The sequence below is a fragment of the Duganella lactea genome, assembly GCF_009857505.1.
Taxonomy (GTDB): Bacteria; Pseudomonadota; Gammaproteobacteria; order Burkholderiales; family Burkholderiaceae_D; genus Rugamonas; species Rugamonas lactea.
Genome location: NZ_WWCP01000036.1, coordinates 1 through 57,671, shown reverse-complemented (window position 1 = coordinate 57,671; position 57,671 = coordinate 1). Strand labels below are relative to the sequence as shown.

Annotated in this window: 44 protein-coding genes and 2 tRNA genes; 25 read left to right on the top strand and 21 right to left on the bottom strand. The window is 63.0% G+C overall.

The annotated features are described in order from the left end of the window. The first annotated feature begins 24 nt into the window (after nt 1–24). Genes trpE through trpC form a run of 5 tightly spaced genes read left to right on the top strand, consistent with a single transcriptional unit; the run spans nt 25 to nt 4,607 of the window. The gene (gene trpE / locus GTP44_RS22185; RefSeq protein ID WP_161021123.1) at nt 25–1,521 is read left to right on the top strand and encodes an anthranilate synthase component I; all 1,497 of its coding nucleotides are present in this window, start codon (nt 25–27) and stop codon (nt 1,519–1,521) included. 1 nt (nt 1,522) lies between these two features. Further along, nucleotides 1,523–2,086 (top strand): anthranilate synthase component II, encoded by a 564-nt coding sequence (locus GTP44_RS22180; protein ID WP_160992381.1) that lies wholly within the window; start codon nt 1,523–1,525, stop codon nt 2,084–2,086. A gap of 17 nt (nt 2,087–2,103) precedes the next feature. Then, nucleotides 2,104–3,135 carry an anthranilate phosphoribosyltransferase gene (gene trpD / locus GTP44_RS22175; protein WP_161021122.1) on the top strand — a complete coding sequence of 344 codons (1,032 nt, stop codon included), beginning with the start codon at nt 2,104–2,106 and terminating at the stop codon, nt 3,133–3,135. A gap of 27 nt (nt 3,136–3,162) precedes the next feature. Next, entirely contained in the window at nt 3,163–3,804 is a 642-nt protein-coding gene (locus GTP44_RS22170; RefSeq protein ID WP_161021121.1) for a LysE family translocator, read from the top strand. 2 nt (nt 3,805–3,806) lie between these two features. Then, nucleotides 3,807–4,607, top strand: a complete 801-nt coding sequence (gene trpC, locus GTP44_RS22165) for an indole-3-glycerol phosphate synthase TrpC (protein ID WP_161021120.1) — start codon at nt 3,807–3,809, stop codon at nt 4,605–4,607. A gap of 204 nt (nt 4,608–4,811) precedes the next feature. Here trpC and GTP44_RS22160 read toward each other — a convergent pair whose 3' ends face one another. Genes GTP44_RS22160 through GTP44_RS22135 form a run of 6 tightly spaced genes read right to left on the bottom strand, consistent with a single transcriptional unit; the run spans nt 4,812 to nt 11,903 of the window. Then, complete coding sequence (locus GTP44_RS22160) at nt 4,812–6,632, bottom strand: M61 family metallopeptidase (protein ID WP_161021119.1); 1,821 nt, start codon at nt 6,630–6,632, stop codon at nt 4,812–4,814. Continuing rightward, entirely contained in the window at nt 6,632–7,198 is a 567-nt protein-coding gene (locus tag GTP44_RS22155; RefSeq protein ID WP_161021118.1) for a nucleotidyltransferase family protein, read from the bottom strand. Before GTP44_RS22155 ends, GTP44_RS22160 begins: the two co-directional genes overlap by 1 nt. A 5-nt stretch (nt 7,199–7,203) precedes the next feature. Beyond that, nucleotides 7,204–9,420 (bottom strand): xanthine dehydrogenase family protein molybdopterin-binding subunit, encoded by a 2,217-nt coding sequence (locus GTP44_RS22150; RefSeq protein ID WP_161021117.1) that lies wholly within the window; start codon nt 9,418–9,420, stop codon nt 7,204–7,206. Between the two features lie 10 nt (nt 9,421–9,430). After that, nucleotides 9,431–9,889, bottom strand: a complete 459-nt coding sequence (locus GTP44_RS22145) for a (2Fe-2S)-binding protein (protein WP_160992374.1) — start codon at nt 9,887–9,889, stop codon at nt 9,431–9,433. A gap of 43 nt (nt 9,890–9,932) precedes the next feature. Continuing rightward, nucleotides 9,933–10,661, bottom strand: a complete 729-nt coding sequence (locus tag GTP44_RS22140) for a DsbC family protein (RefSeq protein ID WP_160992373.1) — start codon at nt 10,659–10,661, stop codon at nt 9,933–9,935. Between the two features lie 21 nt (nt 10,662–10,682). After that, complete coding sequence (locus GTP44_RS22135) at nt 10,683–11,903, bottom strand: FAD-dependent monooxygenase (protein WP_161021116.1); 1,221 nt, start codon at nt 11,901–11,903, stop codon at nt 10,683–10,685. Nucleotides 11,904–11,981: 78 nt separating this feature from the next. On the opposite strand from GTP44_RS22135, the gene GTP44_RS22130 reads away from it, so the two are divergent. Beyond that, a tRNA-Phe gene (locus tag GTP44_RS22130) sits at nt 11,982–12,057 on the top strand. 271 nt (nt 12,058–12,328) lie between these two features. Here GTP44_RS22130 and GTP44_RS22125 read toward each other — a convergent pair. After that, the gene (locus GTP44_RS22125; protein ID WP_161021115.1) at nt 12,329–12,700 is read right to left on the bottom strand and encodes a hypothetical protein; all 372 of its coding nucleotides are present in this window, start codon (nt 12,698–12,700) and stop codon (nt 12,329–12,331) included. A 27-nt stretch (nt 12,701–12,727) separates the two neighbouring features. On the opposite strand from GTP44_RS22125, the gene GTP44_RS22120 reads away from it, so the two are divergent. Both GTP44_RS22120 and GTP44_RS22115 read left to right on the top strand, forming a co-directional pair. Further along, nucleotides 12,728–13,510, top strand: a complete 783-nt coding sequence (locus tag GTP44_RS22120; protein ID WP_161021114.1) for a hypothetical protein — start codon at nt 12,728–12,730, stop codon at nt 13,508–13,510. A gap of 13 nt (nt 13,511–13,523) precedes the next feature. Next, a complete protein-coding gene (locus GTP44_RS22115) occupies nt 13,524–14,240 on the top strand; it encodes a hypothetical protein (protein ID WP_161021113.1) in 717 nt (238 codons plus the stop codon). A 1,628-nt stretch (nt 14,241–15,868) separates the two neighbouring features. On the opposite strand, the gene GTP44_RS22110 is transcribed toward GTP44_RS22115, so the two are convergent. After that, nucleotides 15,869–16,744: a hypothetical protein gene (locus GTP44_RS22110; protein WP_161021112.1), complete on the bottom strand. Its 876-nt coding sequence runs from the start codon at nt 16,742–16,744 to the stop codon at nt 15,869–15,871. Between the two features lie 239 nt (nt 16,745–16,983). Here GTP44_RS22110 and GTP44_RS22105 point away from each other — a divergent pair, with 239 nt between their 5' ends. Genes GTP44_RS22105 through GTP44_RS22095 form a run of 3 tightly spaced genes read left to right on the top strand, consistent with a single transcriptional unit; the run spans nt 16,984 to nt 20,974 of the window. Further along, nucleotides 16,984–18,168, top strand: a complete 1,185-nt coding sequence (locus GTP44_RS22105; RefSeq protein WP_161021111.1) for a hypothetical protein — start codon at nt 16,984–16,986, stop codon at nt 18,166–18,168. Beyond that, nucleotides 18,155–19,162 carry a DUF4034 domain-containing protein gene (locus GTP44_RS22100; protein WP_161021110.1) on the top strand — a complete coding sequence of 336 codons (1,008 nt, stop codon included), beginning with the start codon at nt 18,155–18,157 and terminating at the stop codon, nt 19,160–19,162. Before GTP44_RS22105 ends, GTP44_RS22100 begins: the two co-directional genes overlap by 14 nt. Before the next feature lie 30 nt (nt 19,163–19,192). Beyond that, complete coding sequence (locus GTP44_RS22095; RefSeq protein ID WP_161021109.1) at nt 19,193–20,974, top strand: DUF885 domain-containing protein; 1,782 nt, start codon at nt 19,193–19,195, stop codon at nt 20,972–20,974. A gap of 45 nt (nt 20,975–21,019) precedes the next feature. Here GTP44_RS22095 and GTP44_RS22090 read toward each other — a convergent pair whose 3' ends face one another. The 4 genes from GTP44_RS22090 to GTP44_RS22075 all read right to left on the bottom strand — a co-directional run bounded on the left by GTP44_RS22090 (nt 21,020) and on the right by GTP44_RS22075 (nt 25,246). Next, nucleotides 21,020–22,492 carry a M48 family metalloprotease gene (locus GTP44_RS22090; RefSeq protein ID WP_161021108.1) on the bottom strand — a complete coding sequence of 491 codons (1,473 nt, stop codon included), beginning with the start codon at nt 22,490–22,492 and terminating at the stop codon, nt 21,020–21,022. An 11-nt stretch (nt 22,493–22,503) separates the two neighbouring features. Continuing rightward, nucleotides 22,504–22,854 carry a hypothetical protein gene (locus GTP44_RS22085; RefSeq protein WP_160992366.1) on the bottom strand — a complete coding sequence of 117 codons (351 nt, stop codon included), beginning with the start codon at nt 22,852–22,854 and terminating at the stop codon, nt 22,504–22,506. Beyond that, on the bottom strand, nt 22,841–24,202 hold the full coding sequence (locus tag GTP44_RS22080) for a CHASE2 domain-containing protein (protein ID WP_161021107.1): 1,362 nt from the start codon (nt 24,200–24,202) through the stop codon (nt 22,841–22,843). Before GTP44_RS22080 ends, GTP44_RS22085 begins: the two co-directional genes overlap by 14 nt. 141 nt (nt 24,203–24,343) lie before the next feature. Further along, nucleotides 24,344–25,246 carry an AEC family transporter gene (locus GTP44_RS22075; RefSeq protein ID WP_161021106.1) on the bottom strand — a complete coding sequence of 301 codons (903 nt, stop codon included), beginning with the start codon at nt 25,244–25,246 and terminating at the stop codon, nt 24,344–24,346. Between the two features lie 175 nt (nt 25,247–25,421). Between GTP44_RS22075 and trhP the strand changes: the two genes are divergently transcribed. Next, nucleotides 25,422–26,777 carry a prephenate-dependent tRNA uridine(34) hydroxylase TrhP gene (gene trhP / locus GTP44_RS22070; RefSeq protein ID WP_161021105.1) on the top strand — a complete coding sequence of 452 codons (1,356 nt, stop codon included), beginning with the start codon at nt 25,422–25,424 and terminating at the stop codon, nt 26,775–26,777. Between the two features lie 25 nt (nt 26,778–26,802). Here trhP and GTP44_RS22065 read toward each other — a convergent pair whose 3' ends face one another. After that, entirely contained in the window at nt 26,803–27,342 is a 540-nt protein-coding gene (locus tag GTP44_RS22065) for a DUF2058 domain-containing protein (protein WP_160992394.1), read from the bottom strand. A 126-nt stretch (nt 27,343–27,468) separates the two neighbouring features. Here GTP44_RS22065 and GTP44_RS22060 point away from each other — a divergent pair, with 126 nt between their 5' ends. After that, a complete protein-coding gene (locus GTP44_RS22060; RefSeq protein WP_161021104.1) occupies nt 27,469–29,421 on the top strand; it encodes a S9 family peptidase in 1,953 nt (650 codons plus the stop codon). Nucleotides 29,422–29,430: 9 nt separating this feature from the next. Here the strand turns inward: GTP44_RS22060 and GTP44_RS22055 are convergent, their stop codons facing one another. The 5 genes from GTP44_RS22055 to GTP44_RS22035 all read right to left on the bottom strand — a co-directional run bounded on the left by GTP44_RS22055 (nt 29,431) and on the right by GTP44_RS22035 (nt 38,310). Then, entirely contained in the window at nt 29,431–32,202 is a 2,772-nt protein-coding gene (locus GTP44_RS22055) for a M16 family metallopeptidase (protein ID WP_161021103.1), read from the bottom strand. Nucleotides 32,203–32,293: 91 nt separating this feature from the next. Further along, entirely contained in the window at nt 32,294–33,931 is a 1,638-nt protein-coding gene (locus tag GTP44_RS22050) for a M28 family metallopeptidase (RefSeq protein WP_202424189.1), read from the bottom strand. A 91-nt stretch (nt 33,932–34,022) separates the two neighbouring features. Next, nucleotides 34,023–35,444 carry a GntP family permease gene (locus GTP44_RS22045; RefSeq protein ID WP_161021101.1) on the bottom strand — a complete coding sequence of 474 codons (1,422 nt, stop codon included), beginning with the start codon at nt 35,442–35,444 and terminating at the stop codon, nt 34,023–34,025. 108 nt (nt 35,445–35,552) lie between these two features. Continuing rightward, entirely contained in the window at nt 35,553–37,370 is a 1,818-nt protein-coding gene (locus GTP44_RS22040; RefSeq protein ID WP_161021100.1) for an ArnT family glycosyltransferase, read from the bottom strand. Then, entirely contained in the window at nt 37,360–38,310 is a 951-nt protein-coding gene (locus tag GTP44_RS22035) for a glycosyltransferase (protein WP_161021099.1), read from the bottom strand. Before GTP44_RS22035 ends, GTP44_RS22040 begins: the two co-directional genes overlap by 11 nt. Before the next feature lie 98 nt (nt 38,311–38,408). On the opposite strand from GTP44_RS22035, the gene GTP44_RS22030 reads away from it, so the two are divergent. Genes GTP44_RS22030 through GTP44_RS22020 form a run of 3 tightly spaced genes read left to right on the top strand, consistent with a single transcriptional unit; the run spans nt 38,409 to nt 40,984 of the window. Further along, a complete protein-coding gene (locus tag GTP44_RS22030; protein ID WP_161021098.1) occupies nt 38,409–39,560 on the top strand; it encodes a TIGR04552 family protein in 1,152 nt (383 codons plus the stop codon). Nucleotides 39,561–39,602: 42 nt separating this feature from the next. Continuing rightward, nucleotides 39,603–40,610, top strand: a complete 1,008-nt coding sequence (locus GTP44_RS22025; protein ID WP_229257030.1) for a hypothetical protein — start codon at nt 39,603–39,605, stop codon at nt 40,608–40,610. Beyond that, nucleotides 40,607–40,984: a hypothetical protein gene (locus tag GTP44_RS22020; protein ID WP_161021097.1), complete on the top strand. Its 378-nt coding sequence runs from the start codon at nt 40,607–40,609 to the stop codon at nt 40,982–40,984. The genes GTP44_RS22025 and GTP44_RS22020 overlap by 4 nt, the downstream gene beginning before the upstream one ends. On the opposite strand, the gene pepN is transcribed toward GTP44_RS22020, so the two are convergent. Further along, a complete protein-coding gene (gene pepN / locus GTP44_RS22015) occupies nt 40,985–43,606 on the bottom strand; it encodes an aminopeptidase N (protein ID WP_161021096.1) in 2,622 nt (873 codons plus the stop codon). A gap of 49 nt (nt 43,607–43,655) precedes the next feature. Continuing rightward, on the bottom strand, nt 43,656–45,713 hold the full coding sequence (locus GTP44_RS22010; protein WP_161021095.1) for a S9 family peptidase: 2,058 nt from the start codon (nt 45,711–45,713) through the stop codon (nt 43,656–43,658). A 157-nt stretch (nt 45,714–45,870) separates the two neighbouring features. Here GTP44_RS22010 and GTP44_RS22005 point away from each other — a divergent pair, with 157 nt between their 5' ends. The 7 genes from GTP44_RS22005 (at nt 45,871) to GTP44_RS21975 (ending at nt 55,344) form a co-directional block, all read left to right on the top strand. After that, a complete protein-coding gene (locus tag GTP44_RS22005; protein ID WP_161021094.1) occupies nt 45,871–47,601 on the top strand; it encodes a M14 family metallopeptidase in 1,731 nt (576 codons plus the stop codon). 90 nt (nt 47,602–47,691) lie between these two features. After that, nucleotides 47,692–48,270, top strand: coding sequence for a TetR/AcrR family transcriptional regulator (locus tag GTP44_RS22000; protein ID WP_161021093.1), 579 nt, complete (start codon nt 47,692–47,694; stop codon nt 48,268–48,270). Between the two features lie 68 nt (nt 48,271–48,338). Then, complete coding sequence (locus GTP44_RS21995) at nt 48,339–49,046, top strand: SDR family oxidoreductase (protein ID WP_161021092.1); 708 nt, start codon at nt 48,339–48,341, stop codon at nt 49,044–49,046. 378 nt (nt 49,047–49,424) lie between these two features. Further along, nucleotides 49,425–49,988: a hypothetical protein gene (locus tag GTP44_RS21990; protein ID WP_160992348.1), complete on the top strand. Its 564-nt coding sequence runs from the start codon at nt 49,425–49,427 to the stop codon at nt 49,986–49,988. Between the two features lie 162 nt (nt 49,989–50,150). Continuing rightward, nucleotides 50,151–51,638 carry an MFS transporter gene (locus GTP44_RS21985; RefSeq protein WP_229257029.1) on the top strand — a complete coding sequence of 496 codons (1,488 nt, stop codon included), beginning with the start codon at nt 50,151–50,153 and terminating at the stop codon, nt 51,636–51,638. Between the two features lie 83 nt (nt 51,639–51,721). After that, a complete protein-coding gene (locus tag GTP44_RS21980) occupies nt 51,722–54,082 on the top strand; it encodes a S9 family peptidase (RefSeq protein ID WP_161021091.1) in 2,361 nt (786 codons plus the stop codon). Nucleotides 54,083–54,093: 11 nt separating this feature from the next. Beyond that, nucleotides 54,094–55,344 (top strand): alpha-amylase family glycosyl hydrolase, encoded by a 1,251-nt coding sequence (locus tag GTP44_RS21975; RefSeq protein ID WP_161021090.1) that lies wholly within the window; start codon nt 54,094–54,096, stop codon nt 55,342–55,344. Nucleotides 55,345–55,347: 3 nt separating this feature from the next. On the opposite strand, the gene GTP44_RS21970 is transcribed toward GTP44_RS21975, so the two are convergent. Continuing rightward, nucleotides 55,348–56,748 (bottom strand): M20/M25/M40 family metallo-hydrolase, encoded by a 1,401-nt coding sequence (locus GTP44_RS21970; RefSeq protein WP_161021089.1) that lies wholly within the window; start codon nt 56,746–56,748, stop codon nt 55,348–55,350. 122 nt (nt 56,749–56,870) lie between these two features. Between GTP44_RS21970 and GTP44_RS21965 the strand changes: the two genes are divergently transcribed. Both GTP44_RS21965 and GTP44_RS21960 read left to right on the top strand, forming a co-directional pair. Next, nucleotides 56,871–56,946, top strand: a tRNA-Phe gene (locus GTP44_RS21965). A gap of 27 nt (nt 56,947–56,973) precedes the next feature. After that, nucleotides 56,974–57,576 (top strand): hypothetical protein, encoded by a 603-nt coding sequence (locus GTP44_RS21960; RefSeq protein ID WP_161021088.1) that lies wholly within the window; start codon nt 56,974–56,976, stop codon nt 57,574–57,576. The last annotated feature ends 95 nt before the right edge of the window (nt 57,577–57,671 follow it).

Sequence of the window (57,671 nt, the reverse complement as noted above, 5' to 3'; positions counted from 1 at the left end):
ATCCCGGCGGTATGGAGAGAACACATGACCGAGCTCGAATTCAAATCGTTGGCCACCGATGGCTACAACCGTATTCCGCTGATCGCCGAAGCCTTCGCCGATCTCGAAACCCCGCTCACGCTGTACCTGAAACTGGCGCAGAGCCAGAACGCCGGCAAGAACACCTTCCTGCTGGAGTCGGTGGTGGGCGGCGAGCGTTTCGGCCGCTACTCCTTCATCGGTCTGCCGGCCACCACGCTGCTGCGCACCTTTGGCAACCGCACCGAGATCGTCAAGAACGGCGCGGTGATCGAGACGCACGACGGCAATCCGCTTGATTTCATCGAGGCGTACCAGCAACGCTTTAAAGTGGCGATCCGTCCCGGCATGCCGCGTTTCTGCGGCGGCCTGGCCGGCTACTTCGGCTACGACACCGTGCGCCACATCGAGAAAACGCTGGCCCACAGCGCGCAGAAAGATGACCTGGGCCTGGCCGATATCCAGCTGATGGTGACCGAGGAACTGGCCGTCATCGATAACCTGAGCGGCAAGCTGTATCTGATCGTCTATGCCGACACCACGCAGTCCGAATCCTACGCCAAAGCCAGGCAGCGCCTGAAAGAACTGCGCGTGATGCTGCGCCGTGGCGTGGAAGCGCCGGTGGCCAGCGCCTCGGTGCGCACCGAGGCCGTGCGTGAATTCGCCAAGGAAGATTATCTGAAAGCCGTCGCCCGCGCCCACGAATACGTGCTGGCCGGCGACTTGATGCAGGTGCAGATCGGCCAGCGCATCCGCAAGCCGTATGTCGATTCGCCACTGAACCTGTACCGCGCGCTGCGTTCGCTGAACCCGTCGCCGTATATGTACTTCTACAATTTCGGCGACATGCAGATTGTCGGCGCCTCGCCGGAGATTTTGGTGCGCAACGAGACCGCGCCGGACGGCGAGAAAAAAGTCACGCTGCGCCCGATCGCCGGCACCCGCCCGCGCGGCGCCACGCCGGAACGCGACGCCGAACTGGCCAAGGAACTGCTGGCCGATCAAAAAGAGATCGCCGAACACGTGATGCTGATCGACCTGGCGCGCAATGACCTGGGCCGCATCTCGGAAATCGGCAGCGTGAAAGTGACCGACCGCCTGGTCATCGAAAAGTATTCGCACGTGCAGCACATCGTCTCCAACGTCGAGGGCAAACTGAAAGACGGCTTGTCGAATCTGGACGTGCTACGCGCCACCTTCCCGGCCGGCACGCTGACCGGCGCGCCGAAAGTGCGCGCGATGGAAGTCATCGACGAACTGGAAATCACCAAGCGCGGCATCTATGGCGGCGCCTGCGGCTACCTGTCCTTCGGCGGCGAGATGGACGTGGCGATCGCGATCCGCACCGGCGTGATCAAGGACGGCAACCTGTATGTGCAGGCGGCCGCCGGCATCGTCGCCGACTCCATCGCCGAGATGGAATGGCAGGAAACTGAACACAAGGCGCGCGCTGTGCTGCGCGCCGCCGAGCAAGTACAAGATGGCCTGGATGGGGAGTTCTGATATGCTGCTGATGATCGACAATTACGACTCCTTCACCTACAACATCGTGCAGTACTTCGGCGAACTGGGTGAGGATGTACGCGTCTACCGCAACGACGAAATCACGATCGCGGAAATCGAGGCGCTGAACCCCGACCACATCTGCATTTCGCCGGGCCCGAAAGACCCGTCGCAGGCGGGTATCTCCATCGAAGTGCTGAAACACTTCGCCGGCAAGAAGCCGATTCTGGGCGTGTGCCTTGGCCACCAGGCCATCGGCGAAGCGTTCGGCGGCAAGATCATTCGCGCCAAGCAGGTCATGCATGGCAAAACTTCTTTAATCGCGCATACGGGCGTGGGCGTCTTCAAGGACCTCCCGTCTCCCTTCACGGTGATTCGCTATCACTCGCTGGCAATCGAGCGTAGCTCGCTGCCGTCCTGCCTGGAAGTCACGGCATGGACCGACGATGGCGAAATCATGGGCGTGCGGCACAAGGAATACGACATCGAGGGCGTGCAGTTCCACCCCGAGTCCATCCTGTCCGAACACGGCCATCAACTGTTGAAGAACTTCCTCGTCCGCTGATTAAAGAAAGAACCGTCATGCCTATCACCTATCAAGAAGCGCTGGTGCGCTGCATCGAACACCGCGAGATTTTCCACGACGAGATGCTGCACCTGTTCCGCCAGATCATGTCCGGCGAAATGTCGCCGACCATGGTCGCGGCCCTGACCATGGGCCTGCGCGTGAAAAAAGAAACCATCGGCGAAATCGCCGCCGCCGCGCAAGTGATGCGCGAATTCTCCACCAAGGTGCCGATGGCCGACACCGCCGGTCTGCTGGACATCGTCGGCACCGGCGGCGATGGCGCGCATACCTTCAACATCTCCACCACCGCGATGTTCGTCGCGGCGGCGGCCGGCGCACGCGTGGCCAAGCATGGCGGCCGCAGTGTGTCGTCGTCGTCGGGCAGCGCGGACGTGATCGAGTCGCTGGGCGCCAACATCAACCTGGCGCCGGAGCAGATCGCGCAATCGATCGCGCAGACCGGCATCGGCTTCATGTTCGCGCCGAACCACCACGCGGCCATGAAGCACGTGGCGCCGGTGCGCAAGGAGTTGGGTGTGCGCTCCATCTTCAATATTCTGGGCCCGCTGACCAATCCGGCCGGCGCGCCGAATATTCTGATGGGCGTATTCCACGCCGACCTGGTGGGGATACAGGTGCGTGTGCTGCAGCGCCTCGGCGCGCAGCACGCCATCGTGGTGTACGGCAAAGACAATATGGACGAGGTGTCGCTGGGCGCGGCCACCATGGTCGGTGAACTGGTTGACGGCGAGATCCGCGAGTACGAGATCCATCCTGAAGATTTCGGCATGCCGATGATCGCCAGCCGTAATCTGAAGGTGGCCGATGCGACCGAATCGAAGCAGCGCATGATGGAAGCGCTGCGCGGCGAGCCCGGTCCGGCCTTCGATATCGTGGCGCTGAACGCTGGCACCGCGCTGTACGCGGCCGGTGTGGCCGACTCGATCGAAGATGGCCTGAAGCGCGCGCGCTTCGCCATCACGTCTGGCGCCGCGCTGCGCAAGATCGATCAATTCGTCGAAGTGACCCAAAACCTGGGCCGCTAAGCTGTGCGGGAATGACAGGATAACGCTATGTTTGGCATTCACGACCTGCCCCTGTTTATCATCTCCGGCCTGCTGCTGAACATCATGCCCGGCCCGGATTCGCTGCTGATCATGACGCGCAGCGCCACCCAGGGCTGGCGCGCCGGATCGGCCGCCACGCTGGGCATCGGCGCCGGCACCATGGTGCATGTGCTGGCGGCGGCGCTGGGCTTGTCGGCGCTGTTGTCGACGTCCGCCGCCGCGTTCACGCTGGTCAAGTGGATCGGCGCGGCATACATCGTCTACATGGGCATCGGCATGCTGCGCGCCAAACTGCGCGGCGATGCGCCGCAAGTCGATACGCCTGCATTGCAGCCGCTCGCATGGCGCAAGATCTTCTTCCAGGGCTTCCTGACCAATGTGCTGAATCCCAAGGTGGCGCTGTTCTTCCTGGCTTTCGTGCCACAATTTATCCAGACGGATTCCAGCAACAAGCCGCTGGCATTCATCATTCTTGGCGCTATTTTTAATTTTAACGGCATGCTGTATTGCCACGGCCTTGCCTTGTTCACCGCTTTTGCCAGCGCGCGCTTGAATATCAAGCCACTGGTGTCGCTGTGGCTCAACCGCACGATGGGTGGTCTGTTTCTGGCCCTCGGCGTGCGTCTTGCACTCTCGGAGCAACGTTAATCATGTCTGATATTCTGAATAAAATCCTCGCGGTCAAAGCCGAAGAAGTGGCGGCCGCAAAAAAACACCGCGGTTTCGCCAGCCTGCGCGACGACGTGGAATCGAATACCGAACTGCGCGCCGGCCTGCGCGGCTTTGAAGCCAGCCTGCGCGCCAAAATCGCCGCCGGCAAGCCTGGCGTGATCACCGAAATTAAAAAGGCATCGCCATCGAAAGGCGTGATCCGCGCCGATTTTCACCCGGCCGATATCGCCGCCACCTACGAAGCCAATGGCTCCGCGTGCCTGTCGGTATTAACCGACGAGCAGTTTTTCCAAGGTTCGGTGGCATATTTACAGCAGGCGCGCGCCGCCTGCTCGCTGCCGGTATTACGCAAAGACTTCATGATCGATATTTACCAGATCTACGAAGCACGCGCGATGGGTGCCGACGCCATTCTATTAATCGTCTCCGCGCTGGATCACGGTCTGATGGCGGAAATGGAAGCCGTCACCCATGAATTGGGTATGGACGTACTGGTTGAAACCCATGACGGCGACGAATTAACCGCCGCGCTGAAATTAAAAACCCGTCTGGTCGGCGTGAATAACCGTAATTTGCGTACTTTCGAGGTGTCGCTGCAAAATACGTTGGGCTTATTGGATCGTATGCCGGACGATAAACTGGTCATTACCGAATCTGGCATTCTGACACCGGCCGACGTAAAAACCATGCGCGATGCAAACGTTAATGCATTCCTGGTCGGTGAAGCCTTTATGCGCGCACCGGACCCTGGCGCCGAATTAGCCCGCCTGTTCAATTAAACCACTGCCGCTGAATACGGCGGATTCCCTCTTTTCAAAGTAATCGCTGACGATAGTCGATATCGCCAGCGATTACTGCTGCGCGGCGCATTTGTTGGCCAAGCGCCGAAGCGTGGAAAAATGCTGGAAATTGGCTTTTACATGCCAAAAACTGGCATGGCGTGGACGAAAAAAAGGCCGCATCTGTCGGATGCGGCCTTTTATTTAGCGGCTCGCGCTCGGGCGTAACGGGCCAGAAGGCTTCTTCGCCGCTGGCTCCAGCGCCAGCGAAATGGCCGGTACCCGGTCGCCTTGCAGCGTCAGATCAAAGGTCATCAATTCATCGCGGCGGAAAGCATGGATTTCCACCGTATCCCCAACCGCATAGCGCGACAACAGATTATCCAGATTGGCCGCCGTCACACGCAAACCATCGACCGCGATCAGAATATCCCCGGCCGATAATCCGGCACGATGCGCGGCGCCATTTTCATGAACGGCTGACAGTTTGCAGTCATTACCATCCTTGCCCAGATTGGCATCGAAACTCGGCTTACCCGGTTTACGCTCATCGTTATATTTAACGCCGAATGGCGCCAGCAGTTTAGCCAGCGGCAAATCCTCGGTGCCACGAATATATTTATCAAAGAACGGCTTGAACCGGCCACCGCTGATTTCATCGAATAATGCTTCAGCTTCGGCTGGCGTAACACCACGGCCTCCGCCGGCATAAAAATCACGGCCATAACGCGTCCATAATGCACGCATGACGTCATCCAGCGATTTTTCACCACCAGTTTTAGCGCGAATACTCAAATCCAGCGCCAGGCCAATTAAAGAACCTTTGGTGTAATAACTGACGATGGCATTCGGCGCATTCTCATCCTGGCGATAATACTTACCCCAGGCGTCGAAACTCGAATCCGCGACACTTTGTTTCAAGCGGCCAGCGCCACGCAATACGCTGCCCATGGTTTTACCCAGCAATTTGAAATAAGCCGGCTCGTCGATAATCCCGGCCCGCACCAGCATCAAATCGTCGTAATAACTGGTGAATCCTTCAAACAGCCACAGCAGCGGAGAATAGTTTTCGACTTGCAGGTTATACGGCGCAAACGCCGCCGGCTTGATGCGCTTCACATTCCATGTGTGGAAATACTCGTGGCTGCACAAGCCCAGGTATTGCAGGTAGCCGTCGCTGACGTCTTTGGTCTTGGCCGAGGTGGTCGGCAAATCGTTGCGGTTGCAAATCAGCGCGGTCGAGGCGCGGTGTTCCAGGCCGCCGTAGCCGTCGCCGACCGCCATGGTCATGAACACATAACGGTCCACCGGCGCCTTTTTGGTCTTCGGCTCGAAGAAGGCGATCTGGGTTTCGCAGATTTTTTTCAGGTCGGCGCTCAGGCGCGCCAGGTCCAGATTGGGCACGCGGCCGGTGATGACGATGTCGTGCGGGATGCCATGCGCCTTGAAAGTGGCCAGCGCGAAGTCACCCAGCTCCACCGGATGGTCGATCAGCTCATCGTAGTCGGACGCGATGTAAGTGCCAAAACCATAACGTTTCGCCTTCAGCTCCGGCAGCGATGTGGCCACGCGCCAGTTTTGCGCGGCTTCGTGCGCCGGTCGCTGGATGTCCACCATGTGCGGCTGGTCTTCCTGTCCCAGCACGCGCAGGAACACGCTGGTGCCGTTGAAGAAGCCGTGGTTCTGGTCCAAGTGCGCGGCGCGCACCGACAGGTCCCAGGCGTAGACTTCATAATGCACCGTCAGGGCAGCGCTGCGGTCGGCCAGCGGCGCGGCCTGCCACGAGTGCTTATCCAGCTTGGTCAACTCGACCGGCTCACCCTTCGATTCGGCACGAATGCGCACAATGTTGCGGGAAAACTCACGGATCATGTAGCTGCCCGGTATCCAGGCCGGCAGCGCGAAAATCTGGCCGCCGTCATCCGGCGCGGCCACCGTGACCGAGACATGGAACAAGTGCGCCGCCAGATCGTGGCCGACGATGGTATAGGCGATCGCCGGAAGTTTTTTGCTCGGTTTTTTCATCATAAATCCTGTTTTGTGTCGATGTCGCGCACTACGCCTTCATCATTGACCGCCACCTCGCTGACTGGATGGCTTTTTAAAATCGCGCGCGCGCCCTGATCCCCTTCCAGCGCCAGCAGCAACGGCAAGTGATAGGCACTGAAGGCGACGGGATTGCCGCGCCTTCCCTCAAACACGGGTGCGGCGATATGCGCGCCACCCGCTATTGTAGCGGCCAACGCACGCATGGTTTGCGGCAGGACGTAAGGCATGTCGCCCAGTCCTATCAGCCAGCCTTCGGCGGCCTTGGTGTGTTCGATGGCGGTGATGAGGGATTCGGCCATGCCCAGGTCCGCGTCGGCGCAGATGCGCACTTCGCAACCCAGACGGCCCAGCAGCGCGGCAACCTGGTCGTCGCCTTCGCGTACCACGGCCAGCACGCGCGGGAGCGCGGCCAGCATATTCTTCGCGCTGGCGGCGATGACGATGTCGCCATCGGCCAGCGTTTGCAGCAGTTTGTTTTGTACGCCGGACGGATCGAAGCGTCGACCACGTCCGGCTGCCAGCAAAATGCCGGTAATCGCCATCCCTCTCAGGCGCTGGCCAGATCAAACGGCAGCTTGCGCAGGCGCTTGCCGGTCAACGTGAACAGGGCGTTGGCGAAGGCCGGCGCCAATGGCGGCAAACCAGGTTCGCCCATACCGGTTGGCGCATCGTTGGACGGCACGATGTGGACATCGATCTTCGGCATGTCGGTGATGCGCGCCACCGTGTAGTCGCTGAAGTTCTGCTGTTCGACCACACCGTCCTTCAGCGTGATGGCGGCGCCCGGCAAGGTCATGCCGAGGCCCATCAGCGCGGCGCCCTGAATCTGCGCCTCGATGGTCAAGGGATTGACCGCCGTGTTGCAGTGAACGCCCGCCGTGACCTTGTGCAGCTTAGGCTGGCCATCCTTGACGGAAGCCACCACCACGTAAGCGACCACGGTGTTGAACGATTCGTGCAGCGCCACGCCGTAGGCCTGGCCTTTCGGCAGCGCCTTCTTGCCGTAGCCCGATTTGGCCACCGCCAGATCCAGCGCGGCGCGGTGACGCGTGGCTTTCTCGCCCATCAGTTTTTGGCGATAGGCCACCGGGTCCATCTTGGCCGCGTGCGCGGCTTCATCGATCAGCGTTTCCATCACAAACGCGGTGTGGGTGGAACCGACGGAACGCCACCACAGCACCGGCACATTGGCCTTGACCGTATGCGCGCTCAGGTTCAGCGGCACTTCGTATGGTTCGCCCATGCCTTCAACCATGGTCGCGTCGACGCCGTTCTTCACCATCATCGGCTCGAACGGCGTGCCGCTGGTGATCGACTGGCCGACGATGACGTGATCCCAGCCGACGATCTCGCCCTTGGCATCAAGGCCAATGTTGGCGCGGTGGACGTGCGACGGGCGATAGTAGCCGCCCTTGATGTCGTCCTCGCGGCTCCAGACAACCTTGATAGGCTCCTTGTGGCCCGCGGCCTGCCACACCTTGGCGATGTTGACCGCTTCCACCAGGTAGTCCGAGGTTGGCACCGCGCGGCGGCCGAAGCCACCGCCCGCCATCATGGTATTCAGCACAACCTGCTCCGGCTTCAGGCCGGCGGTGGCGGCAATCGCGCCCTGGTCAACGGTCTGGAACTGCGAGCCGGCCCACACGGTGCAGCCGTCCTTGCGCAGATCGACCACGCAATTCAGCGGCTCCATGGGCGCATGCGCCAGATACGGGAACTCATAGACGGCGGAGATTTTCTTCGCCGCGCCAGCCAGTTTCGACGTGTCCGCGGTCCGCACAGGATTGCCCGGCTTTTGCGACAGCGCCTTATATTCCGCCAGTTGCTTGTCGCTGCTGACTTTATCGACCGCGCTGGTGTCCCACTCAATCGCCAGCGCTTCGCGGCCGGTCTTGGCCGGCCAGTAGCCATCGGCGATGACCACCACACCACTGCCACCACGGTCGGTCTTCACTTCCAGCACATCGATCACGCCCTTGATGGCCTTGGCCTTGCTGGCATCCAGCTTGGCGACTTTGGCGCCAAAGACCGGCGGCCGCGCCACCACGGCGACCTTGCTGTCCGGCGCCTTGAAGTCCATGCCGAATTGCTGCTTGCCGGTGGACTTGTCGCGCGCGTCGAGGCGCTTGACTGGCTTGCCGATCAGCGTGAAGTGTTTCGGGTCTTTCAGCTTGATGGTGGCGGGCACCGGCTGTTTCATCGCCGCATCGGCCATGGCGCCGTAGGTGGCTTTCTGGCCTGCGGGGCCGATCAGCGTGCCCTTGACGGTTTTGATCTGCTCCGCCGGCACCTTCCACTGTTCGGCGGCGGCGGCGATCAGCATCGCGCGCGCCTTGGCGCCGATTTCGCGGTACTGCGTGAACGAGTGCGCGATGCTGCCCGAGCCGCCCGTGATCTGAATGCCGAAAGCCGGATCTTTATATTGATCGCCGGCCGGCGCCAGCGCGCCCTTCACCTGCGACCAATCCGCCTCCAGCTCCTCCGCGATCAGCATCGGCATCGAGGTCTGCACGCCCTGGCCGAACTCCAGACGGTTGACCTGCACCGTCACCGTGTTGTCCGGCGCGATGTGCAGGAAGGCGTTCGGTTCATAGACCTTGGCCGCCTGCTGCTGCGCGTTGGCCCAGCGGCCCGCGCCCGGCATGAAGAAGCCCAATACCAGACCGCCGCCAGCAACGGCGCCCGCCTTCATGAAGCCGCGGCGCGAAACGCCCGAAGCCGACGCGCTGGCGATGGTGCCGTGATTAATCCATTCAATACGCATGATGGTCTCCTCAGGCAATCGCTTTGGCAGCGTCTTTGATGGCGGCGCGGATGCGCTGATAGGTACCGCAGCGGCAGATATTGCCGGCCATGGCGTTGTCGATATCGGCGTCCGACGGATTCTTATTCGTGCGCAGCAGCGCGGTGGCGCTCATGATCTGCCCACTCTGACAGTAGCCGCATTGCGGCACGTCGATCTTGACCCACGCGTCCTGCACGGCCTTGCCGACTTTATCGCTCTCCATCGCCTCGATGGTGGTGATTTTCTGCCCTGCGGCAGCCGAAATCGGCGTCACGCAGGAGCGGATCGGTTGCCCGCCCAGGTGCACGGTGCAGGCGCCGCACAGCGCCATGCCGCAACCGAACTTGGTGCCGGTCATATTCAAGTTGTCGCGCAGCGCCCACAGGATGGGCGTCGACGGGTCGGCGTCCACCTGCACATCTTTACCGTTGATGTTTAACGTGATCATTCAAGTCTCCCTTGCTTTGGCTACGGTTGTTGGCTACTGAGGTTTACTTCTTGATCTTGCTGAACTTATCTTCCAGCGCCTTGGCGTCGATGGCGCCGGGAATGCGCGAGCCATCGGCGAAGAAAATCGCCGGTGTGCCCTGAATGCCCAGCTTATGGCCAAGCGCCAGCACTTCATCGTTGGGCGACTCGCAGCCGGCGGCGGCGGTGGCCGGCGCTTTACCGTTCAGCATCCAGTCATCCCAGGCCTTCTGGCGGTCGGCCGCGCACCACACGTTCTTCGACTTGACGAAGGAGTCGTCCGACAAGATGTTGTACATGAAGGTGTAGATGGTGACGTTGTCGGTTTCCTTCAGCGTGGTCTGGCGCAGACGCTTGCAGTAGCCGCAGTTGGGATCTTCGAACACCGCGATCACGCGCGAACCATCGCCCTTGACCGCCTTGATCGCCTTGTCCAGCGGCAGATCGGAGAACTTGATCTTGTTGATTTCCTCGATACGCTCGCGGGTCAGGTCGGCGCCGGTGGACAGGTTGAAGATATGGCCGTTGACCAGATAGGTCGCGGTTTTGTCGGTGTACAGGATGTCGCTGCCGATGCGCACTTCATAGAGGCCGCTGTACGGCGTCGCGGTCACGGAATCGACCTTGACGTTGGCGCCCAGACGCGGCTCGATCAGCTTCTTGATCGCGTCGGTGCTCGGCGGCGTTTGCGCTTCCACGCAGGATGCCATCAGCACGGACAGCGACAGTAAAGCGATCTTGGTGTTTCTCATAACTTCTCCGGTAAATGCTGCTTACTTGCCCATCGCGTGAGAGATCAGGCGGCGCTTCAGCACAGGTAATTTGTCCAACAAGTTTAATCCGAAATTGCGCACCACGCGCAGCGGCTCGATATCGGTCTCGAACAGGCGCGCCAGACCATCGGTGGTGACTTGCATCAGCAGCACATCTTCCTTACGCGCGCGCGCATAGCGGGCCAGCACGCGGTCATCGCCAATGCCGCGCTGCGGCTCACGCTCGGACAGCGTTTTAATCAACTGCACCATATCGCCAAAGCCCAGGTTCATGCCATGGCCGGCCAGCGGATGCACCACGTGGGCGGCATCGCCGATCAGCGCCACGCGCGGCGCCACCATCGCGTGCGGGCGGATCAGGCGCAAAGGGAAATCGCGCACCAGCTCCGGCTGCAGCGGCGTCAGGGCGCCAAGCTTCTCCCGCGCGAACACGGCCAGGCGGTCGGCGATCTGCTGCGCCGATTCAGCGCGCAGCGTATCGGCCAGTTTTTCCGGCGCCGACCACACCAGCGACACCTTATTACCCGGCAGCGGCAGCAAGGCGACGATGCCCTCTGCACCGGTGAACCATTGATAGGCCGCGCCATGGTGCGGCTGGTCGCATTCAAAATTGGAGACCACCGCGCGTTGATTGTAGCTGCGGTAATCGAGACCGATATCGCACTGGCCGCGCACCCACGACTGCGCGCCATCGGCGCCGACCACCAGCGCAGCCTGGATGCCGCCGCCATCGTCCAACTGCACGGTGGCGCGGTCGGCGTCGCGCAGCAGGCCAGTGGCGCGGCCGGTGACCACCTTCACGTTCTGGGCGAAGCGCAGCGCGGCGTCCAGCGCCTGATTCAGATTGCGGTCCTCCAGTATCCAGGTCAACGCGTTGGCGCGGGCGCCGTAAGCGTCGAAAGCCAGGCCGCCGGCTTGCGGGCCGTCGCCGTGCACAATCATCGCATCGACCGGCGCCACGCGGCTGTGGTCCAGCGCATCCCACACTTTAAGCGAGGACAGCAAGTGATACGCGGTGTGATTGAGCGCGTAGACGCGCGCATCCCACCCCTGGTCGGCCGTGGCGGGCGACGGCGGCGCGGCCGGCGGACCGAGCAAGGTCACGCTCAGGCCGGCCTGGGCCAGGCCCAGCGCAGCGGTCTTGGCAATCGCGCCATTGCCAACGATACAAATATCACTTTCGGTCACGCGCAGCGCCGCGGTAGAGGTGGGCTTATTCATCCGGCCATTATAGCGTTTTACAGGAAATGAAAATTGTCTCTTGCGCTTTACCGCCGAGCTGCTATAATTCTGGTCCTTGGCCTGGTAGCTCAGTTGGTAGAGCAGAGGATTGAAAATCCTTGTGTCGGTGGTTCGATTCCGCCCCGGGCCACCAAGAATTCCCTTACAAAAACGCCGATCCATGCAGATCGGCGTTTTTGTTTTCAGTGCACGAAGTCCTCGTGTCCGGCTTATTCCCGGCCCACCATCTCCGCGCCTGCAGAACCGTCCGAATCGTCCAAACGTCCGTCCCACTTAGCTCCTCACTTCGCAGCACGGACCTCAAACGTCCAAACGTCTATTGCGACCTCCAGGCTGCAGTGACAGAACGGACTTTGGGTCCGATGGTCGTAGGTTCGAATCCCGCACTGCCTACCACGAACGACCTATTCATCCGAATCCGCCTCCGGCTTGTCTTCCTCGGCATCATCGATTGGAATGCTCAGCAACGCGGCATTCATCTGCCGGTACAGCGGCTCTACATCAGATTCGACCTCGTCGTAGCACTCGGGCAGCAACATGCTGTACTTTTTGTCGAAAACGGTTGTCTTGTCGAGCTGTGCATCCGAGTGTTTCGTGACGCAGACTATAAGCTGCATGGAATCCGGAAGGCTCTCCGCAATGAACCCGAGAACGACGTGGAGGTTCAGGTCATCTTGATCCTGCTGGTTCGGAGAGTCTATGACTACGGGGACCGACATGCCTAGCTGTTCGCCGTGGCAGACCTTCCACAAGGCTGCATAGTAAGCGAGGAGCAAACGAGGCCCTCCGCTGCCTGAACGGTTATGGAGGTCGAGTATTCGCTGGTACTGCCGCCAGTTCCAACTAGCGCCATCGCGGCCACGAAGTCCCAGTATGCCGCTCTACGCAGCACTTTGGGTGGGCGGCTGGTTCTACGAGAAAACCTGAATTCGATTTTCCCCCTTGATCTGAATGCGCTGACGTTCGGCCACGGCGGAATCGTGTTCGTGCCGAAAGGGCTGTGTTTGAACTCTCGCTACCTTTCCATCATCGACAGCACAGGCTACGAGATCGTGCAGGACAGTGAAGCGCTGGCGGACTACTTGATGAATCAGCGGGATGTCGTGCTTTTCGGAGGCTTCGTAAAGCACCTCGTCAATCCCGTCCAGCACATGGATTACGGCGATATTGACCTAATCGCGTTGTCCACGGATGTGATCGAGGCCCTTGCAGCACGTTTTGCCTTCACGTTTCAAGCTGTATCGCCGGCGGATAACTATCCGCGCTACTTCATCGGAAAGTCCACACGGGCGGGAAAGACGGTGCAGGTGGCTCTAATGCAATCCATGGCAGACGCCCAGAAGTTCATCTTCAACGCACAGTACGACGTGGATCGTGTCGGCTACAGCAACGGCGTATTCCTGTTCGATTCAAACATCAGCGCGTCTGCCATCCGTCACGCGATCAATACGAAGCAGGCAAGCACCATTCAGGCCAACCGCAATCTGGAGCTTTTCAGCACTGATCGCCCGCACATCGAGCAACGGCACAAACTGAAGCTCGTTCGCAAGGGCTTTTTCATTACCGAGCATTCCAACATCAACTGAAGGAGTTTTACACATGCAAGCCACCATCTACGTTACAAAGGAGGCGATGGCCACGGCCATCGCCATCAAGGATCTGGACTACTACACGCGCGTCTCGCTCTCTGACAACGAGAGCACCGACGTATCAACTCAGCCGGGTTACTATCTCAAAAGTGCAGGTACGATCAAGCTCGACGTGCTGCCAACGACAGCTCATGTGGCGGCGCACATTTCCTCCTGCGGTCAGTCCCCATCGGGCGAAATCAGCATGCCAGCCAACTTGCGCGGATGTATTTTCGAACGAGCCCCCGATCTGCCAGATCGCTACGCAGAGATTATCGCTTACTGGTCAGGACAGCCACTGAGCGCCAGCGATTACCGGGCAGTCTACTTCCAGAATCCTCAAAATGAGTATCTGGTTGAACTGCGAGGAAACGATGACAACGGCGCATACGTCAGCATCGATAAGCTGCTTTCGGAGGGCATCGTGGTCAGCATCACAGGTATGGCAAGCATCACTGATGGGCTTTCGCCGGAGGATTTCATCGAATTTGAGATACCCATCGATGTAAGCATGGTCGGGATCGAGAGTGACGGTTTCCTGTCCCCGGCGCCCTACAAAACAAAGGGGATCGGACAACGCGAAGTAATTTACCTCAAGGTCTCCGACATCACGCGCTCCCCTAACCCAGACCACATCCTCATCGACCTACTGCGATACGAGCTGCTGGATTACGGCTACTGGTACTAGCTTCATTCCCCCTCTGAATCGGCATCATTTAGTTTCCGCTGCATCTATAACCAGCCTGCCACCTGTCGGCTCTAACAGCGTGACTTCTGGCACCCGCCCTTTCCCCCTGACGGCCCTCACAAGTCCCACCGCCTCCAACCGGGTCAGAGCATCTCCAGCTGCATCTCGCGTCACACCGAAACGAGACAGCGTTATCGCCCCTACTGAGACCGTCTGGTTTCGGCGTAGGCAAGCTACCGCATGCAATGCAACCGCATAGTGCAGACTCCGACCTGGTAACTGAGCCGCTCGCTCCAACCAGTCCATCCGCATCTTGTGGTCGCGCAGTGGCTTTTGGATGCGGGCACGTCCAATCTTGGCCTCCTTCAAGTCTGCCATAGTTCATTCTCTGTTGTTGACTAATCGATTTGTTCACGTAAGTTGCGGAGATTTTCCTATTGTGGGTTCCAATTAGAGAGAGGGGGAACAGGGGGAACAGGGGGAACAGGGGGGCGTTTCAGAACCGACTAGGTTGCGTCAAGCGCCCCCAACAGAAGAAACCTCATTAATACGCTAACTTGATCGTAACGCCAGCGATCAAGTTTTTTTATGCGTAAGGTTCAGCGTGGATACCCCTTACTCTATTTCTTAATATCCAGAATCACCTCAAAAGAAGCAGTTCTGCTTGACTGTTTCAAAAGTTTTTCATAGAGTCCCAGTAAGTGATTTAACTGACCATGTCATTGAAGCGGTTTCTCTGACAGCATGGTCATACTCTCACTCCGTCCTCATGGACGGCGAAGCTCATAAAGGCCACCCCGCAGGTGGTTGAGGCTGCGTTAGTTTCGAAAGAGATCGTCAATGTCCGTGAAGAAGTTCAAGACTGCCCCTATCTCGCTGAAGCTTTAAAAGTGTTAAATCATTGGATTTACCCCAGATACTCTTGGATCTATGGTTCCGGGTTGATGAGGACGACCTAGCGATTGCGATTCTTCCCGCACATGCCGTATTCACTGAGAAGGAATTGAGCGAATCCTGACAAAATTATCCACTACAGTGAAATGAGCTGGAAGTACCTTATGGTCATGGCCCCGTCAAGCAAGTCGATCATCGGCTATGGGCGGAAGATGCCGTCAAGGGTACAACGCCGAGCATCTGCCGAGCCAAAGCTTGGTCTGCGCTTCCCGAAAAATTCCGAGCACCATAATATTTTCATGCTTTCTTTCAGGATGTCCACGCCAATTCGCAAATGGCGATCTGCGGTAGTGCCGGTTTTTCCCCGGCAAATCATGCCGGGGTATTAGGTTAAGGCGAGGCAAAAGAAAAGCAGCGGAATCGTCAACGCTCCGGAAAACCTTGCCGTTTGAGCTTGTCCTTAAAACGCAAGGCAAACGTCAATTTTCTGGTTCTCCATCAAGACCCCATAGTCTTCCTTACCTCCAGCGTGCAATACGTGGTATCGCGTCAGCCTTTGCTAAACCTTGCGTCTTGAAAATCCTTGTGTCGGTGGTTCGATTCCGCCCCGGGCCACCAAGATATAGAAAACGCCACCTTCGGGTGGCGTTTTTGTTTGTGGATTCACAATCCTTGTGTCCGGTCCATTTCCGGTATCCTATGACAATGCTGTGGCCGCACCGGCGCGTCCCGGTTCAGGATTGCGGCTCCCGCTGAAGCTTCAGCCACTGTCGCTGGAACCAGTTCAGTGCCGGCCCCTGGCAAAACGTGTTTAATTTATCCGGTCCACCGATATAGATCGACCCGGCAGGGAGCATTTTGTCGTTGTACAGCGCCAGCTCCTCCGCCTTATTCGCTGGAAACCAAAACTCATCGATGCCAGTCACGCCCATCTCCTCCAGTTGTTTTTTGTCCAACGCCCAAAACCGGTAGCGCGGACATCCTGGGACATCTGGCAATGCGTGAATATCCTCCACGCCCAGCACGCGTTTTCGGGACGAAATATAATTGGTGAAGTTCTGCACGAAAACGGTCGACAGTCCGAGCCAGCGGAACGCCGCCGCATCGTCGGCCTCCCACTTGCGCGCGGCGCTGGCGCTGACCGCGTCAACCCCGGTCATCGCCGCGTCAATCTCGTTGCCGGTCACATACTGCATCGAACCATCGGCCAACCGGAATCTTCGCGTTTTTTCGTGAATGCCGACCCAGGAATTGGGCAAAACACGTTTCCGTTTACCGGCGGGGAAGACATAGTTGGCGCAGGCGGAAAGGCATTTGTTTTTTACCGCGACCTCCCATCCGTGCTCCCGCACGAGGCGGCCGAGTTGGATGGCGGCTTCAACTTCCCCACCCTCGGAATCGATGACAAGCACGCGGATGGTGGGGTAGCTACTCGATATCCGTGCCACCTCGGCGACGAAATGGGCATTGATCGGGCCGCTGATGGACAGATGTTTATCGGGAACCGCCGATGTCTTCTCCGCGGCCATATCAGGCGCGGCCAGCGCATGAGGCGCCAAGCAACCGGAAATGATAGCCAGTCCTGCAATGATTTGATCGCGCCGCGCCATTTTTCATGTCTCGTTGAGGTTAAAGTGCGGTGCCGATGAAGCATGGCGGCATCTGTCCACGCCAGCTGATTCCTCGGCAAGCGCAAGCGGTATTATGCCAATATCAGCAACATTCGTAATGTTGGGTTTTTTGCACCGCCTCGCAAGCGGTAGCGTAGAATCGCTGCGGTAGCGCCTTGGGCTGGAGAGCCGATTCTTTTACCACTCGCCCTTCGAATAAAACGAATCAGGGGAAGCACTTGCTGATAAAAATGAGTAAGCGCGGATGGATAGGACTTGCAATCCATTGTGCTGTGTTGTTGCCGTTAGTTGACTCTGGCGCTGCCGAAACGCCCACGGCGCAAGAGCTGTTGGCCGCGCAAGACCAGGAGACTGTCAACAGCATGCTTGTGTGGAACAAGCAGCTTTTCACCTTGCCAGACGATCTGCCGCTGGACCCAGCCTTGCGCCAGGCCGCAAACCAGATCGCACAAGAACATTTGACACGCGTTCTAACGCTGGGGCCTGCATGGATTGCGCAAGAGCGGGCCGCCGCGCGGAATCCGGGACTGCTGAGCCAAGCGCAGCTCGTTGCGCTCTTTGCGCGTTCCGTCAACGAATTGGCGATCTGGTCGGTAGAGAGCGGTGGGCCGGAGCAGGACGAGGCATGGCTGAAAGCCGCGCTGGCGCCTATGGCTTGCTATGCGCCTGCTTCGCCCTATTTCTCTCAGCGGATCGCGATGATCCAGGCCGCGCCCGTTGATAGCAGAGCGGGGCTGCTGGCGGGGGAACGGGAATTACTGTCCCGTTGGGGGACCAAGCGCCAACACCTGCCACCACGCCCCACCTCGCAAGAACTCCAGGCGGCGGACCATGCCATCGCGCGCATGCGTGCGGGGCTGTCAGTCACCGCCGCGCCCATGACACCGGGCTTGGCCGGCCGACTCTTTGACCGGGATCGCAAGCCGGGCCAGTCAAAAGCAGCGGACCGGTGGGACCAGTGCGCCAAGAGCCAATGGTGGCTCGCTTCGCAATTGGCGAGCGGCAAAGTCGACAAGATGACGGCGCTCACCATCTATCGCTACTCGACGATGATCGACGCCAGTGACTACGCGCCAGCGTCCGCCCAGAAGGCTGCCGCACCGCGCCCAGGCGACGGAAAACAAGCGTATCCACCTGTTGCCGGATTTTTTGGCGTGCAAGGATCGACGATTACTGAAACGCACATCGATGACCAGGGCAAGTTTATCAAGGCGCAAGTGGTGGCGCGCGCGATCACCGTCCCAGGCGTGTACGACAACGCCCCCGTCGCCTTTGAATCGCTGTTCGATGCCGCTGCGTTGGACGCCGCCGAAAAGCGGCACAAAAATTCGCCGGGCAATCCCCCCGTTGTGCGGACTGAAATGAAGTGGGTTCTGAGTGAGGCTAAAAATGAAGTTCGCTAATGTCTATCGCGCCCTGTGCGCTGCCATACTCATGGCCCTGGTCGTCATGCCGGCCAGGGCTCAGGTCGCACCCAACGTGGTGGATCTGGTCGAAACAGCCTACCGCGCCGGCGACTTCGCTGAACTCGAACGCTTGTACGCAATTTACGGCAAGCCGGGCGTGCGGTCCGAACTCACCGGCACGCCGCGTCTGACGCATTTCTGGATGGGCATTGGCAAGATCAACAATGCCAGCCTCCGGGTTAGCGACGAGTACTACCAGCAACTCGACGCGCTGACCGGGCAATGGGCGCAGCAGCACCCGCAGTCGGTGCTGGCCCAACTGCTCTACGCCAGCAGCTTGAGGACACATGCGTTAGCGCGGCGCGGCGAAGGCTACGCCAACACGGTCTCGTCGACGGCATGGGCCGAGTTTCAGCAATATCTCGACTTGGCCGGAACGCAATTGCAAAAGACCGAGGCGCTCGCCGCCAAGGACAGCAGCTGGAACAGGGCCATGCTGGTGACAGGCCGCTACCTGGATTGGGACAAGGCGCGTCTGATGCGGATATTCGAGGCCGGGATTGCCAAGAATCCCGATGACGACGATCTGTATTTCTTCATGCAGGAGGCCCTGCTGCCGAAGTGGGGTGGTGATCTTAAAACAATCGATCGCTTCATCGCGTGGGCGGACAAGCACACCCGTGACAAGCGCGGTCTGGAAATGTACGCACGGCTTTACGCGGGCCTCAGCTATGCCGAGCTGTCCGAGGCGCTATTCACCAGCACCAACGCCTCTTGGACCAGCATGAAAATCGGCTTCGAGGACCGGTTGAAGCGCTATCCGCACACCGACCACCGCAATATGTACGCCTATTTCGCCTGCATGACCAACGACCGGCCAGCGTTGCAGGCGCAGCTTGAACTGATCGGTGACCAGTTCAACCCTATCTTTTGGGGCAATTATCCCGAACGCACGTTCGAGACATGCAAAAAGCAGGCGCAACAAATCTGATGACGATATCGTCGATAACGAAAGGAAGCCATGACCCGCTCACTCCCTCTGCTGCTGGGCACGCTGCTGTGCGCGGCCCTGCCCGCCTTCGGGCAGGTGACCGTGCCGGCCACGCCGGAAAAGATGAACCAGCTCTACGCCGATTATTGGGAGGACTATCTGCGGGAAAACCCGATCGCCGCCACCTACAACGGCGACCCGCGCTACAACGACCGCTTCGGCGCCATCACCTCGGCCGAGAATCGCGCGCAGAGCCGCGCGCTGGCGGAGAAATATCTGGCGCGTAGCGCCGGGTTCGATCCGGCGCCGCTGCCGCCGGAAGACCGCATCAGCTATGACCTGCTGCGCTATCGCTTGCAGCAAGTGCTCGACGGTCTGCGTTTTCCGTCCGACCTGGCGCCGGTGGACCAGTTCTACGGCCTGCACCTGACGTTCGCCCAGCTCGGCTCCGGCACTTCGGCCCAGCCGTTCCAGACGGTGCAGGATTACGACAACTGGCTACAGCGCGCCGCCGGCTACGCGCCGGCGGTCGATGCCATGCTGGACGACATGCGCACCGGCATCAAGCAGGGCATCGTCATGCCGAAGGCGCTGATCCGCCGCGTGCTGCCACAGCTGGAAAACGTCGGCACGGACGATCTGGCCAAGAGCACCTATATGCAGCCGGTGCGGAAGTTCCCGGCCGCCTTCAGCGCCGCCGACAAGGAGCGCCTGACCGCGGCCTACGGCAAGCTGGTGCGCGAACAGCTGGCACCGGCCAACCGCAAGCTGCTGGCCTTCATGCGCGACACCTATCTGCCGGCCGGCCGCGACACCGCCGGCATCGGCGCCCTGCCCGGCGGCCAGGCGTGGTATGCCTTCCTCGCGCGTCGCGCCACCACCACCGAACTGACGCCGGACGAGATCCACGACATCGGCCTGCGCGAAGTGGCGCGCATCCGCGCCCAGTTCGAGGAGGCCAAGGTGCGCGTCGGCTTCAAAGGCACGCTGCGTGAATTCTTCGACTACCTCAACACCGCGCCGGCACTGCGCTTCAAGACGCGCGATGAAATCCAGGCCGCCTACGAGGCGCTACGGCCGCGCGTGGAAGCCAAGGTCGGCCTGCTGTTCGCCTCGCTGCCGAAGGCGCCGTTTGAAATCCGCCCGGTCGAAGCCTTCCGCGAGGTCAGCGCGGCGCCGGCGTCGTACCAGCGCGGCACGGTCGACGGCAAGCGGCCCGGCGTGTTCTACTTCAACGCCTACAAGCCGGAGACGCGCACCCGCTTCACCACCAACGCCTTCTTCCTGCACGAAGCCATTCCCGGCCACCACTTCGAGCGCAGCCTGGCACAGGAAACCACCGGCCTGCCGGCTTTCCGCCGCTTCGGCAGCAGCACCGCGTTCTCCGAGGGTTGGGGCCTGTACAGCGAAATGCTGGGCCAGGAAATCGGCATGTACGACGATCCGTGGCAGTGGGTCGGCCGGCTGACGGCGGAAGTGTGGCGCGGCGTGCGCCTGGTGGTCGACACCGGCATCCACGCCAAGGGCTGGACGCGCGAGCAGGCCATCGCCTACTTCAAGGACAATGTGCCGCAGGATGAGGTGACGGCGGTGCAGGAAGTCGAGCGCTACATCGCGGTGCCCGGCCAGGCGCTGAGCTACAAGATCGGCGAACTGAAGCTGCGCGAACTGCGCGCCCGCGCCGAGACGGCACTGGGCCCGTCGTTCGACCTGCGCGCCTTCCACAACGAGGTGCTGTCGCACGGCTCGGTGCCGCTCGACGTGCTCGACGCGGCGGTCAACCGCTGGATCGCGGCGCGGAAGCAACGCTAGGTACGAGCCACACAGAAAAACGCCACCTCCCGGTGGCGTGCTGCTTTACTGATTAAGCTTGAGCTTGTCTTTCAACTTCTGCTCCCAGCGGTTCAACATCTGTTGCTGGCGATTGGCGGCCTGGTTGGCGGCCTGCTGACGCTGGGCGTCGGTTTGCGCGTTGTAGACGCAGGCGTCGCGGAAGCGCGCATCGGTGGTGCATTTCAGCGACAGCGCCAGCTGGGCGAAGTTGTCGCCGTTGCGGAAGTAGAAACCGACCATGTCCGGCCAGGTGCGCGGCGTCTCGCCGAAGTAGGCGTACTGCTCCTGCAGGAATTCCTTGGCGAACGGCTGCTGCTCCGGTGTGACCAGCGCCGCCGCCTGATACTGCGCGGCCCACGACCGTTCCGGCCAGTTGCGGTTGCGCAGCAACACGGCGCGCTGGTCGTCCAGGCTGGCGCCGGTGCGTTTCATGGCATCCTGCAGCACCAGCAGCATGGTGCCGTCGCCGGCGGTGGCGCCGGAGGCGGCGGTCTGCGCCATCCGCAGGGCGTCGGCGGGGCGGCCGGCGGCCTGCAGTTTGGCGATCTCCGGCAACAACGCGAAATGCGCCAGCAGTTCGGCGGTTTCCTTTTCTTTCACCACGGCCTGCCACTGCGCCTTGCGCGCCGCCGGCCGCGGACGCGGCATCAGCGGCAGCATCTTGGCTGTCAGCGCCTCTTCCCGCTCGCGCGCCGTCGCATGGGTCTTGCGCCCGGCGCCGGGCGCGGCCGCCGCGGCCGTCGTGCCGCCGAACGGATCACTGCCCTGCTCGCGCTGTTCGAGCGCGGCCAGCCGCTCCAGGAAGGCCTTGTAGCCGGACGGGTAGGAATAGCGTTCGCGCAGCGTGAGCGTGGCGGCGAACATGTCGGCCTGCTCTTCCACTTCGCGCTGCCATACCGGGATCAGCGAGTCGTGCACCACGCCGTCCACCAGCGCCAGGCTGTCGAACGCGCCCCAGCTTGGATTGGCGCCCGGCAGTTTCTTCTGGAACAAGCCCAGCAGCGCCACCTTGGCGCCGGTGGTGGCGTTGGACGCGACCTGGTGCGCCTCATACGCGGCCTGGTGGTTCAGGTAAATGTGCGCGAACTCATGCGCCAGAACGCCGAAGATTTCATCCTCGGTATCGGCCGAGCGGATCAGCCCCATATGCAGATAGATGTTGCCCGCCGCCGACGCATGGGCGTTCAGCGTGGTGTCGGACGACAGGTACACCGCGCCCGGCCAGTCCGCCACGCCGGCGGCTGTCTTGATCTGGGCGTACAGCGTGTTCAGATACTTGCTCAGCGCCGGCGCCGACACCAGGCCGTTGCCGGACGCGCGTTGATCGTTGAGGTCGGCCGTCAGGTCGCTCCACTGGTGGGCGGGCGGCGGCGGCAGTTCGCCGATCTGCTTCACCGTCGGCAACGCCTGCTCGGTTTTCTCGTCCGCCTGCACCGTGCCGCCCAGGGCCAGCAGCGAAGCCAGCAGCAAGGCTCCCGGCCGCATCGGACGCTTCATTGCGCCACGCATCAACGGCACCGCGACGGCGCCGCACCCGGCAGCACCGCGACGATGTCAGGCTGGCTCGGGTTCTTGGGCGGGCACTCGGACTTGGCGTCGCGCACCACCGTGGCCAACATTGAATCGATCCACACATCTTTACCGGCCACCGTCACCTTGAGGAAGGAATTCTTTTCCTCCTTGATAAGCCACGGCAGGCCGCTGGCGTCGACCTTGCGGCCAGGCTTGGTGTCGTCGGGCACGTCGAACACTTCGATCTGCTTGCCCTTGATGCCGGTGACCTGGTCGGCCGCCTGTGCGGCGGGCAGCGCCAGCCAGCAAAGCATGGCGATGGCGGCGAAACGCTTAGTGGGAAACATGCTTCTCTCCTTCTTCAAGTAATTTGGGCCAGAAATATTTGCCCAGTTTTTCATTCACCTCAAACCACTCGGCCAGCAACGTCAGGACCACCACATTGATGATCGACAGGAAGCCGAGGTCCAGCCAGTACTGGCCGATCAGCAGCAGCAGGCAGCCGACCAGCAACGAAAGGATGATACGCGCCGGCCCCCACAGCAGGTACAGCACGCCGAGCCAGAAGTGGACCCGCTGCCCGTCCGGTTCCAACCGGTGCTCGACCGCATGCTTGAAGCGCTGCAGCGGCAGCGTGACGAGCAGCATGGACACCGCCAGGAACAGCGGCAGCTTGAGGTTGTGCCAGTCCAGCGACAGGTGCACGGCGCGCGCGTAGTCCTCGCCGAACACCATCAGGTTGTCGAGCGCCATCGCATGCAGGTAGACACCGGGGATGCGGCCATGCAACGGCGACAGCACCACATCGCTGAAATCGGACAGCGCCGTGCCGATCAGCACGATCTTGCCTTCAATCTGCTGGCGCAGCACGGCGTCCTGTTCCGGCGTGGTGGATGACAGCGTGCCGGCGTGGATGGTTTCATGGAATACGCACAGCGGCTTGTTGCCGTCTTTGAAGAAGGTGTTGCGCGCGCCGGGGGGCAACAGTTCCACCGGCAGATTGTGCGGCTGGCGGCAATAGGATTCGTCCGCGCCGGGACTGATCGCCCAGCCGACGCCGTGCGCGGCCGGCCGGCTGCCCCAGGTCAGCGCCATCGGGTGATGTTCGACCGGCGCCGTGGCGCCGCCGGTTTCGTACAGCGCCAGCGCCGCGCTCTTCATGCCGTGTTCACCGTGCCCGCTGTGATGGGCGCCCGGCAGCGCCAGCGTGTAGTTCCAGGCCAAGCGGTCCAGCTCGTCCGGACTGTATTTGACCGCGACTTTTTCAAAGCACTTGCCGGCCAGCGCTTCCAGTTCCGGCCGCAGCACATATTCGTCCTCGCGATTGCGCGAGGCCGCCAGGAACACCTGGGTGCCCTGCTCCCGCAGCGCACACACCTGGCGCAGCAGCGCCGGCAGACTGTCGTCGTCGCGCTGGGCGCCGTAATAGATGTCAACGAACACCGCCTTCGGCCGGTATTCCGCCAGCGCGCGCAGCAGGCGCGCCGAATAGCCATAGCGGGCAGGCCACTGCTGCTTGGCGCTAGCCAGCGCCTTGTCGTCAATCAGCAGCACGCGGATATCGTCGCGCCGGCCCTCGCCGTAGACGCTGCCGGCAAACGGCGCGTAAGCGCGCGCCTGCTGGCGTGTGACGAATTCTTCACCAAAAGCCCATTCCAGCAGGAACGTCAGCAGTAGCCCGACAAGCAATGCCACACCACACTCCAGCAAGACGCGCCGGATCTTCTTCGGGAATGCCAACATGCAAGAAACCGTTTATTTATGGAAACAGTTTCCATAATGCCTTATCAAGGTATTTTTGACAACAGCATTATCGTTGACGCCAGCGGCACGCCATCACAGCAGGGCCAGCACCACCATCAGACTGACGGCCGACAGCATGGTCTGCAGCGTGATGATGCCGGCCATCAGATGGCTGTCGCCGCCCATCTGCCGCGCCAGCACATACGCGGTGGGCGCGGTGGGCAGCGCGAAGAACAGGACCAGGATGGCGCGCTCCAGCGACGGCAGCGCCAGCCAGTGGGCGCACAGCAGCGCCAGCAGCGGCGCGCCGGCCAGCCGCGTCACGGCGTTGACCGTCAGCGCGCCCAGTTCGCCGCGCAGCTCGCGCGGGTTCAGCGCGGCGCCGACGTTCAGCAGGCCCAGCGGCAGACTGGTGGCGGCCAGCATCGTCAGCAACTTGTCCGCGCCCCAGCGCGGTTCCAGGCCGCACAGGTTGAAGGCGACGCCGGCCAGGCAGGCCAGGATCAGTGGATTGCGCGCGATCGGCAGCAGCAGCGAGGTGATGCTGGCGCCGCGCCCGGCGCTGAACGCCAGCACCGACAACACATTCACCGTCGGCACATACACGGCCATGATGACGGCCGCCAGCACCAGTCCCGGCTTGCCGAACAGGCTGCCCACCACCGCCAGCCCCAGATAGGTATTGAAGCGCAGCACGCCCTGCACCAGCACGCCGAAGCGCGCCGCCGGCCAGCGCCGCCAGCGCCACGCGGCCAGCATCAGCAGGCTGCACGCCGCCAGGCACAGCAGCACCGCGCCCAGCACGCGCGGCAAGGCCGGGTTGTCGAGCGGCGCCATCGCCAGGCTGGAGAACAGCAGCGCCGGGAACAGGATGAAGTAATTGAGCTTTTCCGCGCCCGGCCAGAAGCCGTCGCCGGGAAAGCCCGTGCGCCGCATGACATGGCCGGCGACGATCAGCACAAACACCGGCCACAACGTAGTGAACAACACAGCCATCGGCAACCGCTCCCCGCAAACTCGACCAGCCAGTGTAACAGCGCCGGCGCTGCCAGTTGATGCCGTCGCTGGATGACGCGCTCCAGCGCTAGCTTCAGCAAATCCGCGTTTTTTGATCTGGCGCAAAGATTCAGGTGGACGTCGCCCCTAGAATCCACCACTTTGCCCGCCGTTTATGCTTAAAGCTCCCGAACTCCTCCTGCCCGCCGGCTCGCTCGACAAGATGCACGCCGCCTTCGACTTTGGCGCCGACGCCGTCTACGCCGGCCAGCCGCGCTACAGCCTGCGCGTGCGCAACAACGATTTTTCCACCCTGCAGGCGCTGCAGGAAGGCATCGACGACGCCCACGCGCGCGGCAAGCAATTCTTCGTCGCCAGCAATATCTTCGCGCACAACGCCAAGCTCAAAACCTATCTGCGCGACATGGAACCGGTGATCGGCATGAAGCCGGACGCGCTGATCATGGCCGATCCCGGGCTGATCATGATGGTGCGCGACAAATGGCCGGAGGTGCCGGTGCACCTGTCGGTGCAGGCCAACGCCGTCAACTGGGCCGACGTCAAATTCTGGCACCGCATGGGCTTGACGCGGGTGATCCTGTCGCGCGAACTGTCGCTCGATGAAATCGAGGAAATCCGCCAGCAATGTCCGGAGATGGAACTGGAAGTGTTTGTGCACGGCGCGCTGTGCATCGCCTACTCCGGCCGCTGCCTGCTATCCGGCTACTTCAATCATCGCGATCCGAACCAGGGCACCTGCACCAATTCCTGCCGCTGGGACTACAAGGTGCAGCCGGCACAGGAAGACGCGACCGGCGACTTCGCCAAGGTGATTCCACTGCAATTCCAGCAGGCGCTGCGGGAGGCCGAACAGCAACCCTTCTCGTCGCTGCACCAGCAGCCGCGCCATCCGCTGGCCGACCAGGCTTACCTGATCGAGGAAGCCGAGCGTCCGGGCCAGCTGATGCCGATCATGGAAGATGAACACGGCACCTACATCATGAACTCCAAGGACCTGCGCGCGGTCGAACACATCGAGCGACTGGTCAAGATCGGCGTTGATTCGCTGAAGGTGGAGGGCCGCACCAAGTCGCTGTACTACGCGGCGCGCACCGCGCAGGTGTACCGCCAGGCGATCGACGACGCCGTGGAAGGCCGGCCCTTCAACATCGACCTGCTGGGCCAGTTGCAAGGTCTGGCCAACCGCGGCTACACCGACGGTTTCTACCAGCGCCATCACACGCAAAGCTACCAGAACTACATGCGCGGCGCCTCGGAGGCCAACCGCAGCCAGTACATCGGCGACGTGCTGAGCGTGGAGGATGGCTGGGCGCGCATCGAGGTAAAGAACCGCTTCGCCGTCGGCGACCGGCTGGAGGTGATCCACCCGAAAGGCAACCGCGACATCGCGCTGACGCGCATGCTGAACGACGACGGCGCCGACATCAGCGTGGCGCCGGGCAGCGGCCACATCGTGCGCATCGCGCTCGACGCGTCGCTGGACCGCGCGCTGCTGGCGCGCTACCTGTAACGCCGGCGCGGCCCGATCATTACCATTACCACATCAGATCATCGGGGATCTGGAAGGCCGCGTACGGATCATCCTCTTCCACCGCGGTGGTGGTCTGCTTGACGCGCACCACGATGTCAGGATTGCGCTCGGCGATCTTGTCGGCGATCACGCGCGGCACCAGCTCATAGCCGCCGCCTTCGCCGACAATCACCAGACGACCGGCGACCAAATGCTCGCGCACGGCGGCGCTGACGTAAATGCGCTCGATTTTAGTGCCGAAAGTGAAGTTGTAGGCGATGTCGCCATGCTTCCCCTTGCTCTGCTTGTTCTGCTGCACCATCTGCGTGATCTGCGCGGCGATGGCCTTCTGCCGCGCGGCGGCGTCACGCTCGGCATTGGCCAGGCGCGCCTTCTCGGCGGCCTGGCGCTGCTGCTCCTGCGCCGCCAGCTTCACCTCATCGACGGCCTCGATCCCCGCGCGACGATTGTCCTTTTCCTGCTTGCCCTTGGTCTGATGGACGACTTTGACTTTCTTCTTGTCGACCAACCCGGCTTTTAATAACTGGTCCGCCAGTCCCATGATGCTGCTCCCCGATAAAACGAAGGCAGTAGCATACCATTCTTGCGGCGGCTCCCAGCCACTAAAGTCTTTGCTGGGCAAGCCGCGAAAACTGCGCTATTGTTGGCTTTTAAACATCGTCAAAATCCGATGAAACTGACCACCGCCCTGCTCGCCGGCCTGCTGGCCTCCGGTGCGCTACACGCCGCCGACGAAGCGCCTATCGTGCTGGAACAGTTCTTCCAGAAGCCCTCCACCACCGGCGCCAGCATTTCTCCCGACGGCCGCCATATCGCGCTGCGCAAGATGTCGCCGGAGGGACGCAGCATGCTGATGGTGCTGAATGTGGCAACGCGCGAGCGCAAGGTGGTGGCCAATTTCCGCAATGCCGATGTCAACCATTTCTACTGGCTCAACGACGTGCGGCTGGCTTACACGCTGGGCAACGTCGACTACCAGGGCGGCATCGGCAAACCCGGTCTGTACGCGGTCGACCGCGACGGCAAGGGCGTCACTGGCTTGTCCTATACGATCAACCCGCCGCGCTCCTTTACCGACAGCGGCGACTACGCCAGCAGCGCCTATCTGGACCAGTCAAGCATCCATGGCTTCCCCCCGCGCAAGGCGGACGAGATGTTCGTCATCGTCGTCAACGATGACCAACACACGCTCGCCCGCATGAATACCCGCAACGGCGATTTCACCGACATTCGCGCCCCGGCTGGTACTTACCGATGGCTGACCGATCCGGATAGCAATGTGCGCGTGGTCGTGGCGCGCCGCAACGGCAAAGATGTGGTGATGATCAAGCCGGACGATACCTGGCGCGAACTGGCGTCCTTCGATCCGCTGGCGCCCGATGCCTTCCGGCCGGTGCTCTACCTCGACGGCACGCTCTACGTGCGCGCCTATCGAGACAAGAACGAAGCCGCCATCTACCGTTACGACCTGCGGAAAAACGCCATCGACGGGACGCCGGTGATCCTGGTGCCGGGCTATGACGCCGATGGCTATTTCGTGCTCGACGATAAGAAAATGCTGGGCTACCGCATCAATACCGACAGCGAAACGACCGTGTGGTTCGATGCCGACATGAAGGCGCTGCAAAAGGAAGTCGATGCGCTGTTGCCGGGCACGCTGAACACCCTGAGCGTCGGCGGTCACAGCGAGACCGGGTATGTCGTGGTCGACGCCCACCGCGACGTCCAGGACCACGCCTACTTCCTGTACCAGCGCGGCGGCAAGAAGCTGCAAAGCCTGGGCGCCTCGCGGCCCGAGCTGGACCCGGCGCGCATGGCGCCGATGCTGGTGGAGCGCTACGCGGCGCGCGACGGCCTGCAGGTGCCGCTCTTCGTCACGCTGCCCGCGCGGCAGGACAAACAGCCGGCGCCGACCGTGGTGCTGATCGGCGATGCCGCCTGGCAGCGCAGCGCTTACTGGGAATGGAACGCCGAGGTGCAGTTCCTGGCCTCGCGCGGCTACGTGGTGCTGCAACCGCAACCGCGTGGAACCGAAGGCTTCGGCCGCGCCCACGTCGTCGCCGGCGCCAAACAATGGGGACGCGCCATGCAGGACGATATCGCCGATGCCGTCCAATGGTCGGTGCGGCAAGGCTATACCGATGCGGCGCGCGTGTGCGTCGTCGGCGGCGGTTATGGCGGCTATGCGGCCATGATGGCGCTGGCGCGCGATCCGGCGCTGTTCAAGTGTGGCGTCAGCTGGTCCGGCATCACCGACCTGGAGGCCATGTTCAGGCGCAACTGGGATGGCTCGGCCGACGAGCGCACGCTGCCGCGGCTGCGCGCCGCCATCGGCGACCCGAAGCTCGACGCCGCGCAATTGCGGGAAGCGTCGCCGTTACACAACGCGGCGCGCATCCAGCAGCCGGTGCTGCTGGCATACGGCAAGGACGACGGCCGCGTGCCGTTCAGCGACGGCCGCAAGTTTTATACGGCGCTGGCCGCCGGCAACCCGCGGGTGCAGTGGCTCGAATATACGCCCGACGTGGAAGACGCCAAAACGCAAAAGAACCGCATCGATCTGTGGCGCAACATCGAAGCGTTTCTCGGCAAGCAGATAGGCCGGGCGGCGCCCGGCCCTTGATGCGCCGGATTACGGCAGCGGTTTGCCGTCGGCGTCGATCTTGCGCACCTCGCCCAGGTTCAGCGAGCGCACCCCCGCCTCCACCTTGCTCATGTCGCCCACCACCAGCCACACCAGACGGTTCGGCGTGATGGTGCGCGCGGCCAGCGCGTTGGCCTGCGCCGGCGTCAACGCCTGCACCTTGGCGGTGTAGGTGTTGTAGTAATCCTCCGGTAATTTGTAGCGGATGATATTGCCGTAGTAGCCCGACAGCTGCGACGCGGTTTCAAACGAGCCCGGCAGACGCAAGGTCTGGTTGGTCTGGGCATCGGCCAGTTCGGTGGCGCTGATCGGCTTGGCGCCGGCGATGTTGCCATATTCCTTGACCAGTTCCTGCAGCGACTCCTTGGTCTTGTCGGTCTGCACCGGCGACATGCTCAGATACAAGCGCTGGCCCACCGCCGGCAGCAGCGAGGCGCTGACGCCATACGACCAGTGCTTGTCCTCACGCAGGTTCATATTGATGCGCGAGCTGAAACTGCCGCCAAACACATTGTTGACCACGCTCAGTTCCACGTCGTCCGGCGCGTTGCGTGGCGACGCCAGTTGCGCGCCGTAGATCACGCTCTGCTGCGCGCCCGGCTTGTCCACCAGGTAGACTAGCGGCTTGTCCTTCGGCGCCACGGTGGCGATATTTTTCTGCGGCACCGTGCCCGGCTTCCAGCCGGCGAAGGTTTTCTCCAGCAGCGGCACCACCTCGGCCAGCGTGGTGTCGCCCACCACCAGCAGCGTGGCGTTGTTCGGCTTGAACCAGGTCTGGTGGTAGTTGACCAGGTCTTCGCGGCGCACCGCGCCGACGGACGCCTCGGTGCCGGTGCCGCTGAGCGGCACCGCATACGCGTGGCCGGCGCCATAGACCAGTTCCGGCAGCACGCGCAGGCCGATCTGGTTGGGCGAGGACTTCTCGCGCGCGATGCCGGCCAGGCGGTTCTTCTTCAGCCGCTCCAGCTCGTTCTGCGCGAAGGCCGGATGTTGCACCACATCGGCATACACGGCCAGTGCCTGCGGCATGGTGGCCTTCAAGGTGTTGAGGTGGACGGTGGCGCTGTCGAGCGAGGTGCCGGCGTGGAATTCCGCGCCCAGCGCGGCGAACGCCTCGCTGATGGCGTTGGCGCCGCGGCTGGTGGTGCCCTCTTCCAGCATGCTGCCGGTCAGGCTGGCCAACCCTTCGGTTTTCGGCGCGTCCGAGGCGTAGCCGGCATCGACGATCAGCGAGAAGTCGACCAGCGGCGCGGCGCGGCGTTCCGCCAGCACCACCTTCAGGCCATTGGACAGCGTGGCCTTCTGCATCGGCGGCAGCTTCAGCGATTCCGGCTGGCCCAGCGCCGGCGGCTTGCTGCGGTCCAGCTTGGCGGTGGTGGTCAGATTGGTCGGGTACGGCTGCACTTCCAGCACATAGTCGCCGTCGCTCAGCCAAGCTTGCAGCGCCTGCTTGACCTGGGCCGGCGTGGCGGCCTTCAGCGCCTTCAGGTAATCCTTGTAGCAGTCCGGATTGCCGGTGTAGGTGTTGCAACTGGCCAGCAGATCGCTCTTGCCGCCGAAACCGCCGACACGCTCGACGATGCGGGTGTAGCGCGCCAGAATGGTGGTCTTGGCCAGCGCCAGCTCGGCGGCGGTCGGGCCGGACTTGATCAGCGCCTGCAGTTCCTCGTCGGCGGCGCGCTCCAGCTTGGCGACATCGGCGCCCGGACGCGCGGTCAGCACCGAATAGAACTGGCCGGCGATTTCCGACGTGTAGTTGCCGGCGCTGGCGTCGGTCGCCAGTTGGTCCTTGTACACCAGGCGCTTGTAGTAGCGCGAGGTCTTGCCGCCGCCCAGCAACTGCGCGGCCAGGTCCAGCAGCGGTTCGGTGGCGTCGCCGTCACCCGGCACGTTCCACACGCGGTAGACGCGCGCCTGCGGCACACGGTCCTGCACCATGCCGCGATGGGTGCCGGTGCGCTTGGCGATCCACGACTGCTGCTTGGCCAACGGCGGGCCGGCCGGGATGTCGCCATAGTATTTCTCGACCTTGGCGCGCGCCTCCTCCGGCGTGATGTCGCCGGCCAGCACCAGCGTCACGTTGTTCGGACCGTAGTTGGTCTTGAACCATTCCTGCACGTCGGCCATCGAGGCTGCGTCGAGGTCGGCCATCGAACCGATCGTGGTCCACGAGTACGGGTGGCCGGCCGGCCAGGTGTTCTCCGTCAGCAGCTGGCGGGTGACGCCGTAGGGCGCGTTCTCGCCCTGGCGCTTTTCGTTCTGCACCACGCCGCGCTGCAGGTCCAGTTTCTTCTGGTCCAGCACGCCAAGCAGGTGGCCCATGCGGTCGCTCTCGGCGAACAGCACATAGTCCAGCATCGAGGTCGGCACGTTCTGGAAGTAGTTGGTGCGGTCGGGATTGGTGGTGCCGTTCAGGTCGGTCGCGCCGATGCGCTCCAGCGCGTTGATGTAGGTCTGGTTGAAGTTCTCGCTGCCGCTGAACATCAGGTGCTCAAACAGGTGGGCGAAGCCGGTCTTGCCCGGCTTTTCATTCTTCGAGCCGACGTGATACCAGGTGTTGACCGCCACCACCGGCGTCTTGTGGTCTTCGTGCACCAGCAGGGTCAGGCCGTTCTTCAGCACGAACTTGGTGTACGGAATATCGGGGATGGCGATGTCGGCCTTGGCGGCGGACTTGGGGGCATCGGCGGCGTGCAGCGCGCCGGCGGACAGCATTGCGATGGCAAGCGCCACGGCGGTGCGGCGAATCAACATGGTCATGCGGTATCTCCTGAAAAGACCGACAAAAAAGGCGCCGGCATCGCAGCCGGCGCCTGACCATTCTATTGCGCATTAAGCAATTGTGCTATTTTTATTTCCGTTTGGCAGCAGAAACGTCACGTGTGGCGCGGAACTCGGCGTCCTTGGACCAGTTCGGCCAGGCGTTGGAGTCGGCCAGATCACGGCCCAGCGCGTACAGCAGGCCGAGGTCGTGCGCCATGCCGGCGAAGGTCCAGCTGGCGCTCCACTCGTCCGACGGCTGATGGTAGTTGTTGGTCACATAGGCGGCCGCGATCTTGCGGCCGGCGTCCGGGCCGCCGTCAACCAGGTCGTCGCCCGAGCCATAGGAAATGGCCGGCACGCCGCGCTTGGCGAACGGGAAGTGGTCCGAGCGGAAGAAGTGGCCGGCCTCCGGTTTCGGATCGGGCGCGTACACCAGGTCCCACTGCATGGCCTTGGCGATCAGCTGGTCGAGCAAGTCCAGCTTGGCGCTGCCGGAAATGGTGAAGTTGCGCGCCACGCCGTTCGGGCTCAGCGCGTCCATATTGATCACGCCGACGGTGGTGGCCAGCGGATACAGCGGATTGGCCGCATAGTATTCGGAGCCCAGCAGGCCCTTCTCCTCGGCGGTGACCGCCAGGAACACCACACTGCGCACCGGCGCCGGCGCCTTGCCGTAGGCGCGCGCCAATTCCAGCAGCGCGGCGATGCCGGTGCCGTTGTCGACCGCGCCGTTGTAGATCTTGTCGCCCTTGGCGTCCGGCAAGCCCACGCCCAGATGGTCCCAGTGACCGCTGTAGATCACGGTTTCCTTCGGCGCCCTGGCGCCGACCACGCGCGCGGCCACGTTCTTCGACACGATCACTTGCGCATCGACCGCGTAGTGGGCCGACAGCGTGACGCCGGTCAGCTCGGCCGGTTGGAAGTCGCGGGTTTGCGCCTGCCGCTTCAGCGCCTCGAAGTCGAGGCCGGCGCGCTGGAACAGGTCCACCGCCAGGTCGCGCTGTATCCAGGCCTCCATCGGCGCGTGCGCCTCCCGCGGCTTCTTGCGCACGATGTCGTACATGACGTTGGTGTTGGAATTCTTCACCGTGTTCCAGCCATACGAGGCCGGCGCGGTTTCGTGCACGATGATAGTGCCCAGCGCGCCACGGCGCGCCATCTCTTCATACTTGTAGGTCCAGCGGCCGTAGTAGGTCATGGCCTTGCCGCCGAAATCGCCCTGGCCGGTCTCGAAGTCCGGATCGTTGATCAGCACCACCGCCAGCTTGCCCTTCAGGTCCTGGCCCTTGAAGTCATCCCAGTTGCGCTCCGGCGCGGTGACGCCGTAGCCGACGAACACCAGCGGCGCATGCTTGAAGTCGACTAGTTTGGCGCCGTTCATGGCGGCGCGCACGGCCAGGTCGTCACCCTGCTTGAGTTGCTGCACGGTCTTGCCGTCGCTCACGCTCAGCGTGACCGGCCCCTTGATTTCAAAACGGCCCAGCGGCACGTCCTGGGTCCAGCCGCGCTGGCCCTTGACGATGTCGCCGCCGGGTTGGAGGCCGGCGGCCTTGAATTGTTCGATCAGGTAGTTGACGGTCTTGGTTTCGCCGGCGGTGTTGGGACCGCGACCTTCAAACTCATCGGATGACAGTACCTTGACGTCATGCGACAGACGCTGGGCGTCGAATTCCGGACCGGTGGCCGCGTGCGCCGCCAAGGCAGCCATCAGCGACAGAACGAGCATGGTTTGTTTCAATCTGAGCTCCGTGGACATGTACATGAATCAAACATACTGCCACGATTTATTCGTGACGACAATAAGCTGCTTGCCCTGCTTAAACCAGTCCGGTCAGGTAGTACACAGCGATCACAAAGAACACCGCCAGCGTCTTGATGACGGTGATGCCGAAGATGTCGCGGTAAGACTGGCGGTGCGTCAGGCCGGTGACGGCCAGCAGCGTGATGACGGCGCCGTTGTGAGGCAGCGTGTCCATGCCGCCACTGGCCATGGCCACCACGCGGTGCATCACTTCCAGCGGAATGTGCGCCGCCTCGGCGGCGCGGATGAACTGCTCGGACATCGCCGCCAGCGCAATGCTCATGCCGCCCGAGGCGGAACCGGTGATGCCGGCCAGCGCGGTCACCGATACCGCCGCGTTGACCAGCGGATCGGGCACGCTGCGCAGCGCGTTGCTGACCGACAGGAAACCGGGCAGCGCGGCGATCACGCCGCCGAAGCCGTATTCGGAGGCGGTGTTCATGGCCGCCAGCAGCGCGCCGCCAACAGCCACCTTGGTGCCTTCGGCAAAGGAGTTCTTGATGCGGGTATAGGCGGTGGCCACCGTCAGCAGAATGCCCAGCAACAGCGCGCCCTCCACCGCCCAGATGCCGACCACCGGCTTGATGGTCAGGCTGACCGGCGCGTGCAGGCCGGGCAAGGCGTCCGACGTCAGCGCGTAGCTGTCGCCATACCAGCCGGGGATCAGCTTGGTCAGCGCGAAGTTGGCGACGCCGACCATCACCAGCGGCGCCAGCGACAGCAGCGGGTGTGGCAGGCCGGCGCGGACCGGAGCGGCAACGGTCGCGGCGGTAGCAGCGGTTGCGCCGGCCGATGCCGCCGCATAGCCCTCGCCCTTCGCCATCACGCTGCGGCGACGCCATTCGAGGAAGGCCAGCCCGGCGGCCAGCGTGGCGATCGCGCCGATCACGCCGAGATAGGGCGCGGCCCAGCCGGTGGTCTTGAAAAAGGTGGTGGGGATGATGTTCTGAATCTGCGGCGTGCCCGGCAGCGTATCCATGGTGAACGAGAACGCTCCCAGCGCAATCGCGCCCGGCATCAGCCGCTTGGGGATATTGCTCTGACGGTACAGCTCGGCGGCAAACGGATACACGGCAAACACCACCACGAACAGCGACACGCCGCCATACGTCAGCAGCGCACACACCAGCACGATCACCGCGTTGGCGCGCGAGCGGCCGATGTACTTGATGGCGGCCACCACGATCGCTTCGGAAAAGCCCGACAGTTCGATCAGCTTGCCGAACACGGCGCCCAGCAGGAAGACCGGGAAGTACAGCTTGATGAAGCCGACCATCTTGTCCATGAAGATGCCGCTGAACACCGGCGCCACCGCGCCAGGATCGGTCAGCAGCACCGCGCCCAGCGCGGCGATGGGGGCGAACAGGATCACGCTGTAGCCGCGGTACGCGGCCAGCATCAGGAACACCAGTGCGGCAAGAACGATCAGGAAGGACATGCGAGCTCCGGGAGCGTGGTTATTTCCCGGATATTGTAGAACTTATTGCAACCTCGCGCAGCCACGCCAGATCAAGCGTGCCGCCGACGTCATGCCCGCTTCACGACATCAATTTTGCGCGGCCACGCGGCACCAGAGGAAGGGACGCGGCTCGTCACCGATTGCCGCCGGCTGCTTGCTGCAACTGGCGGCGTCCAGCGCCAAGCCGTAGCGACGCACCTTCTCCGCCGCCTGGGCGATGGTGGCACGGTCCTGCGCCGCCAGGTCGATTTGGTGCTGCGGCAGCAAGTCGAAGGTACAGCCGCCGGACGGCAGCCGGCGCAGCGCAACCTGCAGGCGGACCTTGCCCATCAGGCGCTCCAGCTTATCGCAGCCGGCGGCGTCCTCGGTCAGGCCCAGCATCCGCGCCACCGCCAGCTTGCGCAAACGCGTGCCGTCACGGTCGTTGCGGGCCGCGCTCAGCAACAGATAATGCGGCCCCGGACGCGCGGCGATGGCGGCCCGCTGGCGCGCCTGCCAGGCCGGCGTTTCCAGCATGCCGGTGTCGAGCGCGATGACTTGCGTGGCCGGCGGCAGAAAGGTGGCCATCCAGCCCGACGGCGGGTCCGGCTGGGCAAAGAAGACGATGCTGTCGGCCGGGCGGGCGATCGCCGGCACCTGGGCGCTGAACGGCTGGTCGGCCCAACCGGCGTGGCCCCAGTTGGCGGCCGGCAGCGCGGTGAGCACCAGCAGCGCCAATGCCCAGCCAGCGACCTTCTGCGCGCGCGGGCCGACGTACTGCCACGCCAGCCAGATCACCAGCGGCGCCAGCAGCTCCGCCGGCACCAGATAGCGGTAGATGCTGAACATGCGCATCCACACCAGATAGGCGACCACGACAAACGCCAGCAACAGCAGGCCGCGCGGCGCCAGCGAGGACGTCGCCGTCGATGGCGCACGGCGCAGACGACGCCACAGCCACACGGCGGCCAACGCCAGCAGCGTCACATACAACAGCGGCCACACGGCCAGCTTCAGCGGAATCTCCGACACGCGGCGCGTGTTGAGCGTAAAGATGAACGGCCACAGCAAATTTTCCAGCCAGCCCTGCGGACGGAAAAACACGTCGATGACGCCGCTGTCGGGCGCCAGCGGGCTGCGGAAAATGTTGTTAAATTGTGGGAACAGCGGGTTGCCGAAGGTCTGCCACATGCGCGCCATCCACCAGCCGCCACTGATGGCGACGCCGCCCAACACACCAACACCGAACAGCACCGCCAGCCGCAGCCGCTGCCACCAGCGCAGCGGCACCGTCAGCAAGGCGGCGCACAGCGCCACCGCGTAAATCGCATTGGTCAGCTTGAGGCCGGCCGCCAGCCCCATCGCCACGCCGGCACTGACGGCGATCAGCGCGGTCCGGCCATGCCATTGCCGCAGCGCGTCCCAGTGGCGCAATACCAGATACAGCGACAGCAGCACCGGCAACGCGCTGAGATTGTCGCCCATGGTGTTGCCCAGCTCGCTGAGGAAACCGGGGGCGGCCACGCCAGCGAACGCCAGCAGCAGCGCCAGCCGGCGCGGCCGGTCGCCGCCCAGCACCTGGCGGGCGATGCCATACAACAGCACAAAGCTCAGCCCGTGCAGCGCGCCCAGCACGAAGCCGACCACGCGCGGCGGCAGCCACTGGTTCAGATAATGGTAGGGAATGTCCAGCGTCGGGTTGAAGTAACTCTGGAAGCCGGCCGGCGCCAGGTCGAAACCGATGCGCCCGCCCAGCAGCGCGTGGACGTTGTACAGATGGTAGTTGCGCATGTCCCAGCCGTCGTCCTGACCGGCCAGCAGCGATAGCAGGCCGAGCAGCAGCGGCACCAGCAACAGCGCCCAGCGGCCGGCGCGCGGCTGTTCCAGAAAGACAGTGCGGCGCGCGAACCAGGTGTCAACGCGCATCGTCGGGTGCCGCCGGTGCCGGGTGGGCCAGGTAGGCGAAACGTTTCTGCTCGATGCGGCCCTTGGTCACCGCGTCCAGCACGATGCCGCACACCAGCAGGATCACGCTGAACAGCATCAGCGTGGCGCACAGCACGGCGGTCGGCAGGCGCGGCACCAGACCGGTTTGCAGGTAGGTGACGGCGACCGGTTCGGCCAGGATCAGCGACAGCAGCGCGCCGAGCGCGGCGAAGATCGAATAAAACGCCAGCGGCCGTTCGGACTTGAACAGGCGCGCGATGGTGCCGAGGATGCGGAAGCCGTCGCGATAGGTGTTGAGCTTGCTCACCGAGCCCTCCGGACGCGCCTTGTAGACAGTGGCAACCTCCGCCACCGGCATGCGCAGCGCCAGCGCGTGCACCGTCAGTTCGGTCTCGATCTCGAAGCCGGCCGAATGGGCGGCGAACGATTTGACATAGCGGTGCGAAAACACGCGGTAGCCGGACAGGATATCGGTAAACGTGCGCCCGAATACGGTCGAAACGCAACCGGTCAGCATGGCGTTGCCGAAGCGGTGGCCGGCCCGATAGGCGGCCTGCTCGGTGCTGACGCGATTGCCGACCACCATGTCCAGCCCTTCGTTGAACAGCCGCGCCACCAGTTGCGGCGCCACGCTGGCGTCGTAGGTGTCGTCGCCGTCGACCATCACATAGGCGTCCGCTTCGATGTCGGCGAACATGCGGCGCACCACGCTGCCCTTGCCCTGGGCCGACACATTGCGCACGATGGCGCCGGCGCCGCGCGCCACCTCGGCGGTGCCGTCGGTGGAATTGTTGTCAAACACATAGACTTGCGCCTGTGGCAAACAAGCCCGGAAATCGCGCACGATGGCGGCGATGGTCAGCGCTTCGTTGTAGCACGGCACCAGAATGGCGATGCGCGGCGTGCGGGGAGTGGACATAATGCTGATGAAGGTGGGCAAAGGCGCTATTATAGTTCCATCCGCCAACAAGTTAATTGATACGTAAGTAAAGCCTGGCGGCCGGAGGAGATTTGCGCATGACGGAACTGCATGCTTCGCTCGGCAGCGGAGAAAAGCTGTCGCTGAACTGGACTTATCTGAATGCGATCGCCAATGGCGTCTCGGCGATCGACCTGGAAGCGCTGGCCTTGCGCAACCTGCACGACGCGCGCCAGTTCGCAAGGGAATACGGCTTCGACATGGACCAGCCCGCCACGCCGGGCCTGTTGCAACGGGCGCAGCGCGAGGCGGTGGCTTTCATCCGCTGTAGCTTCCTCGAACCGCAGCAGGCGGCGCTGATCCCGCCCGAGGTGGCCGCGCCCGACGATCCGCTGCAACTGCTGGTGTACGCCTCGCAGCGCGGGCAGTTGTCCGATGCGCGACGCATGTGGGCCTGCGCCGTGCTGAAGGTAATGCACGGCATCTTCTACATCGACAACAACCTGAAACTGCGGCATTTCCACGCCATCCGCGCGCAGGTGTTCGGCACGCTGGACGAGGTGATCCGCCGCGACGGCGACCAGTACTACCTCAGCGACGGCGATCTCTGCCTGCCGCTGCTGCATTACGACCGCAAGGACAACAAGGGCCGCAACAGCATCCTGCTGAAGCTGCTGCAAAAGGCGGCCTACCTGGCGGCCGACATTTATGATCACCTGGGCGTGCGGCTGGTGTTCGCCACCCGCTGCGAGTGTCTGCTGGCCCTGCGCACCTTGCAGCGCGCGCACCTGGTGTCGGTCACCAATGTCGATGCCGAACGCACCCGCAATACGCTGCTGGACCTGGAGGCGGCCAAGCAGGTGTTTTGCAAGCACCGCGCGCAGCTGGAACACAGCAAGGCCTATCCGCTGGAGCTGCTGCGGCAAATGGATGAGGAACTGGCCGCCATCGCGCAACCGCAGACGCGCTGTGACAATCCGCACAGCGGCAGCGGCTTCAACAGCATTCAGGTGACGGTGCGCAAGATGATCCATGTGCAGCAGCTCGATGCCGGGCCGGACATGGATTACGACGTCAGTTTCTTCTTCGAGTATGAGATGCAGCTGATGGACGAGGCCAGCTATCAGCGCAGCCTGAGCGGCCCGGCCAGCCATGAGGCCTATAAAAAACGCCAGCTCGACACCGCCCGCACGCGCGTGTTCGGCCGCGAGCTGCTGCGCTGGATCGAGCAGCAACCGGCCGCGCACTGAACGGTGCGCCAAGGCGCGCGCCGATGTTTTACGCTTGCCATCATGCGCACACTGATTTTACTCACGACGGTGCTGCTGATGGCCACTGTGATCCCCAAAGCGGCGGCGCAGAACGCGCCCAGCGTCACGGTGGCCGCCACCCGCGATCCGGTCGACAAGTCCTACCGCAAGATGCTGGCGGGCATGGATATCTTCGAGCGCTACCATGCGTTGGCGCCGCAGGCGACGCTGCGTTTCCAGCTGCTGCCACGCCTGCCCGGCACGCAGCTGGACGGCATCACCTTGCGCATGGCCGGCGACAGCGTCTCGCTGCCGGTGGCCGTGGCGCCTGATCATACGTTCACACTGGAGCGCAACGCCCAGGCGGCGCGCGAAGACGCGGCCCTGATCGCCAGCCGCAAGACCAGCACGCTGACCTGGCGCGCGCAGGTGCGCAGTCCCAACGTTCCGGCCGGCATGCGCCGTTTGGGCGACCTGCGGCTGGAATGTCTGGTCGGCGTCGAGGCCGGGCTGCTGTCCAACAACGCGCAGATGTTCGCCTGGCTGGGTGAGCTGTTAACCAGCCCGGAGCGCGTTTGCCTGCAAGCGGATGGCAACTACCTGTTCTTCGCCGAGCGTCCGGTGTACGCGGTCACGCTGCGCGATGGCGCGCGCCACGCCACGCTGCCGCTCAGCGCCCTGTATGCTGGCGGCACGCAAACGCCCGCCACCCTGCCCTACTGCGATTGCCAGGTGCTGCTTGACCGCAGCTACTACGCGCCGGTCTGGGACCGCGGTTGGTCCGACGACACGCTGCTGTCGTTCGAGGACATGGACAGCCCACCGGGGCCGGACGACACCGCCATCGCCGCCGACCACGGCACCACCGAGCAGATGCGGGCGCGCCTGGGTCCGGCAAAAGTAGTAAGCTTCGACAGTGGCTACCAGATGTGGCGCTACACTTACCCCGCGCGGCGCGCAGATGCACCGCCGGCCGAGTTCACCATCCTGTTCGGTCCGGACGGTGTGGCGCGCAAGGCGCGATTACAGGAAGCTGTGAAGACACCATGAAAAATTTATTCCCCGCCCTGGGGCTGGCGGCTGCCAGCCTGCTGATCCTGACCGCCTGCGCCGGCCCACCGGAAGAGCCGGTCGTGGCGCTGTGGCAGCAGATCAAGTCCGCCAACGCCGACCTGCGTTGCGACGACAACAGCCAGTGTCACAGCATTGGTGTCGGCGCCAAGGCTTGCGGCGGGCCGGAAAACTATCTGGCCTGGTCGAGCAAGCACAGCGACGGCGCGCAGCTGAAGGCGCTGGTGGCGCAACACGCCGCCGCCCGCCGCGACGATGACCAGCGCAAAGGCATGATGTCCACCTGCAGCGTGGTCAGCGACCCCGGCGCCAGTTGCCGCGCCGGGGTGTGCGTGCTGAACCAGCAGCAATGATTATTTCATCATCGCTTGCTTGATCGCGACGCAGCGCTCATCCTCCTGCTTTGCGATCAGCAACGCACGCTGCGTGCCGGTGGACAGACCCGGCAATTTTGCGATGGCCGCGTCCAGCCGCGCCACGCTCACCGGCGTGCAAGTGGCCGGAATCTGCGACGCCGCATAAGCGCGCATGTAGACCGGGCCGGCGGCCTTGTCGACCTCACCCAGCGTCGCCAGGCGTTGTGCCGCCGTCTGCTCGTTGAGCGCGCGCTGCTCCGGTGGGAACATGCTGCCCATCGCGGTACGCACCTTGGAGAACGGTAACGTCGTCTTCAGGTCGGCGATGGTGGCGGCCCACTCAGCCTTCACCTTGGCGTCCGGACGGACCACGGTGGCGGCGATCGCGGCTTGCTGGCCGCTGTCCGACTTGTCGCGTTCCTGCTCAGCGGCCAGCAGCGCATCGCTGCCCGGATAAGCGTAGCGGTTCAGGCGGCGGATGATGTTCCAGCGCACATCCTGGCCGACGTTCAGGCCCGGCACCACCAGCTTGCCGTCGAGGATGGCGGCCAGCTGCTTGAGCGCGGCCGGACTGCTGGCCACGCTGATGTAGGTCGAGAACCAGCGGCGCTGGAAATTCGTGTCGGTGGCGGCCTTGGCGGCGTCAAACGACATCCGCTCCAGTTGCGCGATGACCTTGGTGTGGTAGGCCGACGGCCCCATCAGGTTCAGGTAGCCGACCGACGCTTGCAGCTTATCGACGATATCGCCCAGCAGCGTGTAATCCTTCTCGGCCGGCGCATTGGCCAGCGCGGTGTTCAGGAACGCGTTGAGCGGCAGCTTGGCCGAACGCACGCCATCCCACAGGCTCTGCCACAGCATCGAGCGCAGCAGCGGATCGTCCACCTTGCTCAGGCTCGATTGCGCGGTGGCGAAGGATTTTTTATCCAGCTGCACCTGCACAAAGCCCCAGTCCTGATAGTTCGGATAAACCAGGTCAGGGCACGCCGCGCCTTTCAGCTCGGGCACAACGGTGGCCGCGCCCTGGTAGGTGATGGCGACGTTCTTGCTCAGCGCCAGGCCTTGCGCGCCCAACTGGAACAAGCCCACTTGCACGCGCTGCTCGCGCAAGGTCGGCAGTTCCTTGCCCGGCGCGCTCTGGCGCAGCGTGAACGCGCTGATCTTGCCGGCGCTGCACTTGTAGTCGGCGGCGATGGTGTTGACGCCGGCTTGGTACAGCCATTCCTTGGTCCAGCCGCTCAGGTCGCGGTTGGCGGCTTCGCCCAGGCTGCCGATGAAGTCATCCAGCGTGGCGTTCTGGTACTGGTACTTGACCAGATAGTTGTGCACGCCCTTGCGGAACACTTCCTCGCCCAGCAGGTGACGCAGCTGCTTCAGCGTTGACGCGCCTTTCGAGTAGGTGATGGCGTCGATATTGTCGAAGGCGTTGGCGGTCGATGGCACCGGCGTCTCGATCGCGTGGGTGATCACGCGCTGGTCCTGCGTGTAGGCGGCTTGCTTGCCGCCCGAGTAAAAGCTCTGCCAGGCGTTGCTGAACTCGGTCGCCTCGGCGGTCGCCAGCGTACCCATGAAGGACGCGAAACTCTCGTTCAGCCACAGGCCGTTCCACCATTTCATGGTGACCAGATCGCCGAACCACTGGTGCGCCATCTCGTGCATGATGACGCCGGCCAGCGATTGCTTCTGCGCGACGGTCATTTCTTCCTTGTGCAGGAAGCGGCCTTCGGCGAAGGTGATGGCGGCGGCGTTTTCCATCGCGCCATACAGGAAGTCCGGCACCAGCAGCTGGTCGTATTTCTCGAACTGGTAAGGGATGCCGAAGTACTGGTCGAAGAAGGTCAGCCCCTGTTTGGTGTACTTGAACCAGTCCTGCGGCGACACTTGCGCGGCCACCGACTGGCGCGCGAACAAGCGCATCGGGTACTTGCCGCTGTTGTCCTCCCACACCTTGTACGGGCCGGCGTGCATCGAGAAGTTGTACGGGCTCAGTTTCTTCGAGCGCGGGAAGGTCCACTGCTTGCCACCTTCGACGTCCTGCACGCCGCTTTCGCGCATGGTGGACGAGACCACCCAGTCGGCCGGCGTGGTGACGGTGACCTGATAGGTGCCTTTCAGATCCGGCTGATCGAACACCGGGAACATCTGGTGCGCGGCGGCGGGCTCGAAGTGCGAATAGGTGTAGACGCGGCCATCGACCGGATCGACCATGCGGTGCAGGCCTTCGCCGTTGGTGCTGTGCGGACGGCTGTAGGCGATGGTGACGGTGTTGCGGCCGGCTTTCAGGTCCGCCGCGGCCAGCGTGATGAACCACTGGTTGTATTGCGGCGCGATGGTTTTACCGTTGACGGTCAGGCGGCTGATGGTGGCCTTGTCCAGGTCGATGGTCAACGCTTGCGAGGCGTCGTTCAGGTCAAAGCTCAGCGTGGTGGTGCCGCTGAAGGTTTCCTTGCCGGTCAGCGCGAATTCCAGCGTGTAGTCGACATTGCTGACGCGCGCCGAACGGGCGGCGGCGTCGGCTTGCGACAGGTAGGCGTTTTCAGCGCGTGGCGCGCTGTCGGCGGCGTGCGCGACGCCGCCGAAGGCCAGCGCTACGGCGCCGGCGATCAGATATTTTTTCATGAGACTCCCGAAGTGTGCTGCGTCATTCCCGCGTGCGCGGGAACGACGGTTATTTTTTCTTGATGTAGGTGTCGAGCCAGTCGATCACGGTGTGATGCCACAGCACCGAGTTGGCCGGCTTCAGCACCCAGTGGTTCTCATCCGGGAAGAACAGCAACTTGCTCGGAATGCCCCGGCGTTGCAGCGCGGTGAAGGCGCCCAGGCCCTGCGCGGTCGGGATACGGAAGTCCAGGTCGCCCTGTACCACCAGCATCGGCGTCTTCCAGTGCTTGACGGTCAGCGCCGGATTGAACTTCTCGTGCAGTTGCGGCACGTCGTAGTACGGGCCGCCGTTTTCCCATTCGGTGAACCACAGTTCCTCGGTCGCATAGGCCATGCCGCGGGTATCGAACACGCCGTCGTGGTTGACGATGCACTTGAAGCCATCGGACCAATTGCCCTGAATCCAGTTCATCATGAAGCCGCCATACGAGGCGCCCAGCGCGCAGCTGTTCTCACGGTCCAGCCATGGGAATTTCTGCACCGCCGCCGCCAGACCTTTTTGCAGGTCTTCCAGTGGCTTGCCGCCCCAGTCGCCGCTGATCGAATCGGTGAACTTCTGGCCATAGCCGGTCGAACCGTGGAAGTCGATGAACACTGTCGCGTAGCCGGCGCCGGCGTAGGTCTGCGGATTCCAGCGATAGCTCCACGAGTTGCCGAAGCTGCCCTGCGGGCCGCCGTGCACCAGGAAGGCGATCGGATATTTCTGTCCCGGCTGCGCGTTCCATGGCTTCATCACATGGCCGTAGACGGTGTCGCCGTTGGCGCCGGTGAAGGAAAACTGCTCGTACTCGCCGAACTTGACGTCGGCCAGCGCGGCTTCATTGAGCCGCGTCAGTTGCTCGGCCTTGTCGCCCGAGGCGCCCAGCTTGAACTTGTACAACTGCGCGCCCGACGACAGGCTGGCGCGCGACATGACCACGGTGTCTTTCACCACGTCGAAGCCGCCCACGGAACCCTTGCCGGTCAGCGCGGTCACTTTGCCGCTGGCGGTGTCGATCGAGAACAGCGGATGCTGGCCGACATCGTCGGCGGTGGCCAGGATGGTTTTGCTGTCCGGCGCCCAACGGAAGTCGGCGATCGAGCGGTCCCAGTTGTCGGCCACGGTACGCTTCTTGCCGCTGGCGACATCGAGCAGCACCAGATGGAAGCGGTCGGCCTCGAAGGTCGGCTTGGTCATGGCGACATAGGCCAGGGTTTTGCCGTCCGGCGAATAGGTGGCCTTGCTGTCCCAGGCCAGGTTGTCGGCGGTCAGATTCTGCGGCGTGCCGCCGGTGGCAGGCACGGTGTAGACGTCGAAGTTGGTCGACCATGCCTCGGTGCGGCCGGCGATGCGGATCGAGAAGGCCACGGTCTTGCCGTCCGGGCTGAAGCGGTACTCGCCGTTGTCGCCGAACGGTTTGGACGGCGCGTCGCCATCCAGCATACCGCTCAGGCTGACCGGCTGCGCGCTGACCTTGCCGGTGGCATCGATCGGCGCCGAGTACAGCACGTTGTTGCGGCCATCGGCCCAGGTATCCCAGTGCCGCACGAACAGCTTGTCGTAGACCTTGCCGCTGGCCTTCTCCTTGGCCTTGTCGTCCAGGCGCTTCTTGGTGCAGGCCAGGTCGGCGCAATCGCGGAACACGGCCATGCTGAACAGCAGGCGGTCGCCCTGCGGCGACAGGTGGAAGCTATCCACGTCCAGCGGCAGGTCGGTGACCTTGGCCGCCTCGCCGCCGCTCAGCGGCAAACGCCACACCTGCGATGAGCCGGAGCGGCCCGACAGGAAGTAGATCGCGTCGCCATGCGGCGACCATTCCGGATCGCTGCTGCTGGCGGCGGCCTGGGTCAGGCGTACCGGCGCGGCTTTCGGCGCGCGCAGGTCCAGCAGATACAGCTGGGTGTTGCCACGGTTCTTGTCCATGTCGGTGGTGCGCACGGTGTACACCACGCGGGTGGCGTCCGGCGACAGCACCGGATTGCCCACCCGCTCCATCCGGACCAGGTCTTCTACAGTAAAGCCGCGCGGCGCGGCCGTGGCGCTGGCCGCGATAGCGGTGCCCAGCAGCAGCAAGGGGAATCTCATTCGATCTCTCCGTTGTTGTAAAAAAAATACCGGCTTGTGGCCGGCCATCGCAGATCATACCAAGAGCGCCGGCGGTAGCGGCATATCCGGAGGAAATTGTTACTTTACGCTACTTTTGACTTGCATAATCTGACGCATTATTGCAACATGGTTGCATATGAAAATCTATTCCGCCCTGTTGTTGTCCCTGGTCGGCGCCAGCGCCTGCGCGTTCGACCTCCTGCCACCACCAACCGCCTGGCATGGCGCCAGCGAACAACTGATCGCCCCGGCCGGCTCGCGCTGGATCACGCCGGCGGAGCAGTCCGACTTCACCACGTCGCCCGACTACGCGGCCACGCTGCGCTACCTGCGAGCGCTGGCGGCGGCGTCCGACAAGATCAGCGTGCACAGCTTCGGCGTCTCCTACCAGGGCCGCGAGCTGGTGTACGCGCGCGCCAGCAAACCGGGCGCCGCCAACAAGCCGGTGGTACTGGTGCAGGCCGGCATCCACGCCGCCGAAATCGACGGCAAGGACGCCGGCCTGATGCTGCTGCGCGATATCGCCTTCCGTGGCCGCGACGATCTGCTCGATCAGGTCGACCTGGTGTTCATCCCCATTCTCAACGTCGACGCGCATGAAAACGCCAGCGAACTGGGCCGCCCGATGCAGCGCGGCCCGCTGCGCAAGGGCAGCCGCAGCAACGCCCAGGGACTGGACCTGAACCGCGACTACGCGCGCCTGCAATCGCCGGAGATCGCCGCCGTGGTCAAGCTGCTGCAGCGCTTCGATCCGGCACTGTACATTGACATCCACGTCAGCGACGGCACCGACTTCCAGTACGACATCACCTACACCTTTGCCGGCTGGGGCACCTACGCGCGCTCGCCGGCCACCGCGCACTGGCTGATGACGGCCTACCACGACGACGTCAGCGCCGCGCTCAGCAAGCAAGGCCATCTGCCGGTGATCTATCCGAGCTGGGTCGATCCGGACGCGCCGGCGCAGGGCCTGCGCATCAGCGCCGAGGGGCCGCGCTACTCGACCGGCTACGGCGACTTCATCGGCGTGCCGACGGTGCTGGTGGAAAACCATGTGATGAAGCCGTACAAGCGCCGCGTGCTCGGCACCTACGTGCTGCTGGAACAGTCGCTGAAGACGGTGGGCCGCGAGCATGCCCGCATCGCCGCCGCCAAGGCGCAGGACCGCGCCGCGCGGCCGGAGCGGCTAATGGTGCGCTGGGAGCGCGAGCAGGTGCCGCTGCGCATGACCACCTTCAAAGGCTACCGCTACGACAGTTATGAGTCCCCCGTCTCCGGCGCGCACGAGCTGCGCTGGACCGGCGAAGCGCAAGACCAGCAACTGCCGGTGTACGGCGTGCGCGCCACGCGCGAGGTGACGTTGCCGCCAGCGTGGTGGATCAGCGCCGAGCACCAGGACCTGATCGCCGCGCTGCGCGCGCACGGCATCCGCATGGAAGCCATCCAGGCGCCGCGCACGCTGTCGCTGGAAGCGACGCGGATGGCGTCCGGCAAGGAGCGCAGCGGCGCCTTGGCGGTGAAGACCATCACGCTGCCGCCCGGCTCGGTACGCATCCCCGCCGCCCAGCCTTACCATTTGCTGGCCGCCGCGCTGCTGGAAGCGGAAAGCGACGACGGCTTCCTGGCCAGCAGCCGCTTCGATCAGGCGCTGGCGTCGGAATGGCGGCTGCCGAAACACCTGCTGGCGCCGCTGGCCGAGCAGATGATGGCCAACGATCCCAAGCTGCGCGCCGAGTTCCAGGACGCCATCGCCAAGGACGCCACACTGGCGGCCAGCCGCCAGGCCCGGCTGCAATGGTGGGAAGCGCGCTCCGACTATGCCGAGCGCGCCTTGTGGACCTACCCGGTGTATCGCGAACCACGCTGACCCGGGCGCGGCGGGCCCGGGCCGTGACAGCCGGGGCCCGCCACACAAATAGCGCTTGACTTATTCAAGACGACCGGTCATATTAAGCACATGGCTAAAGCAAACGTCAAAGAGCAGATCCTCACCACCAGCGTCCAGTTGCTGCACAGCAAAGGCTTCAACGCCACCAGCGTGCAAGACATCACCGACGCGGCGGGCGTGCCGAAAGGCTCGTTCTACAACCATTTCGCCAGCAAGGAAGCGCTGGGGCTGGAAGTCGTGCAGCGCTACATCGACGGCGTGGGCCAAGTGGCGGCGGTGCTGGAAGACCGCACGCTGCGGCCAACGCAACGGCTGCAACAGTTTTACGATCGCATGATCGCCAGCAACACCGCCAACGACTACCACTTTGGCTGCATGCTGGGTAACTTCAGCACCGAGTTATCGAACCAGATCCCGGCCATGCGCACGGCCATGCGGGACGCCTTTGGCGGCTCGACCAACTTGCTGGCGGCGGTCATCGCCGAAGGCCAGCAAGACGGCAGCATCGGCGCCGACGCGCCGGCCACCGACCTGGCCGGCTTCCTCAACGATGCCTGGCAAGGCGCGGTGGTGCGCGCCAAAGCCGAACAAAGCCGCGCGCCGCTGGAACGTTTCGTCCGCGTGGCGCTGGGCCGTTTGTTGAGGTGAATTTTTTTCGACCGATTTTAAGACGACCGGTCATATTGCAGTTTCACTTACCCTCGAAAGGAAGCATCATGCACTTCAAAGACTCCGTGGTCCTCATCACTGGCGCCAACCGTGGCCTGGGCAAAGCCCTGGCGCAAGCCGCCGTCAACGCCGGCGCGCGCAAAGTGTACGGTGGCGCCCGCAAGCCGGAGACGGTCGACCTGGCCGGCGTCACGCCGATCAAGCTGGACGTGACCAACGGCGCCGACATCGCCACCGCCGTGCAAGCCATTCCCGACCTGACGATCCTGATCAACAACGCCGGCATCCACGTGGTGGGCGGCGTGACCGGACCGGACGCGCTGAGCGCCGCGCGCGCCGAAATGGAGACCAACTTCTTCGCCCCGCTGGCGCTGAGCCACGCCTTGGCGCCGGTACTGGGCCGCAATGGCGGCGGCGCCATCATCAACGTCCTGTCCGCCCTGAGCTGGGCCAGCTTCCCGACCACCGGCACCTACAGCGCCTCGAAAGCGGCCGCTTGGGCACTGACCAACGGCCTGCGCGGCGAACTGGCGGCGCAGAACACGCAAGTGCTGGGCGCGCACATGGGCTACATGGACACCGACATGACCGCCGGCATCGACACGCCCAAATCCTCGCCGATGGTCATCGCGCAAGCCATCGTCAGCGCGCTGGAAGCGAACCAGGATGAAGTGCTGGCGGACCAGGTGTCCGAGCAAGTGCGCGCCAGCTTCGCCGCCCCGCGCGCCTTCTACCTCGGCGCCGCCCGCGCATAAGCCCCGGTGTCAAAACCCCGGTGTCAGGTCTGACATTCGCACACGAACTCATGTACCAATGTCAGACCTGACACCGATTGAAAAAATTTTTCCGTAGCGGCCATAAATTTGCGTATTTTCGCGTGATAAAACGGGCATAATCGGTGTCTCAGCCAGGACAATCAGCGCGCTTCACTGCCGGCTTGATGCGCGCGCAATTCGTTTTCCCCGCCGGTAATGCTTCGCTTTGTATTGCCTCACAACCAGTTGTGAACAATTGTAAATCGGCGTTGTATGAGCTCATCAGTCGCGCTAAGGTAGATACTTCACCTCGGCGCGTGTCGGCTCCTCTGCGACGACCTCCGCGCAGCCGAAGTCACATGAAATACGGGAAACGCTATGCTTACTGCCACCTATGTCTTGTTGACACTATCCATCGAGCAAAAGAAAGAACGCCACTTCATTTCGCGTCTGCTGCAATATGTGCAGTCGATCGCGCGCCGTCCGCAGGAAATCGATCCTGTGTTCATTGAGTCCCAACTGAAACAGCTGGCCAGCTTTGCCGAGACGCGCCACCAACGCAAGGTGGAGGCCTGCCTGATGCCGGCCGTGCGCGCGGCCGAACCCAGTTGCGTGCCGCTGATGAATGATATGGAATCGCTGAGCCAGCGCGGCCGTGCCATGCTCAACGCCGTCTACCGCTGCCTGCGCCGCGCCATGCGCCGCAGCGCGTCGCACGGCAAATTCCTGTGCAAGACGGTCGACCTGTATTGCCAGAACCTGCTCAAGCGCCTGGACAAGGAGGAACAGGAGCTGCTGCCGCTGGCGCAGAAGGTCATCTCCAGCGAGGAGTGGTTTGAAATCGGCACCAAGTTTCTGGCGCAGGATGATGATGACGCGGCATCCCGTCCGGAGCTGCGTCCGCGCCAAGGCCGCATGGACAAAGGCGTGGCGCCCGCCTGATCCGCAGAAAACACGCGCCACAAAATGGTGCGTCCGGGACACTGTTGTTTTGAGTTCTTGCCGGCGATTCTAATACTTGCGTCTGCTATATCGTGCGGCTAATATCGCCCATATGCAGACCATTCTCGCCTACGGCTTGGCACCTCTCGATGTGCAACTGCTATGGCTGCCGGCAGCCATGCCGGGCCATCCATTTGCCGCCGTCGCCGCGCTGACCGCGGCGGCGAAACCTCCACCACCAAGGAGGAACACGGCATGACCCACGGCGCCAGGATACTGCATCTGCGCGGCGCCGCCGGCATGGATGCCATCTACCGCAAGATCAGCTGGCGCCTGCTGCCGCTGCTGATGCTGTGCTACGCGGTGGCCTACCTGGACCGCATCAACGTCGGCTACGCCAAGCTGCAGATGGGCGCCGATCTCGATTTCAGCAATCAGGTGTATGCCTGGGGTGTCGGCGCATTCTTCCTCGGCTACTGCCTGTGCGCGGTGCCGTGCAATCTGCTACTGGAAAAAATCGGCGCGCGCAAGACGCTGCTGCGCATCATGCTGTGCTGGGGCACGACCGCCGCCGTCGGCGCCTTCGTACGTGAACCGATCGAGTTCTATGTGATCCGCTTTTTGCTCGGCGTGTTCGAGGCCGGCTTCTTCCCCGGCGCGATCCTCTACCTGACCTATTGGTTTCCATCGGCGCGGCGCGCGCGCGTGTTCGCCATCTTCGCCGCTGCCGCGCTGATGGCCGGCGCGGTGGCCGGCCCGCTCTGCGGCGCCACGCTGACGTATATGAACCGGTACGGCGGTCTGAGTGGCTGGCAATGGCTGCTGGTGCTGCAAGGGCTGCCGGCCGCTGCGCTCGGCATCGTCGCTTACTTCCGTCTGGACGACCAGCCGGAGGACGCGCGCTGGCTGTCGTCCTTCGAACAGCAAATGATCGCGCAGGATCTGGAGCGCGACGAGCAGGCGCTGACCGGCACCGCCAACAACGATGACGACGAGGACGAGCAGCCTTCCGCCCTGGCCACCATCTGGTCGCTGCTGCGCGCGCCGTCGATCGCGCTGCTGGCGTTGGCGAACCTGCTGCTGATGGCCGCCAGCTACGCGCTGATGGTCTGGACGCCGGCGCTGGTGCAGCGCTGGGGCACGGGCGAAACGATGCAGCATGGCCTGCTGACCGCCATCCCCAACTTGGCTGGCGTGATCGGCATGATCGTCATCGGCTGGGACTCGGACCGCCGGCGCGAGCGGCGCGGCCACTTCATCGCCTGCGTGGTGCTGGCGGTGGGCGGCCTCGGTCTGGCCATCGCCGGCGACAATCAACTGGCCTTGTCGCTGGCGGGACTGGCGCTGGCGGCCACCGGCGTCGCCGCCGCCGCGCCGCTGCTGGTGTCCATCCTCACCGCGCAATTGAATCGCCGCCGCGCCGCCGCCGGCATCGCGCTGGTCGTCAGCTTCGGCCTGGTGGGCGGCGCGGTCGGCCCGTCGCTCGGCGAACGCATACTGGCCTGGGGCGACAGCGCCGCCATGCTGGCCGCGATGATCGTGATGTATCTCGCCGCCGGCGCCATTCTCTTGTGGGCACTGCGCCTGGCGCCGCGCCGCGGCGGCCCAAGCGCCGGCCACGGCGAAACCGACAAGATGGCCCGCAACTAGTGGTTCACCACAGCTTGGGCTAGAATCTGGGACGTGCCGCGATCCGGCGCCCCTGTTCACCCAACCTACAAGCGAAACTACCGATGCGTTTTGTATTGCCACTCCTGGCGGCCGCGATGGCGGCGGCCACCGGCGCCACCGCAGCGCCAACGCCCATCACCCTCGATCAAACCATGGCCAATCCGGACTGGATCGGCAACCCCGTGGAAGCCGCTTGGTGGGGCTGGGACAGCCGCCAGATCTACTTCAAACAGAAACGCACCGGCGCCATCGTGCGCGATACCTTCGTGGTCAACGGCGGCAACCACAAGCTGGTTGAGGACAAGCAGTTGGCCAATCTGGATGTCGAAAATCCGGTCTACAACCGCGAACGCTCGCGCGCCATCCTGACCCGCAATGGCGACCTGTTTGAACGCGATCTGAAAACCGGCGCGCTGACGCAAATCACCAAGGGCACCTCGCCCGCCATCGACGCGCAGTACGCCGCCGACGGCAACCACGTGCAGTTCCGCGTGGGCAGCGACTGGTTCAGCTGGAGCCGCGCCGAGCGCCTGATTTCGCCGGTGGTCCTGCTGCGCACCGCCAAAGACCCGGACGCCGCGCCGGACGCCGACTTCCGCCGCGACATGCAACTGCGCCTGATGTCCACGCTGGCGCGCCTGAAGCAGGAAAAAGAACAAGGCCGCGACCAGCGCAACGCCGAACGCGCCGCCGACGCCACCCGCGCGCCGCTGCCGGTCTACCTGGGCGAGAAGGTCAGCATCGAAACCAGTTCGCTGTCGCCGGACGGCCGCTATCTGCTGGTGGTCACCGCGCTGAAAGACGGCGACAAGCGCCGCGTCGGCAAGATGCCGAGATACGTCACCGAATCCGGCTACGAGGAAACCGACGATGAGCGCAAGCGCGTCAGCGAAGCCGGTCCGCTGAAGCACGACCTGAAACTGGTGGAGGTGGCGACGCGCAAAGTCACCGACCTGTCGCTCGACGACCTGCCGGGCATCAAGGACGACCCGCTGGCGGCGATGCGCGCGGCGCAGAAGCTCGATCCGCTGAAAGGCAATCGCGGCGTGCGCTTCGAAGCCCGCGCCGATTCGATCCGCTGGAGCGCCAACGGCGCCAAGGTGGCCGTCATGGCGCAGGCGATCGACAACAAGGACCGCTGGATCGCTGGCGTCGATCTGGCCACCGCCAAACTGCAACCGCTGCACCGCCTGAGCGACGCCGCCTGGGTCAACAATCGCGGCAACGATTTCGGCTGGCAGCCGGACAACAGCACGCTGTGGTACGAATCGGAGGAAAGCGGCTACGCGCATCTGTACCTGCAAACGCCGGACGGCAAGGCGCGCGCCATCACCTCGGGCAAATGGGAAGAGTCGAACGTGAGCTGGTCGGCCGATGGCCAGACCGCCTACTTCATGTGCAACCCCAAACTGCCGGGCACCTATGAAGTCTGCTCGACCAGCGCCAAGGACGGCACGGTCAAGGAACTGACCTCGCTGGGCGGGGTCGAAAGCTTTACATTGTCGCCGGATGGCCGCAAGCTGCTGGTGCGCTACTCCAGCGCCTACATGCCGGCGCAGATCGGCACCGTCAGCAGCAGCGGGGGCGCGGTCACCCAGTTGACCGACACCCGCAGCGCCGAATTCAAGGCGCGCGAGTGGGTTCAACCTGAAATCGTCGCCGTGCCGTCAAGCCATGGCGCCGATCCGGTATGGGCCAAGCTGTATCGCCCGGCCAAACTGGAAGCGGGCAAACGCTATCCGATCGTGATGTTCGTGCACGGCGCCGGCTACCTGCAGAACGTGACCAAGCGCTATCCGGTCTACTTCCGCGAGCAGATGTTCCACAACCTGCTGGTGCAGCAGGGTTACATTGTGCTGGACATGGACTACCGCGCCTCGCTGGGCTATGGCCGCAACTGGCGCACCGCGATCTATCGCCAGATGGGCCATCCGGAACTGGACGACTACATCGATGGCCTGAACTGGATGGTGGCCAACCAACAGGGCGACGCCAAAAACGTCGGCATCTACGGCGGCAGCTACGGCGGCTTCATGACCTTCATGGCGCTGCTGCGCGCACCGGACCAGTTCAAGGCCGGCGCCGCGCTTCGTCCCGTCACCGACTGGACCACCTACAACCACGAATACACCTCCAACATCCTCAACTCGCCAGAGCTGGATCCGGAAGCGTACAAGGTGTCGTCGCCGATCGAGTATGCGGACAAGCTGAAAGGCCATCTGCTGATCGCCCACGGCATGATCGACGATAACGTGTTCTATCAGGATTCGGTGCGCATGGCGCAGCGCTTCATCGAACTGAAAAAGGACAACTGGGAACTGGCCTCGTACCCGCTGGAGCGCCATGGCTTCGTGCATCCGGAAGCGTGGTACGACGAATACCGCCGCATCTACCAGCTGTTTGAACGCACGCTGAAACAATAAACGGGAGTCCTATGAAAAAGCTTGCCGCCTCGCTGATCCTGGCGACACTGTTCACCACCGCCGCCCACGCCGACCCGAAACACCCTGCTTGGTCGCGCAGCGCGAATGTGTATGAAGTCAACCTGCGCCAGTACAGCAAGGACGGCACGCTGAACGCCCTCACCGCCGACCTGCCGCGCCTGAAGCAGTTGGGCGTGGAGATCATCTGGCTGATGCCCGTGCAACCGATCGGCGAAACGAACCGCAAGGGCACGCTGGGCAGCTACTACGCGGTGAAGGACTACACCGCCGTCAATCCGGAATTCGGCGGCATTGACGATGTGCGCAAGCTGGTGAAGCAGGCGCGCGCACTGGGCATGCACGTGATCCTGGACTGGGCGGGTAGTCAAACGGCCAGCGACCATCCGTGGACAACGCAGCATCCGGAGTGGTACAAGAAGAACGAAACCGCCGAATCGGCCGACGTCATCGCCCTCGATTACAGCAACAAGGAGCTATGGTCCGCGATGACGGCCGCGATGGCGTTCTGGGTCAAGGACGTGGGCGTGGACGGCTTCCGCGCCGACGCGGCCACCATGGTGCCGACCGAGTTCTGGGAACAGGCGCGCGCGCAGCTGGACAAGATCAAGCCGGTGTTCATGCTGGCGGCGGCGGATGACCCGTCGCTGCACGCCAAGGCCTTCGACGCCAGCGAGGACTTGACGCTGCACGACATACTGAAGAAGATCGGCAAGGGCCAGGCCGGTGCGGCGGAGCTGCGGGCCTACGTCAGCAATCCGCCGAAGGGGTATGGACGCGATGCGTATCGCCTGCAGTTCACCAGCAACCACGCGATCAATGCATCCGAAGGCACGGACCAGGAGTTGTATGGTCCGGCATGGGGCGCGATGCAGGTGCTGAGCTACACGCTGCCGGGCATCCCGCTGGTGTACAACGGTCAGGAGGCCCGGCTGGACAAGAAGCTGGCGTTGTTCGAGAAGGACGCCATCGATTGGCACAACTATCCGCTGGAAGGCTTCATCGCCGGCTTGAACGCGCTGAAGAAGCAGAACGCGGCGCTGGCGAATGGCGCGGCGGGCGGCGCGGTGCAGTTGCTCGATGTCGGCAATGAGCAGGTGTTTGCCTTCAAGCGCCAGGCGGGCGCCAACCATGTGCGGGTGATCGTCAACACCACCGGCCAGGCTCAGAAATACAAGCTGGCCGGCGATCCCGGTACCACGGTGCTCAAGCCGTGGCGCTGGCGCATCATCGTGCCAAACTAACCGTCACTCCGTCGCCAGACGCTTGGCCAGGCGATACAGGTATTCCTGGCCGTCATACAGCGACTTCACGCGGATATGCTCATTCAAGCCATGCGCGCCGCTGCCCTCCGGGCCGTGGAACATGCCGCTGATACCGTAAGTCCAGATCCCGGCATTATTGAGGAAGCGGCCATCGGTGCCGCCGGTCGACATGGTCGGAATCACCGGCACGCCGGGCCACATATCGTTGCTGATTTCCTCGACGGCCTTCATCAAGGTCGGCGTCATCAGCGGTATCGGACCGTCGATGCCCTCGCCGATGCGGGAGATTTTGATCTTGTCATCGGCCACCACGCGCTGCAGCGTGGCCTGCACCTCGGCGATCGGTTCGCCCGGCAGGATGCGGCAGTTGACCGTGGCGCGCGCGCGTTGCGGCAGCGCGTTGTCGGCATGGCCGGCATCGACCTTGGTGGCGACGCAGGTGGTGCGCACGGTGGAGTTATGCGTCGGGCTGACGGCGTACAGACGATCCAGCGCCGCCTGGTCCGGCGGGTCTTGCAGGATCGCCTTCATATCCGCCGCCACCTGGCCTTGCTCAACCTGCGACATGCGCTCATAGAAGGCGCGCGTGACCGGCGACAGCTTGAACGGGAACGAGAACTGGCCCAGGCGCGCCAAGCCTTCGCTGAGGCGGTAGATGGCGTTCTCCTTCGGCGGCGCGGAGCTGTGGCCGCCCGGATTGGTCACCTCCAGCTGAAAGCTCTGGTAGATTTTCTCGCCGGCCTGGATGCCGTGGCGGACCGGTTTGCCGTCCTTGTCCAGCAAGCCACCACCGCCCTCGTTCAGCGCGATCTCGGCGTCGATCAGCGGGCGATGGTGGTTGACCAGATATTCGGCGCCGTCGAAGTCGGCCGGCACCAGTTCCTCGTCACAGGTCAGCGCCATGATGATGTCGCGCTTCAGCGGTAGCTTCTCTTTTTTATACAGGATCATATTGTTGACGAAGGCCGAGGCCATGGCCTTGTCGTCGGACGCGCCGCGGGCGTAGAACATGCCGTTTTCCTCCACCAGCTTGAACGGATCGCGCTCCCAGTCTTCCCGCTTGGCCTCCACCACGTCGATGTGGGCCAGCAGCAGCAGCGGCTTCTTGCTGCCGTCGCCTTTCAGGCGCGCCACCAGATTGCCCTTTTTCGGGCCGCCGGGCGGGATGATCATCTGCAGCTCGCTGTCCTTGAAACCGCCGGCCTTGAGGCGCTTGGCCATTTTTTGCGCGGCCAGCGTGCAGGAGCCCACCGAATTGGTGGTGTTGGTCTCCACCAGCTCCTGATAGATGGAGCGCATCTGCTTTTGCACCGGCGTCAGCTCGGCGCCATGCGCCGCCGCTGCCACCGCCAAACCCGCCACCAGCCAAGCCGCGTTCTTCATGTTTTCCCCTATTGGATGAGATTGCCTAATCGTCAAATTTATATCCCGCCGGGAGGGCTGTCAATAAAGTGGATTCAGGCACTTGCCAAACCCGGCAAGTGCTCGCTATAATTGCGGCCCTTGGCCTGGTAGCTCAGTTGGTAGAGCAGAGGATTGAAAATCCTTGTGTCGGTGGTTCGATTCCGCCCCGGGCCACCAAGAACATACCTCACGAAACGCCGATCCATGCCGATCGGCGTTTTTGCTTCCGGAACAGAAAGTCCTCGTGTCCGGTCCATTGCCGGATTTTCGAAGACTATCCCGTACAACGCGACCAAATCGTCCAAGCCCCATGTTCCGCCAAAGCGGGACAATTTAATTACAAAATATCCCTCCCACCAAAAAACGCAGCACTTGTCAAAACTTTCGACTAGCTTGCTTCGTACAGTTGCATTTATTATTTCCTCACTTACAGGAGGAAACGTGCTGCCTAAAACTTATTCCCTCACAAAGGAAGATAGCGCCAAGTGGCTGCATTATTACAATACAAATATCAAACCGACACGCCGGGCCTTTCGGTCTATCGTGCTGTCGAACAACAGCATTGCGATTCCGCTGAAATTCGAACTGAATGATTGCCTTTTGACCTTAGCCCCCATGAGTCAAGAGCAACGGCATGCTACGTCTTCCTTTGAAAATTATATGGCAGCCTTTGTCTGCGAAGTAATCACCAAGGATGCCTCAGGCTCATCAGGATCAAATCTGGAGATTCACAAAGCATTGGACTGCGTCTTGCCCTTGTTAGGATTTGACTACAGGGGACCTCGAATTACTGCTGATTTGAACTGATGTGCTGAGAAAACGCCGGCTGTGGACGGATCCGCACGGCGGCTTCAGACCTTTTGGCACTTGTCTTGCTGTCCAGAACCACCTTTTTCGTGGTC

Bases quoted from the DNA above. Each gene is read 5' to 3' on its own strand.
- trpE (WP_161021123.1), top strand. From the start codon at position 25: ATGACCGAGCTCGAATTCAAATCGTTGGCCACCGATGGCTACAACCGT.
- GTP44_RS22180 (WP_160992381.1), top strand. From the start codon at position 1,523: ATGCTGCTGATGATCGACAATTACGACTCCTTCACCTACAACATCGTG.
- trpD (WP_161021122.1), top strand. From the start codon at position 2,104: ATGCCTATCACCTATCAAGAAGCGCTGGTGCGCTGCATCGAACACCGC.
- GTP44_RS22170 (WP_161021121.1), top strand. From the start codon at position 3,163: ATGTTTGGCATTCACGACCTGCCCCTGTTTATCATCTCCGGCCTGCTG.
- trpC (WP_161021120.1), top strand. From the start codon at position 3,807: ATGTCTGATATTCTGAATAAAATCCTCGCGGTCAAAGCCGAAGAAGTG.
- GTP44_RS22160 (WP_161021119.1), bottom strand. From the start codon at position 6,632: ATGAAAAAACCGAGCAAAAAACTTCCGGCGATCGCCTATACCATCGTC.
- GTP44_RS22155 (WP_161021118.1), bottom strand. From the start codon at position 7,198: ATGGCGATTACCGGCATTTTGCTGGCAGCCGGACGTGGTCGACGCTTC.
- GTP44_RS22150 (WP_161021117.1), bottom strand. From the start codon at position 9,420: ATGCGTATTGAATGGATTAATCACGGCACCATCGCCAGCGCGTCGGCT.
- GTP44_RS22145 (WP_160992374.1), bottom strand. From the start codon at position 9,889: ATGATCACGTTAAACATCAACGGTAAAGATGTGCAGGTGGACGCCGAC.
- GTP44_RS22140 (WP_160992373.1), bottom strand. From the start codon at position 10,661: ATGAGAAACACCAAGATCGCTTTACTGTCGCTGTCCGTGCTGATGGCA.
- GTP44_RS22135 (WP_161021116.1), bottom strand. From the start codon at position 11,903: ATGAATAAGCCCACCTCTACCGCGGCGCTGCGCGTGACCGAAAGTGAT.
- GTP44_RS22120 (WP_161021114.1), top strand. From the start codon at position 12,728: ATGGAGGTCGAGTATTCGCTGGTACTGCCGCCAGTTCCAACTAGCGCC.
- GTP44_RS22115 (WP_161021113.1), top strand. From the start codon at position 13,524: ATGCAAGCCACCATCTACGTTACAAAGGAGGCGATGGCCACGGCCATC.
- GTP44_RS22110 (WP_161021112.1), bottom strand. From the start codon at position 16,744: ATGGCGCGGCGCGATCAAATCATTGCAGGACTGGCTATCATTTCCGGT.
- GTP44_RS22100 (WP_161021110.1), top strand. From the start codon at position 18,155: ATGAAGTTCGCTAATGTCTATCGCGCCCTGTGCGCTGCCATACTCATG.
- GTP44_RS22095 (WP_161021109.1), top strand. From the start codon at position 19,193: ATGACCCGCTCACTCCCTCTGCTGCTGGGCACGCTGCTGTGCGCGGCC.
- GTP44_RS22090 (WP_161021108.1), bottom strand. From the start codon at position 22,492: ATGAAGCGTCCGATGCGGCCGGGAGCCTTGCTGCTGGCTTCGCTGCTG.
- GTP44_RS22085 (WP_160992366.1), bottom strand. From the start codon at position 22,854: ATGTTTCCCACTAAGCGTTTCGCCGCCATCGCCATGCTTTGCTGGCTG.
- GTP44_RS22075 (WP_161021106.1), bottom strand. From the start codon at position 25,246: ATGGCTGTGTTGTTCACTACGTTGTGGCCGGTGTTTGTGCTGATCGTC.
- trhP (WP_161021105.1), top strand. From the start codon at position 25,422: ATGCTTAAAGCTCCCGAACTCCTCCTGCCCGCCGGCTCGCTCGACAAG.
- GTP44_RS22060 (WP_161021104.1), top strand. From the start codon at position 27,469: ATGAAACTGACCACCGCCCTGCTCGCCGGCCTGCTGGCCTCCGGTGCG.
- GTP44_RS22055 (WP_161021103.1), bottom strand. From the start codon at position 32,202: ATGACCATGTTGATTCGCCGCACCGCCGTGGCGCTTGCCATCGCAATG.
- GTP44_RS22050 (WP_202424189.1), bottom strand. From the start codon at position 33,931: ATGCTCGTTCTGTCGCTGATGGCTGCCTTGGCGGCGCACGCGGCCACC.
- GTP44_RS22045 (WP_161021101.1), bottom strand. From the start codon at position 35,444: ATGTCCTTCCTGATCGTTCTTGCCGCACTGGTGTTCCTGATGCTGGCC.
- GTP44_RS22040 (WP_161021100.1), bottom strand. From the start codon at position 37,370: ATGCGCGTTGACACCTGGTTCGCGCGCCGCACTGTCTTTCTGGAACAG.
- GTP44_RS22035 (WP_161021099.1), bottom strand. From the start codon at position 38,310: ATGTCCACTCCCCGCACGCCGCGCATCGCCATTCTGGTGCCGTGCTAC.
- GTP44_RS22030 (WP_161021098.1), top strand. From the start codon at position 38,409: ATGACGGAACTGCATGCTTCGCTCGGCAGCGGAGAAAAGCTGTCGCTG.
- GTP44_RS22025 (WP_229257030.1), top strand. From the start codon at position 39,603: ATGCGCACACTGATTTTACTCACGACGGTGCTGCTGATGGCCACTGTG.
- GTP44_RS22020 (WP_161021097.1), top strand. From the start codon at position 40,607: ATGAAAAATTTATTCCCCGCCCTGGGGCTGGCGGCTGCCAGCCTGCTG.
- pepN (WP_161021096.1), bottom strand. From the start codon at position 43,606: ATGAAAAAATATCTGATCGCCGGCGCCGTAGCGCTGGCCTTCGGCGGC.
- GTP44_RS22010 (WP_161021095.1), bottom strand. From the start codon at position 45,713: ATGAGATTCCCCTTGCTGCTGCTGGGCACCGCTATCGCGGCCAGCGCC.
- GTP44_RS22005 (WP_161021094.1), top strand. From the start codon at position 45,871: ATGAAAATCTATTCCGCCCTGTTGTTGTCCCTGGTCGGCGCCAGCGCC.
- GTP44_RS22000 (WP_161021093.1), top strand. From the start codon at position 47,692: ATGGCTAAAGCAAACGTCAAAGAGCAGATCCTCACCACCAGCGTCCAG.
- GTP44_RS21995 (WP_161021092.1), top strand. From the start codon at position 48,339: ATGCACTTCAAAGACTCCGTGGTCCTCATCACTGGCGCCAACCGTGGC.
- GTP44_RS21990 (WP_160992348.1), top strand. From the start codon at position 49,425: ATGCTTACTGCCACCTATGTCTTGTTGACACTATCCATCGAGCAAAAG.
- GTP44_RS21985 (WP_229257029.1), top strand. From the start codon at position 50,151: ATGGCTGCCGGCAGCCATGCCGGGCCATCCATTTGCCGCCGTCGCCGC.
- GTP44_RS21980 (WP_161021091.1), top strand. From the start codon at position 51,722: ATGCGTTTTGTATTGCCACTCCTGGCGGCCGCGATGGCGGCGGCCACC.
- GTP44_RS21975 (WP_161021090.1), top strand. From the start codon at position 54,094: ATGAAAAAGCTTGCCGCCTCGCTGATCCTGGCGACACTGTTCACCACC.
- GTP44_RS21970 (WP_161021089.1), bottom strand. From the start codon at position 56,748: ATGAAGAACGCGGCTTGGCTGGTGGCGGGTTTGGCGGTGGCAGCGGCG.
- GTP44_RS21960 (WP_161021088.1), top strand. From the start codon at position 56,974: ATGCCGATCGGCGTTTTTGCTTCCGGAACAGAAAGTCCTCGTGTCCGG.